This window comes from Apilactobacillus kunkeei (assembly GCF_001421115.1).
In the GTDB taxonomy this organism is placed as follows: Bacteria; Bacillota; Bacilli; order Lactobacillales; family Lactobacillaceae; genus Apilactobacillus; species Apilactobacillus kunkeei_F.
Window position 1 is genome coordinate 1 of record NZ_JXCW01000003.1, and the last position, 57,671, is coordinate 57,671.

General features: G+C 37.1%; 59 protein-coding genes, 7 tRNA genes, 1 rRNA gene, 1 other RNA gene and 1 other annotated feature (1 of these 69 running past the window's edge). Of the genes, 59 read left to right on the top strand and 9 right to left on the bottom strand.

Going from position 1 to position 57,671, the window contains the following annotated elements:
- From rrf to RZ55_RS01585, 8 genes are all read left to right on the top strand, one after another.
- Positions 1-91, top strand: a 5S ribosomal RNA gene (gene rrf / locus RZ55_RS01550); the annotation flags it as partial.
- Positions 92-96: 5 nt separating this feature from the next.
- Positions 97-169 (top strand) — tRNA-Asn (locus RZ55_RS01555).
- A gap of 63 nt (positions 170-232) precedes the next feature.
- Positions 233-305 (top strand) — tRNA-Thr (locus tag RZ55_RS01560).
- A 132-nt stretch (positions 306-437) separates the two neighbouring features.
- Entirely contained in the window at positions 438-2,060 is a 1,623-nt protein-coding gene (locus RZ55_RS01565) for a peptide MFS transporter (protein ID WP_057175594.1), read from the top strand.
- Positions 2,061-2,227: 167 nt separating this feature from the next.
- Positions 2,228-2,310, top strand: a tRNA-Tyr gene (locus RZ55_RS01570).
- 7 nt (positions 2,311-2,317) lie between these two features.
- Positions 2,318-2,389 (top strand) — tRNA-Gln (locus tag RZ55_RS01575).
- Positions 2,390-2,472: 83 nt separating this feature from the next.
- Positions 2,473-3,249 (top strand): pyrroline-5-carboxylate reductase, encoded by a 777-nt coding sequence (proC, locus tag RZ55_RS01580; RefSeq protein ID WP_057175595.1) that lies wholly within the window; start codon positions 2,473-2,475, stop codon positions 3,247-3,249.
- A gap of 21 nt (positions 3,250-3,270) precedes the next feature.
- On the top strand, positions 3,271-3,990 hold the full coding sequence (locus RZ55_RS01585; protein WP_034531866.1) for a GntR family transcriptional regulator: 720 nt from the start codon (positions 3,271-3,273) through the stop codon (positions 3,988-3,990).
- 15 nt (positions 3,991-4,005) lie between these two features.
- Here RZ55_RS01585 and RZ55_RS01590 read toward each other — a convergent pair whose 3' ends face one another.
- On the bottom strand, positions 4,006-4,743 hold the full coding sequence (locus RZ55_RS01590; protein WP_431354839.1) for a WecB/TagA/CpsF family glycosyltransferase: 738 nt from the start codon (positions 4,741-4,743) through the stop codon (positions 4,006-4,008).
- A gap of 92 nt (positions 4,744-4,835) precedes the next feature.
- On the opposite strand from RZ55_RS01590, the gene RZ55_RS01595 reads away from it, so the two are divergent.
- The 9 genes from RZ55_RS01595 to RZ55_RS01635 all read left to right on the top strand — a co-directional run bounded on the left by RZ55_RS01595 (position 4,836) and on the right by RZ55_RS01635 (position 11,514).
- Complete coding sequence (locus RZ55_RS01595) at positions 4,836-6,308, top strand: nicotinate phosphoribosyltransferase (protein ID WP_057175597.1); 1,473 nt, start codon at positions 4,836-4,838, stop codon at positions 6,306-6,308.
- Positions 6,308-7,135 (top strand): ammonia-dependent NAD(+) synthetase, encoded by an 828-nt coding sequence (gene nadE / locus RZ55_RS01600; RefSeq protein WP_053791527.1) that lies wholly within the window; start codon positions 6,308-6,310, stop codon positions 7,133-7,135. The genes RZ55_RS01595 and nadE overlap by 1 nt, the downstream gene beginning before the upstream one ends.
- Positions 7,136-7,153: 18 nt before the next feature.
- Positions 7,154-7,570: a hypothetical protein gene (locus tag RZ55_RS01605; protein WP_034531875.1), complete on the top strand. Its 417-nt coding sequence runs from the start codon at positions 7,154-7,156 to the stop codon at positions 7,568-7,570.
- Between the two features lie 102 nt (positions 7,571-7,672).
- Positions 7,673-9,841, top strand: coding sequence for a Tex family protein (locus RZ55_RS01610; protein WP_057175598.1), 2,169 nt, complete (start codon positions 7,673-7,675; stop codon positions 9,839-9,841).
- A gap of 10 nt (positions 9,842-9,851) precedes the next feature.
- Complete coding sequence (locus tag RZ55_RS01615; RefSeq protein ID WP_053792487.1) at positions 9,852-10,298, top strand: SprT family protein; 447 nt, start codon at positions 9,852-9,854, stop codon at positions 10,296-10,298.
- 1 nt (position 10,299) lies between these two features.
- Positions 10,300-11,175, top strand: coding sequence for a homoserine kinase (locus tag RZ55_RS01620; RefSeq protein WP_241772083.1), 876 nt, complete (start codon positions 10,300-10,302; stop codon positions 11,173-11,175).
- Positions 11,176-11,242: 67 nt separating this feature from the next.
- Positions 11,243-11,328: transfer RNA gene (locus tag RZ55_RS01625), tRNA-Leu, on the top strand.
- A 34-nt stretch (positions 11,329-11,362) separates the two neighbouring features.
- Positions 11,363-11,435: transfer RNA gene (locus RZ55_RS01630), tRNA-His, on the top strand.
- A gap of 7 nt (positions 11,436-11,442) precedes the next feature.
- Positions 11,443-11,514 (top strand) — tRNA-Gln (locus tag RZ55_RS01635).
- 105 nt (positions 11,515-11,619) lie between these two features.
- Here RZ55_RS01635 and RZ55_RS01640 read toward each other — a convergent pair.
- Positions 11,620-12,714 carry an LCP family protein gene (locus tag RZ55_RS01640; protein WP_051592292.1) on the bottom strand — a complete coding sequence of 365 codons (1,095 nt, stop codon included), beginning with the start codon at positions 12,712-12,714 and terminating at the stop codon, positions 11,620-11,622.
- 273 nt (positions 12,715-12,987) lie between these two features.
- Here RZ55_RS01640 and RZ55_RS01645 point away from each other — a divergent pair, with 273 nt between their 5' ends.
- Together RZ55_RS01645 and RZ55_RS01650 are read left to right on the top strand one after the other, a co-directional pair.
- Positions 12,988-13,941, top strand: coding sequence for a DMT family transporter (locus RZ55_RS01645; protein ID WP_034531882.1), 954 nt, complete (start codon positions 12,988-12,990; stop codon positions 13,939-13,941).
- 14 nt (positions 13,942-13,955) lie between these two features.
- Positions 13,956-14,624, top strand: coding sequence for a 2,3-bisphosphoglycerate-dependent phosphoglycerate mutase (locus RZ55_RS01650; RefSeq protein WP_057175600.1), 669 nt, complete (start codon positions 13,956-13,958; stop codon positions 14,622-14,624).
- 35 nt (positions 14,625-14,659) lie between these two features.
- Here RZ55_RS01650 and RZ55_RS01655 read toward each other — a convergent pair whose 3' ends face one another.
- The gene (locus RZ55_RS01655) at positions 14,660-16,000 is read right to left on the bottom strand and encodes an aminopeptidase C (protein ID WP_057175601.1); all 1,341 of its coding nucleotides are present in this window, start codon (positions 15,998-16,000) and stop codon (positions 14,660-14,662) included.
- A 105-nt stretch (positions 16,001-16,105) separates the two neighbouring features.
- Positions 16,106-16,795 carry a ribose-5-phosphate isomerase RpiA gene (gene rpiA, locus RZ55_RS01660; RefSeq protein ID WP_034531888.1) on the bottom strand — a complete coding sequence of 230 codons (690 nt, stop codon included), beginning with the start codon at positions 16,793-16,795 and terminating at the stop codon, positions 16,106-16,108.
- A 233-nt stretch (positions 16,796-17,028) separates the two neighbouring features.
- Between rpiA and RZ55_RS01665 the strand changes: the two genes are divergently transcribed.
- From RZ55_RS01665 to mprF, 17 genes are all read left to right on the top strand, one after another.
- Entirely contained in the window at positions 17,029-17,565 is a 537-nt protein-coding gene (locus RZ55_RS01665) for a dUTP diphosphatase (protein WP_034531890.1), read from the top strand.
- A gap of 27 nt (positions 17,566-17,592) precedes the next feature.
- Positions 17,593-18,969 (top strand): DNA repair protein RadA, encoded by a 1,377-nt coding sequence (gene radA, locus RZ55_RS01670; protein WP_057175602.1) that lies wholly within the window; start codon positions 17,593-17,595, stop codon positions 18,967-18,969.
- 21 nt (positions 18,970-18,990) lie between these two features.
- Positions 18,991-20,082, top strand: coding sequence for a PIN/TRAM domain-containing protein (locus tag RZ55_RS01675; RefSeq protein WP_054482977.1), 1,092 nt, complete (start codon positions 18,991-18,993; stop codon positions 20,080-20,082).
- A gap of 109 nt (positions 20,083-20,191) precedes the next feature.
- Positions 20,192-21,682: a glutamate--tRNA ligase gene (gene gltX / locus RZ55_RS01680; protein WP_034531895.1), complete on the top strand. Its 1,491-nt coding sequence runs from the start codon at positions 20,192-20,194 to the stop codon at positions 21,680-21,682.
- A 120-nt stretch (positions 21,683-21,802) separates the two neighbouring features.
- Entirely contained in the window at positions 21,803-23,209 is a 1,407-nt protein-coding gene (gene cysS, locus RZ55_RS01685) for a cysteine--tRNA ligase (RefSeq protein WP_057175603.1), read from the top strand.
- Positions 23,210-23,632: a Mini-ribonuclease 3 gene (locus RZ55_RS01690; protein ID WP_034534704.1), complete on the top strand. Its 423-nt coding sequence runs from the start codon at positions 23,210-23,212 to the stop codon at positions 23,630-23,632.
- Positions 23,622-24,377 carry a 23S rRNA (guanosine(2251)-2'-O)-methyltransferase RlmB gene (rlmB, locus tag RZ55_RS01695; protein WP_034531897.1) on the top strand — a complete coding sequence of 252 codons (756 nt, stop codon included), beginning with the start codon at positions 23,622-23,624 and terminating at the stop codon, positions 24,375-24,377. The genes RZ55_RS01690 and rlmB overlap by 11 nt, the downstream gene beginning before the upstream one ends.
- 14 nt (positions 24,378-24,391) lie before the next feature.
- The gene (locus RZ55_RS01700) at positions 24,392-24,916 is read left to right on the top strand and encodes an NYN domain-containing protein (RefSeq protein WP_034534703.1); all 525 of its coding nucleotides are present in this window, start codon (positions 24,392-24,394) and stop codon (positions 24,914-24,916) included.
- A 116-nt stretch (positions 24,917-25,032) separates the two neighbouring features.
- Positions 25,033-25,653 carry a sigma factor gene (locus RZ55_RS01705; RefSeq protein WP_051592239.1) on the top strand — a complete coding sequence of 207 codons (621 nt, stop codon included), beginning with the start codon at positions 25,033-25,035 and terminating at the stop codon, positions 25,651-25,653.
- A gap of 70 nt (positions 25,654-25,723) precedes the next feature.
- Complete coding sequence (gene rpmG / locus RZ55_RS01710; RefSeq protein WP_034531899.1) at positions 25,724-25,873, top strand: 50S ribosomal protein L33; 150 nt, start codon at positions 25,724-25,726, stop codon at positions 25,871-25,873.
- Positions 25,874-25,885: 12 nt separating this feature from the next.
- Entirely contained in the window at positions 25,886-26,059 is a 174-nt protein-coding gene (gene secE, locus RZ55_RS01715) for a preprotein translocase subunit SecE (RefSeq protein ID WP_034531900.1), read from the top strand.
- 110 nt (positions 26,060-26,169) lie between these two features.
- A complete protein-coding gene (nusG, locus tag RZ55_RS01720; protein WP_034531901.1) occupies positions 26,170-26,715 on the top strand; it encodes a transcription termination/antitermination protein NusG in 546 nt (181 codons plus the stop codon).
- Between the two features lie 126 nt (positions 26,716-26,841).
- Entirely contained in the window at positions 26,842-27,267 is a 426-nt protein-coding gene (gene rplK / locus RZ55_RS01725; protein ID WP_034531902.1) for a 50S ribosomal protein L11, read from the top strand.
- A 102-nt stretch (positions 27,268-27,369) separates the two neighbouring features.
- Positions 27,370-28,062 carry a 50S ribosomal protein L1 gene (gene rplA, locus RZ55_RS01730; protein WP_034531903.1) on the top strand — a complete coding sequence of 231 codons (693 nt, stop codon included), beginning with the start codon at positions 27,370-27,372 and terminating at the stop codon, positions 28,060-28,062.
- A gap of 73 nt (positions 28,063-28,135) precedes the next feature.
- Positions 28,136-28,251: a sequence feature (ribosomal protein L10 leader region), on the top strand.
- A 24-nt stretch (positions 28,252-28,275) separates the two neighbouring features.
- Positions 28,276-28,782 carry a 50S ribosomal protein L10 gene (gene rplJ / locus RZ55_RS01735; RefSeq protein ID WP_034531904.1) on the top strand — a complete coding sequence of 169 codons (507 nt, stop codon included), beginning with the start codon at positions 28,276-28,278 and terminating at the stop codon, positions 28,780-28,782.
- 45 nt (positions 28,783-28,827) lie between these two features.
- Positions 28,828-29,190, top strand: a complete 363-nt coding sequence (gene rplL / locus RZ55_RS01740; RefSeq protein ID WP_034534701.1) for a 50S ribosomal protein L7/L12 — start codon at positions 28,828-28,830, stop codon at positions 29,188-29,190.
- Between the two features lie 126 nt (positions 29,191-29,316).
- Positions 29,317-31,914 (top strand): bifunctional lysylphosphatidylglycerol flippase/synthetase MprF, encoded by a 2,598-nt coding sequence (mprF, locus tag RZ55_RS01745; RefSeq protein ID WP_171823249.1) that lies wholly within the window; start codon positions 29,317-29,319, stop codon positions 31,912-31,914.
- A gap of 139 nt (positions 31,915-32,053) precedes the next feature.
- Here the strand turns inward: mprF and nrdF are convergent, their stop codons facing one another.
- From nrdF to RZ55_RS01760, 3 genes are all read right to left on the bottom strand, one after another.
- A complete protein-coding gene (gene nrdF / locus RZ55_RS01750; RefSeq protein ID WP_057175604.1) occupies positions 32,054-33,028 on the bottom strand; it encodes a class 1b ribonucleoside-diphosphate reductase subunit beta in 975 nt (324 codons plus the stop codon).
- 21 nt (positions 33,029-33,049) lie between these two features.
- The gene (nrdE, locus tag RZ55_RS01755) at positions 33,050-35,215 is read right to left on the bottom strand and encodes a class 1b ribonucleoside-diphosphate reductase subunit alpha (RefSeq protein WP_057175605.1); all 2,166 of its coding nucleotides are present in this window, start codon (positions 35,213-35,215) and stop codon (positions 33,050-33,052) included.
- 114 nt (positions 35,216-35,329) lie between these two features.
- Entirely contained in the window at positions 35,330-35,557 is a 228-nt protein-coding gene (locus tag RZ55_RS01760) for a redoxin NrdH (protein ID WP_034531908.1), read from the bottom strand.
- A 208-nt stretch (positions 35,558-35,765) separates the two neighbouring features.
- On the opposite strand from RZ55_RS01760, the gene RZ55_RS01765 reads away from it, so the two are divergent.
- The 16 genes from RZ55_RS01765 to tsaD all read left to right on the top strand — a co-directional run bounded on the left by RZ55_RS01765 (position 35,766) and on the right by tsaD (position 46,735).
- Positions 35,766-36,371 (top strand): class I SAM-dependent methyltransferase, encoded by a 606-nt coding sequence (locus RZ55_RS01765; RefSeq protein WP_057175606.1) that lies wholly within the window; start codon positions 35,766-35,768, stop codon positions 36,369-36,371.
- Positions 36,364-36,861, top strand: coding sequence for a tRNA adenosine(34) deaminase TadA (gene tadA, locus RZ55_RS01770; RefSeq protein WP_057175607.1), 498 nt, complete (start codon positions 36,364-36,366; stop codon positions 36,859-36,861). The genes RZ55_RS01765 and tadA overlap by 8 nt, the downstream gene beginning before the upstream one ends.
- Before the next feature lie 27 nt (positions 36,862-36,888).
- An RNA gene (gene ffs, locus RZ55_RS07150) (signal recognition particle sRNA small type) lies at positions 36,889-36,985 on the top strand.
- A 124-nt stretch (positions 36,986-37,109) separates the two neighbouring features.
- Positions 37,110-38,921 (top strand): DNA polymerase III subunit gamma/tau, encoded by a 1,812-nt coding sequence (gene dnaX, locus RZ55_RS01775; protein ID WP_057175608.1) that lies wholly within the window; start codon positions 37,110-37,112, stop codon positions 38,919-38,921.
- A 15-nt stretch (positions 38,922-38,936) separates the two neighbouring features.
- Positions 38,937-39,254 (top strand): YbaB/EbfC family nucleoid-associated protein, encoded by a 318-nt coding sequence (locus tag RZ55_RS01780; RefSeq protein WP_034531912.1) that lies wholly within the window; start codon positions 38,937-38,939, stop codon positions 39,252-39,254.
- 21 nt (positions 39,255-39,275) lie between these two features.
- Positions 39,276-39,875 (top strand): recombination mediator RecR, encoded by a 600-nt coding sequence (gene recR, locus RZ55_RS01785; protein WP_034531913.1) that lies wholly within the window; start codon positions 39,276-39,278, stop codon positions 39,873-39,875.
- Between the two features lie 12 nt (positions 39,876-39,887).
- The gene (locus RZ55_RS01790) at positions 39,888-40,136 is read left to right on the top strand and encodes a YaaL family protein (RefSeq protein ID WP_034531914.1); all 249 of its coding nucleotides are present in this window, start codon (positions 39,888-39,890) and stop codon (positions 40,134-40,136) included.
- 108 nt (positions 40,137-40,244) lie between these two features.
- Entirely contained in the window at positions 40,245-40,889 is a 645-nt protein-coding gene (gene tmk / locus RZ55_RS01795) for a dTMP kinase (protein WP_034531915.1), read from the top strand.
- 14 nt (positions 40,890-40,903) lie between these two features.
- Positions 40,904-41,230 carry a cyclic-di-AMP receptor gene (locus RZ55_RS01800; protein WP_057175609.1) on the top strand — a complete coding sequence of 109 codons (327 nt, stop codon included), beginning with the start codon at positions 40,904-40,906 and terminating at the stop codon, positions 41,228-41,230.
- A gap of 12 nt (positions 41,231-41,242) precedes the next feature.
- Positions 41,243-42,253, top strand: a complete 1,011-nt coding sequence (gene holB / locus RZ55_RS01805; protein WP_057175610.1) for a DNA polymerase III subunit delta' — start codon at positions 41,243-41,245, stop codon at positions 42,251-42,253.
- A 15-nt stretch (positions 42,254-42,268) separates the two neighbouring features.
- A complete protein-coding gene (locus tag RZ55_RS01810) occupies positions 42,269-42,604 on the top strand; it encodes a DNA replication initiation control protein YabA (RefSeq protein ID WP_034531918.1) in 336 nt (111 codons plus the stop codon).
- 15 nt (positions 42,605-42,619) lie between these two features.
- Complete coding sequence (gene rsmI, locus RZ55_RS01815; RefSeq protein ID WP_057175611.1) at positions 42,620-43,498, top strand: 16S rRNA (cytidine(1402)-2'-O)-methyltransferase; 879 nt, start codon at positions 42,620-42,622, stop codon at positions 43,496-43,498.
- A 12-nt stretch (positions 43,499-43,510) separates the two neighbouring features.
- Positions 43,511-44,269 (top strand): acyl-[acyl-carrier-protein] thioesterase, encoded by a 759-nt coding sequence (locus RZ55_RS01820; RefSeq protein WP_053792502.1) that lies wholly within the window; start codon positions 43,511-43,513, stop codon positions 44,267-44,269.
- A 111-nt stretch (positions 44,270-44,380) separates the two neighbouring features.
- A complete protein-coding gene (tsaB, locus tag RZ55_RS01825; RefSeq protein WP_057175612.1) occupies positions 44,381-45,109 on the top strand; it encodes a tRNA (adenosine(37)-N6)-threonylcarbamoyltransferase complex dimerization subunit type 1 TsaB in 729 nt (242 codons plus the stop codon).
- Positions 45,090-45,689: a ribosomal protein S18-alanine N-acetyltransferase gene (gene rimI, locus RZ55_RS01830; RefSeq protein ID WP_057175613.1), complete on the top strand. Its 600-nt coding sequence runs from the start codon at positions 45,090-45,092 to the stop codon at positions 45,687-45,689. The genes tsaB and rimI overlap by 20 nt, the downstream gene beginning before the upstream one ends.
- On the top strand, positions 45,689-46,735 hold the full coding sequence (gene tsaD / locus RZ55_RS01835; protein WP_057175614.1) for a tRNA (adenosine(37)-N6)-threonylcarbamoyltransferase complex transferase subunit TsaD: 1,047 nt from the start codon (positions 45,689-45,691) through the stop codon (positions 46,733-46,735). Before rimI ends, tsaD begins: the two co-directional genes overlap by 1 nt.
- 35 nt (positions 46,736-46,770) lie before the next feature.
- On the opposite strand, the gene abc-f is transcribed toward tsaD, so the two are convergent.
- Positions 46,771-48,717 carry a ribosomal protection-like ABC-F family protein gene (abc-f, locus tag RZ55_RS01840; protein ID WP_057175615.1) on the bottom strand — a complete coding sequence of 649 codons (1,947 nt, stop codon included), beginning with the start codon at positions 48,715-48,717 and terminating at the stop codon, positions 46,771-46,773.
- Between the two features lie 166 nt (positions 48,718-48,883).
- Here abc-f and RZ55_RS01845 point away from each other — a divergent pair, with 166 nt between their 5' ends.
- From RZ55_RS01845 to RZ55_RS01860, 4 genes are all read left to right on the top strand, one after another.
- A complete protein-coding gene (locus tag RZ55_RS01845) occupies positions 48,884-49,519 on the top strand; it encodes a redox-sensing transcriptional repressor Rex (RefSeq protein WP_034532012.1) in 636 nt (211 codons plus the stop codon).
- Between the two features lie 170 nt (positions 49,520-49,689).
- Positions 49,690-49,974 (top strand): co-chaperone GroES, encoded by a 285-nt coding sequence (gene groES, locus RZ55_RS01850; RefSeq protein WP_034531925.1) that lies wholly within the window; start codon positions 49,690-49,692, stop codon positions 49,972-49,974.
- A gap of 36 nt (positions 49,975-50,010) precedes the next feature.
- Entirely contained in the window at positions 50,011-51,624 is a 1,614-nt protein-coding gene (gene groL / locus RZ55_RS01855; RefSeq protein WP_053792505.1) for a chaperonin GroEL, read from the top strand.
- 105 nt (positions 51,625-51,729) lie between these two features.
- Positions 51,730-52,827 carry a glycosyltransferase family 4 protein gene (locus RZ55_RS01860; protein WP_057175616.1) on the top strand — a complete coding sequence of 366 codons (1,098 nt, stop codon included), beginning with the start codon at positions 51,730-51,732 and terminating at the stop codon, positions 52,825-52,827.
- 20 nt (positions 52,828-52,847) lie between these two features.
- Here RZ55_RS01860 and RZ55_RS01865 read toward each other — a convergent pair whose 3' ends face one another.
- Entirely contained in the window at positions 52,848-53,498 is a 651-nt protein-coding gene (locus RZ55_RS01865) for a YigZ family protein (RefSeq protein WP_053792506.1), read from the bottom strand.
- Between the two features lie 57 nt (positions 53,499-53,555).
- On the opposite strand from RZ55_RS01865, the gene RZ55_RS01870 reads away from it, so the two are divergent.
- The 3 genes from RZ55_RS01870 to secA all read left to right on the top strand — a co-directional run.
- A complete protein-coding gene (locus RZ55_RS01870) occupies positions 53,556-54,887 on the top strand; it encodes a DEAD/DEAH box helicase (protein WP_057175617.1) in 1,332 nt (443 codons plus the stop codon).
- A 214-nt stretch (positions 54,888-55,101) separates the two neighbouring features.
- Positions 55,102-55,557 (top strand): ComF family protein, encoded by a 456-nt coding sequence (locus RZ55_RS01875; protein ID WP_171823250.1) that lies wholly within the window; start codon positions 55,102-55,104, stop codon positions 55,555-55,557.
- A 150-nt stretch (positions 55,558-55,707) separates the two neighbouring features.
- Positions 55,708-57,671, top strand: partial view of a preprotein translocase subunit SecA gene (gene secA / locus RZ55_RS01880; protein ID WP_054483013.1) — the 5' portion only. It continues 400 nt past the right edge of the window; the window shows 1,964 of its 2,364 coding nt (coding positions 1-1,964); the start codon lies at positions 55,708-55,710; its stop codon lies beyond the right edge, outside the window.

Consider the following 57,671-nt stretch of genomic DNA (forward strand, 5'->3'; position numbering starts at 1 on the left):
ACCTGTTCCCATGCCGAACACAGAAGTTAAGCTTCTAAACGCCGATAGTAGTTGAGGGATCGCCCTCTGCAAGGGTAGGAAGTCGCCGCGCGTTATTCCGAATTAGCTCAGTTGGTAGAGCACCTGACTGTTAATCAGGTTGTCGTCAGTTCGAGTCTGACATTCGGAGTATATAAAAAGGTGCTAACATTTGTTAGCACCTTTCTTGTATATTAAAATATACATATCATTTGCCGGCTTAGCTCAGTTGGTAGAGCATCGGTATCGTAAACCGGCGGTCACAGGTTCAAGTCCTGCAGCCGGCATAAAAGAACTAGGATTTAGTCGTCCTAGTTCTTTTATTTTCACTGGATTAAATTTTGGTAAAATTGATAAAATTTTAATCAGAGAGTATAATTACCGTTGCTATGATTTTTAATTGTTTGGAGGAGTATTAATTGGATAAAATTGATAATGATAATCAATCAAAGGGTCTAATTTCATTAACCTTAACTGAATCATTGGAAAGATTTAGTTACTATGGTATGCAAGCAATCCTTTTATACTACATGTACTATTCATTGAGTAGGGGTGGACTTGGGTTTAAGCCTTCTACAGCTGCATCATTATTTGCAATCTATGGATCACTTAGTTACTTATCTGCTGCTTGTGGAGGATACATTAGTGATAGGATTTTAGGAGGGAAAAGAACAGTTTCTCTCGGTGCCATTTTAATTATTTTTGGTCAATTAATTTTAACGATTCCACTCCATAATTCAATTTGGTTATTATTTATATCTCTTGTATTTTTAACTGTTGGGACTGGATTGTTAAAACCAACAATCACAACAATGGTGGGAAACTTATACGATGAACAATATAATACCAGGGCGTATCGTTTTACGATCTTTCTTTCTGGAATTAATATTGGGGCTTTTTTAGCACCAATCATCATTGGTTATATCGGTGTACACGTTAATTTCCATCTTGGATTTTTAATTGGTGCGATTGCTATGGCAATCGGACTTGCAATCTTTGAACGACATACGAAAGACTATAACCAAAACAATAGTATTTATACTTTAAATCCAATTGAACCTTACGAAATTAAAAAGCTACTTGATCGAGTTATGTTATTCGTTGTTTCAATATCATTAGTGTTCCTACTAATGTATGTTTTTGATGCATTGAATCTAGAAAACATTATTACACTATTAAGTGCAATAACTATTATTATTCCATTTATTTACTTCTTTGTGATTATTAGTAGTAACCACACTAGTCAAAAGGAAAGAAAGGGAATGGTAGTATACGTAATTCTATTCATTTGTGCTTCTTTCTTCTGGGGAGTAGAGGAACAAGGACCAATCGTTTTAGCAATGATGGCCAGTGGTAGTACAGATAATGATTTCTATGTATGGAAATACGCCGTATTAGCGTTCTTTATTGTTGCTTCATTGATTATTGGTTACTTTGTTCAAAAGAAGAGTAATAGTGCTTTATTAAAGGCATTTACTGCTGCAATTCTATTGTTCTTTATCTTACTAGGAATTTTCCACAATGGTGATTTTCATGTTCATATTTCAAGAACTTGGTACCAAGCAATTAATCCATTATTTATATTAATCTTTACTCCATTATTCGCTAAATATTGGCATCATAGAGAAAGTAACGCTTTAAAGTCATTCCCACTAGGGGTGTTTCTGGCAAGTATTGGATGCTTGATTCTATTTATTCCAATTAAGTTTTTAGCAGGCAGTGAAGTTAATCCATTATGGATCATTGCAACTGTCGGTATGGTTTGCTTAGGTGAAATGCTAATTTATCCGGTAGGGTTATCAGTAACTTACCGTTTAGCTCCTAAGAACTTCCTTTCACAAATGATGGGGGTATGGTATCTATCGGCAGCTACAGGCCAAGCCATTAACTCTCAAGTAGTTAAATATTTTTCTGTAGATAATGTTAACTACTTCTTGGTATTAGGAAGTATTGGAATTGTTCTATCAATTGTGATGGTAATCTTATTACATCAAGTTCTACGCGATTTGCATATCAGTAGAAAAATTAAAAAAAGTGCTTAAAAAGTGTTGACTTAAACCGCGATTTTCGATATTATATTATTTGTTGATTGGTTGAGATATACCAATGACATCGCAGTTTTAACACTTGCGATTAGGTAAAAAAGTCATTGACAAGCATCTATGATTTTGATATTATATTTCTTGTTGATTACATTTTATATCTTTTCGGAGGGGTAGCGAAGTCTGGCTAAACGCGGCGGACTGTAAATCCGCTCCTTCGGGTTCGGTGGTTCGAATCCACTCCCCTCCATTTTTATTGGGCTATAGCCAAGTGGTAAGGCAACGGGTTTTGATCCCGTGATGCGCTGGTTCGAACCCAGCTAGCCCAACTACTTGAAATGACTAACTTTTATAGTTAGTCATTTTTTTTATGTTATAATAAACACATCATTTTTAAGTTCTGGAGGTTGCTATGAAAATAGGTTTTATTGGTGTCGGAGCAATGGCAAAGGCAATGATTAAAGGGTATATCAATTCTGGTCAAGTTAATGCTAGCGATATATATGTACATGCTCCACATAAGGAAAAATATCAAGAATTCGCAAAGGCTACAGGTATTAACTGTAGCGACAGTAATCAAGAAGTAGCAGCAAGCAGTGACTTGGTTATTTTGGCAACAGGACCAAAACAAGTTGTTGATGCTTTAAAGGATGTTAGAGAAAACCTAAACGGTAAGATTCTAGCATCAATTGCATGGCAAATTTCATTAGAACGTCTAGAAGAGTTAACTAGCTATGATTTACCAATCATTCGTTTAATTCCAAACGTCAACGTGGAAGTTAACGAAGGAATGTTAATTTATAAGGCTAACGAAAACCTAGTTGATCAAAGACTAACAGATACTGTTAAGAACTTAGAACTACTAGGTAAGATGATTGAAGTTTCCGAAGATAAATTTGATGTATCAGGATCATTAATGGGCTGTACTCCAGCATACGCTTATTTGTTTGCGGACATCTTTAGCAGAAGTGCAGTTAATCATGGTCTAGACAAACAAACAGCAACTCAATTAGCAGCACAAGCTATTCTAGGATCAATGAAGATGATTGAAAAATCTGACAAGTCACCTAGTGATTTAATTGACGATGTTTGTTCTCCAGCCGGTGGAACTATCAAGGGATTATTAGCATTGAAGAAGAGCGGCTTTGAAAAGGCTGTAATTGACTGTTTCGATGCAACGCAAGAATAGTAATGAAGGGATAGTGAAATAATGGCTTTGCCAATTTATATCCAAATTCATAATGAAATCAAAAAGAATATCGAAGAGGGTAAATGGAAACTAGGTAGTCGCATCCCATCAGAACGACAACTATCAACTGAATTTAACGTTAGTCGAATGACTTTAAGACAAGCTATTCAAACACTTGTTGACGAAGGTATCCTAGATCAACGTGTTGGTTCAGGTACATACGTTTCCAATGAAAAGGTTCAAGAAAAGATGTCAGGTGTGACTAGTTTTACTGACATCATGTTAGCGCAAGGCAAACTTCCTGCCAGCAAGACCATTTCATATCACACACTAGAACCTTCACTAAGTGAAATTGAAAAGCTAAACATCTCTCAAAACGACAAGGTATTGAGAATGGAAAGAATTCGTTACGGTGATGGTGTGCCCATTTGTTTTGAAATCGCCACAGTTCCTGAAAAGATTATCGATGGTTTAAGTAAAGATGATGTGACCGATTCATTCTACGCATCATTGAAGGAAAAGAAGAACCTAGTACCGAAAGTATCAAGACAAAACGTTTCAGCAACACTTGCTTCCGAAAGAATTGCTGAATACCTAGATATTAAAAAAGGGGATGCCATTCTGTTATTAAGACAGGTGACATCACTACAAAACGGCCAACCATTTGAATACGTTCGTACTCAATATGTGGGTGAAAGATTTGAATTTTATTTAGATAGTAAAAAAAGTACATTCGACTAATGTCGATGTACTTTTTTATTTTGCTTCATTCTTCTTTTGTTTCTTTACTAAACGAATGAACTTTGGCAATGCCAACATACGTTTGAAACGGGTAGGTTCCTTGATTAAACGGTATAACCATTCAATGTGGTGATTGATCCAAAATTGTGGTGCACGTTGAACGTGACCGGATAAAACATCAAAACTACCACCTAGGCCAATCCATAGACCATCGTTTACATGACGATATTTTTCGATGAAGTATTCTTGCTTAGGGAAACCTAAGGCGACAAACACCATATCAGGCTGATTTTGCTTGATTTCAGCGGCAACTTTATCACTATCGGTAAAATACCCATCATGATAGCCAGAAACGGTTAAATCTGGGTATTTTTGCGGAATAATCTTCTTTAAATCAGCGATTACTTCTGGTTTGGCACCTAAAAAGTATGCAGATTTATGATTTTGATTACCCCAACTTAATAGGTCTAGTAGAATATCGTATCCGGTAATTCTTTCATTCATATCTGAACCTAAGATATTGGCACCCATAACGATACCAATTCCGTCGGCAACTAGGTAGTCAGATTTTTTAATTGTATCGGTGTATTTTTGATCGTTTAAAGCATGAACAACAATTTCGGGATTAGCGGTGACGACAAAAGTGTTTTCACGTTTATCGATTCTTTGCTTGGTGTTTTCCATGAAATCATTGAATGAACTGTTTAAAAAATCAAAACCTAAAATATTAACAGTTTTATTTTCCATTGCAATACCTTCAAATAAATTATTATGATTATTTCTTTAATTAATGATAAAATAAAAGACAATAAAATGCGACAAGTATTAGGAGGATTTCATAAAAAATGTCAAATGAATTTTATAATTTAACATTACATACTGATGCATATGAAATCAATATGATGCAAACTTACTTCCAAGCTGGTTTGCAAAATCGTCGAGCTGTATTTGAAGTTTACTTTAGAAAGATGCCTTTCGAAAATGGTTTCGCCATTTTTGCAGGATTGGAAAAAGTAATTAACTATATTAAAGATATCAACTTTACTGATGATGATATTGAGTTCTTACGTTCTCAAAACGAATATACCGAAGAATTTTTAGAATATCTTCGCGACTTTAAGTTTACTGGATCAATTCGTTCTTTGGTTGAAGGTGAATTGGTATTCAATAACGAACCAATGCTTCAAGTTGAAGGAAATGTTTGTGAATGCCAACTAGTTGAAACAGCAATCTTAAACATCGTTAACTATCAAACATTAATTGCTACTAAGGCTGCTAGAATTAGAATGGCAGCCGGGGATGACCCACTACTAGAATTTGGTAGTCGTCGTGCTCAAGAAACTGCTGCGGCCATCTGGGGAACCAGAGCTGCATACATTGGTGGTTTTAACGCCACATCGAATGTTTTAGCAGGTAAAAACTTTAATATTCCAATTAGTGGAACTCATGCCCACTCATTAGTCGAATTATTCCAAGATGACTACAAGGCGTTCAAGGCTTACGCACAAAGTCATCACGAATGTGTTTTCCTAGTTGATACTTTTGACACCTTAAAGAGTGGTGTTCCTAATGCTATCAAGGTTGCCGATGAAATGGGTGACAAGATTCATTTCGCCGGTGTTCGTATCGATTCTGGTGATATGGCATACCTATCAAAACGTGTGCGTGAAATGCTAGATGATGCTGGCTATCCAGACGCTAAGATTTTTGCCTCAAACGACCTGGATGAAAAGACCATCACTAGTTTGAAAATGCAAGATGCCAAGATTGATGTTTGGGGAATTGGTACCAAACTAATTACCGCATTCGATCAACCAGCACTAGGTGCTGTTTACAAGATGGTATCCGTTGAAAATGATAATGGTGAAATGGTCGATACCATTAAGCTATCAAACAACGCTGAAAAGGTATCTACACCAGGTAAGAAACAAGTATGGAGAATTACAGAACGCAAGGACGGTAAGTCAGAAGGAGACTACATCACATTAGATGATGAAAATCCAAATGATGAAGACAGTCTATACATGTTCCATCCTCAATACACTTACATTAACAAGACATTGACTGATTTTGACGCAAGACCTTTATTAAAGGACATCTACAAAGATGGAAAATTAGTTTACGATCAACCAGAATTAGCCGATATTAAACAATATTCAGAAGATGTATTATCATCACTATGGCCTGAGTACAAACGTGAGTTAAACCCACAAGAATACCCAGTTGATTTATCAACCAAATGTTGGAAAAACAAGATGAGCATTATCAAGGATGTTCACGATAAAATCAAAAATAAGCAAGACAAGGGTGAATTGTAATGAGAGAAAAGCAAGCAGAAATCATTGATGCATTAAAGGTAAAGCCATCAATTGATCCAAAAGAAGAAATCAGAAACAGTGTTGACTTCCTAAAGAGTTACCTAAAGAAAAACACTTTCCTAAAGACTTTAGTTCTAGGAATTTCAGGTGGACAAGATTCTACTTTGACCGGTAAGTTAGCACAAATCGCCATTAACGAAATGCGCGAAGAAACTAATGACGATGAATACAAGTTTATCGCCGTTAGATTACCTTATGGAACTCAAGCTGATGAATCAGATGCAATGGATTCAATTGCTTTCATCGAAGCTGACAAGACTATTAGAGTAGATATCAAACCAGCTGCTGATGCTGCGGTTGCCTCTGTTGAAGCTGATGGAATGGAAATTTCTGACTTCAATAAGGGTAACATCAAGGCAAGACAAAGAATGATTGCTCAATACGCAATCGCTGGTCAAACTCACGGTGCCGTTTTAGGAACCGACCATGCTGCTGAAGCCGTAACTGGTTTTTACACTAAGTTTGGTGACGGTGCTGCCGACATTACTCCACTATGGCGTTTAGACAAACGCCAAGGTAAGGCAATGTTAGCCGAATTAGATGCACCAAAGCATTTATATGAAAAGACTCCAACTGCTGACCTAGAAGATAACCGTCCAGCTTTACCTGATGAAGTTGCTTTAGGTGTCACTTACGATGATATCGATAACTACCTAGAAGGCAGAGAAGTTTCAAAAGATGCTGCAGAAAAGATTGAAAACTGGTATATTAAAACAGAACACAAACGTCATCTACCAATTACAATTTACGATGACTTTTGGAAGTAAGAAGGGAATTTTTGAATTATGAAGAAAAACAAGATGGCAATCTATGCCCCATTTTTATCTGATTTAATCACTAACACTAACAAGGTTGGTGAAGAAATGAGTCATGATTACGATCCATTGGAAGAAGCCGTTGCTAACAACGATTACTCATCAATCGATTTGACAAGCACAAAGGATACTTTTCAAAAGGGTACTGATAAGTACAAAGAATTCTTATCACAACTTGATAACGTCCAAGTTCCTGCCAAGGAATTAGGTCGTCACTCAATCCTAAAGGAAGCTTATGCTGACTACGTTAAGGGATGCCAAGACATGGTAGACAGTATCAAGGCTGACACCATTGAAGCAGATGCTTTTAATGAAGCAGGTAAGCTACAACAAGATAGCATCGAACGAGTATTTAAGACAGCTCAAAAGATTATGATGTCAATGTAATAAAAACAAAAGATAGTTGGTAAATATTACCAACTATTTTTTTATCTAAAAATGCAATGATATAATTAAAGACAAACTCAAATAAGAAATGAGATGAACGATTTGGATCAATCAATCATTAAAAAAATCAGAAAAGAATTAGGTAGCTATTCTGAAAAACAAATCACAGCCGTTATTTCTATGCTAGAAGATGGCAATACCGTTCCATTTATCGCTAGATACCGTAAGGAACGCACAGGCAGTTTGGATGAAGTGCAAATTAGAGAAATTGCCGATGCCAACACTAAAATCACTAACCTAGAAAACCGTAAAGAAGAAGTGCTTCGTTTAATCGAAGAACAAGGTAAACTAACTGATAAACTAAAAGCAGACATTGAAAAAGCCGAATCAATGCAAAGAGTCGAAGACTTGTACCTGCCATACAAGAAAAAGAAGAAGACCAAGGCAATGATTGCCAGGGAACAAGGTTTAGAACCATTGGCCAAACTAGTTTTGGCTAACGATGATTCCTTTGCGAATAAGGCAAAAGACTATGTGGATGCAGAAAAAGAATTGAACAGCGTCGAAGATGTATTGAACGGTGTTCATGAAATCTTAGCTGAAGATATCGGAAACGATGCTCATTTAAGAGAATGGATTCGAGAAGATACCAAGAAACATGGTGAAATCGCCAGCAAGGCCAAAAAGGATGCCGATGAAAAAGATGAAAAGCACGTCTATGAAGATTACTATGACTTTTCACAACCAATTAACCAATTGAAGAATCACCGTGTTCTAGCGTTAAATCGTGGTGAAAAGGAAAAGGTATTAACGGTCAGCATTGATGTTAATACCAATGTCATCTATAAGTTCTTACAAGCAGAAACTAACCGTAAGCGTAACGGTAAGTCTGCTGAATTTGTGAAGGATGCTTATGAAGATGCATACTCCCGTTTCATGAAACCAGCAATTGATCGTGAAATCAGAAATGAATTAACCGATGAAGCTGATGAACACGCCATTAATATCTTTGGTAGAAACTTGTATAACCTATTGATGCAAGCGCCAATCAAGGGCAAAGTAGTGATTGGCTTTGACCCAGCTTACCGTACAGGATGTAAATTAGCGGCAATTGACGATAATGGAAAATTCTTGGATAAGCTAGTGATTTATCCACATAAACCAGCAAGCGATGCTAAACGCCAACAAGCTAAAAAACAACTGGTTGATTTCATTAATAAGAACCATGCTGAAATGATTGCCATCGGAAATGGGACAGCAAGTCGTGAATCAGAACAATTTGTTTCAGAACTAATTAAAGAAAATAATCTACCGGTATATTACGTAATTGTTAATGAAGCCGGAGCTTCTGTATACTCTGCAAGTCAAAATGCCCGTGATGAATTTCCTGACTTTCACGTTGAAGAACGTTCTGCAGTAAGTATCGGAAGACGTCTTCAAGACCCGTTAGCTGAATTGATTAAGATTGATCCTAAGTCAGTAGGGGTTGGTCAATATCAACACGATTTACCTGCTAAACAATTAGACGCCCAATTGAATCGAGTTGTGGAAACAGCTGTTAATAAAGTCGGGGTCAACGTTAATACCGCTAGTCCAGAGTTATTAACCCATATTTCAGGAATGACTAAGACCACTGCCAAAAACGTGGTGAAGTTTAGAAACGAAAATGGTGAATACAAGACTCGTCAATCCTTATCAAAGGTACCTAGATTGGGACAAAAGACTTATGAACAAGCCATTGGTTTCTTAAGAATCTTAGACGGTAGTAACCCACTGGATAATACCGACATTCACCCGGAAAGTTACAAGATTGCTAATCAAATTGTGGATGAATTGAACTTAAGCTTGGATTCATTGGGAACAAGCAAAATCAACCAAGCATTATCCACATTCGATGTTGATAAGTTTATTAACGAAAATGGTTATGGAAAACAAACTGTTTTAGACATCATCGATGGATTAAAACGTCCAGGAAGAGACTTCCGTGATAACATGCCAACTCCAGTCCTAAAACAAGATGTATTGAAGATTGAGGACTTAAAAGAAGGGATGCAACTACAAGGAACCGTTAGAAATGTTATCGACTTTGGTGCATTCGTTGACGTGGGTGTAAAACAAGATGGACTTGTCCACATCTCTCAAATGAGTGATCAATTTATTTCTGACCCAAGTAGCGTTGTTTCCGTTGGTGACATTGTTGACGTATGGGTATTATCTGTTGATATTAAACGAAATCGAATTCAACTAACGATGATTAACCCGGAGAAGTGATAAAATTTAAATGAATGATCAAGAATTACAATCATTGGTGGAAAAGATTTCACAAGAATCGTTCGCCAAGCCATTTAAGCACCGTGCATACTTTAATAATCGTTTAAGGACCACTGGTGGAAGATACCATGTGGCTAGCCATGATATTGATATCAACCCTAAGATGTTAACTGAACATTCCATGGAGATATTGGTAGGGGTAATTAAGCATGAGCTTTGCCATTACCATCTCCATCTTGCCGGTTATTCCGGTAAGCATAATACGTTAGCGTTTAAACGATTATTGAAGACGGTGGGTGGTTCAAGATTTGCGCCGGCACCTGTGGACAAGCGTCCATTCAAATATGTTTGTACACATTGTGGACAAACTTACCGTCGTAAGCGTAGAATTGACACTCACAAGTATGTATGTGGAAAATGTCGTGGAAAACTAAAATTAGACACTGGAGATGATTAGTTTGGATAAAAAAATAATTATTCGAGTACCTGCTACATCAACAGGAATCGGAGCTGGAATTAACTCAATCGGAATTGCTTTTGGTTTATACTACACAGTCATTGTTGAAGAAGAAATGCAACACTGGCAAGTTAACCATGCATTGGGCGACGACGTTCCGAATGATGAAAACAACATTATCGTGCAAACCATCTTAAAGGTTGATCCAACAATCAAACCTCACCAATTAACTGTTATGTCAGATGTTCCAATTGGAAGAGGACTTGGTTCAAGTACCACCGCAATTGTTGCGGGAATCAAGATTGCAAATGCGTTAGGTGAATTAGAACTTTCACTAGACGATGAAATTAATATCGGTAGTAAGATTGAAGGCCATGCTGACGGTGTCGCATCTGCATTATTAGGTGACATTACCGTTTCTTATTTCAATGGAGAAATGGCTACAACAGTTAAGACCCAAATTCCAGAGGTTATTAACGCGCTAGTATACCTGACCAAAGATGACGGTAGTGACAAGGCTATCTACAAGAACCAAGTTAGCTCTGTAGACGCTGTAAAAGCCAGCAGTGCCACCAATGTATTAGTAGCCTCTTTAATGAGTAATGAATGGACTAAAGCTACTGAAATGATGGAAAATGACGCTATTTATACCGATAACATCTATGAAGTAGTGCCAGAACTTGAAACCATCAGAAAACAAGCCCATGAACTAGGAATTTACGGTACATTCTTAAATCAGTCACATCGTTGTGTGATTACATTTGGTACCGAATCAGAACTAAATCAATTACGTGACAGATTAAATGTCGGAAAACTAGATGGAGTCATGAGATTGATTAAAGTCGATCACAGTGGTGCCACTGTACGCGGTGAATAAAAAAATTTAAAACACCTATTGCAAAGTAGGGGAAAATCACATATAATAATATTTGTGATTTTTTATTGCGGCCATGGCGGAATTGGCAGACGCGCAAGATTAAGGATCTTGTCGGGATTATTCCCGGTGGAAGTTCGAGTCTTCTTGGCCGCATTAATGAGAAATCATTATCACATATAATAATATGGCGGTAGTGGTGAAGTGGTTAACACATCGGATTGTGGTTCCGACACGCGTGGGTTCGATTCCCACCTACCGCCCTTTTATTGGGCTATAGCCAAGTGGTAAGGCAACGGGTTTTGATCCCGTGATGCGCTGGTTCGAACCCAGCTAGCCCAACTACTTAAAAAGGAGACATCCATTTGGATGTCTCCTTTTTCTTTGTCTTCATGATGTAAAAGTAGGGGATATAAAAAAGGTTCTGGTATTAACCAGAATCTTTTTTTAGTTATCAGTTGAGTAATTGATTTGAGTGGATGAACTACTCATTACGCTGGAACCAACACTGTAGTCACTAGTTTGACTTTGTGTTTGGTTTAATGAAGTAAGTTTGCTCAATCCAAGGCTTTGTCTAATTGAGTTTGAAATGTTTAGAAGAGTTTCTTGGGTTGGTACTTCGTAATCAATACCGTCAACAACAGCAGTTTCACCTTGAAGAGTTTGTGACTTGATGTGGTGAGTTGCGTTTCCGTATCTTTCACGTAAAGCAACCATATCATCAAACTTCATGTCAGTCTTAAGGTTACCTGAGATTGAACTTAGGATTGATTTGTATCTTGGTAATGAAGAGATGTTCATACCTTTTAGAACAAGTTTTTGTAGCACTTGTCTTTGTCGCACTTGACGACCGTAGTCACCAGCAGGATCTTGGTGTCTCATTCTTGAGTAAGCAAGAGCTTCAGCACCATTTAATGTAACTGTTTTACCCTTAACAACATTCGCAGAATCATAATGGAAAGTTAAAGGAGGAGTAACGGTAACACCACCAACAGCATTAACCATCTTTTCTAGACCACCCATGTTAATGATTGCATAGAAGTCAATTGGAACGTTTAACAAGTTTTGTACAGTTTGTACGGCACTTGAAGCACCACCAATAGTATATGCAGCATTAATCTTTTCATAAGGTTGTGAATCGCCAGGAACAGTTACCTTAGTATCACGAGGGATACTTGTTAGGTAAATTGTTTCCTTCTTAGGATTGATAGTAGCTAGGATCATAGTATCAGTTCTACCTGTGTCATGACGTCCTAGGGCACCAGTATCGGTACCTAGAAGTAAGATTGAAACAGGTTTGTTCTGAGCAATGACGCTAGATACGTTTCTTTCTTTTGTGGATAAACCTGGTTGATAAGCCTTATCCGCAGCATTCTTCATGTTGACATAAACACCATGAGCAATGATTAATCCAGTAACTACTAGAACTAAAAAGACAATAAGTGAGATCCAAGCACCCTTATGGCTTTTCTTCTTCTTGAAGTGAGGTTGATTTCCTCTAGTTCTGGAAGCTCTATCGATGTTTTGATTATTGTTTTGCATAAATCAAAAATAGCTCCTTTATTCTGAATTTCCCCATTATACTACCTATAATCAAGATACGTAAATATAAGTAACATTATAAACTTATTTTTTTGAAAATAATAATACTTACGAAATATGTAATAAATTGTAATGTTTTTGTTACATTTTTAATAAGGCCGTGGGATATGATATAATTATGATGTTAATATAAAAAACATCACAACAAGAACTTTAAGTTTGTAGTGTATCAAGTTTTTTATAATTTGTAAATTTAAAGGAGCGCGTTTAAAGTTGAAAAAGACTTTTCTGTATGTTTTAATTTCCACGTTTATGTTTAGTTCAATGGAAATTGCACTAAAAAGTGTCCAAGGAGTTTTTAGTCCAATCCAATTGAACTTAATTCGATTCTTTATTGGGGGATTGGTTTTAATTCCAGTTGTCATGAAGAATGGAAAGCAAACATTATTGACGAGTAAATGGAAAAGTTTAGGTGTTTTCTTATTAACTGGATTTTTATGTGTGGTAGTCAGCATGACGCTATTCCAATTAGCCATCATGTATGATGAAGCATCAACGGTAGCGGTGCTATTCAGTTGTAATCCAGTATTTGCATTACTATTCGCTTTCTTTATTCTAAGAGAAAAGATTAGTCGACTAGGATTTATTTCACTAGTTCTTTCTATTATCGGATTGCTTGTCATAGTTAATCCGGCCAACCTTACCAACCCATTGGGAATTTCATTAGCATTGGGTTCAGCACTAACATTTGGTCTTTACAGCATTGTATCCAGATGGGGTTCACAAGTTACCGGTCAAAACGGACTAGCAACTACTTGCTACACATTTTTAGCAGGATCTGTCGAACTTTTAATTTTAGTATCAATTACCAATATTTCTGCTGTTGCAAACTACATGAATAAGGTAGAATGGTTGAAACCATTTGCAAATACACCAATCATTCATAATATTTCCATGAATTACTTCTGGATTCTATTATTCATTTGTGTCTGTGTTACAGGTGGTGGATTTGCATTCTACTTCCTAGCCATGGAAAGAGCAGGGGTATCAATTGCCTCAATCGTATTTTTCATCAAACCAGGATTGGCACCAATTTTGGCAATGATCTTGTTAGGTGAAAAGATTACAATTAATACCTGGATTGGAATTGTGATTATTCTAATCGGTTCTGTGATTACATTTATTGGTAGTCAGATGGAACAAAAGAATGCTGCATTAGAAGAATAAAAAGAGATGATAATATGTCGTATTTAGTAATCATGCGTCATGGTCAAAGTGTTGCCAACGAAAAGAATGTTTTCACTGGTTGGAGTGATGTTGCCTTAACTGAAAAGGGTATTCAACAAGCTCACGATGCTGGTAAGAAGATTAATCAATTGGAAATAGACTTTGATCATGCTCATACTTCGTTTTTAAAACGCGCAATTGAAACGTTGCATATTGTGTTAAGTGAAATTAACCAACAATATATTCAAGAGACAAAGTCATGGCGACTAAATGAACGTCATTATGGGGCGTTGCGCGGTCGTAAGAAAGATGACGTTAAGTTACAATATGGACCTGAAAAGTTTGCTGAATTTAGACGCAGCTACACGACGGTCCCACCATTGTTAGATCAACCCGACGAAGAACATAAATATGCAAAAATCGGTGTGATTGAACCACGTGGTGAAAGTCTAAAGATGGCATATGAAAGATTGATGACATACTGGCAAGACTCGATTGCTCCTAAGTTATTGGATGGTCAAAACGAGTTAGTTGTCGCCCATGGGTCAACTCTTCGGGCTTTAATTAAGTATTTAGATAATATTAGTGATGATGACATTGATCGAGTGGAAGTTCCAAACGGAAAGCCAATCGTTTATCATTTCGATGATAAGTTGAATGTAATTAGTAAAAAGACAATATAAAAAGAGCTGATAAATTATCAGCTCTTTTTTGTATGTTATTTTTCGTTAAAAGCAAGAGTTCCCATTGGATCCCATGGATCTAATACAACTGGTTCTTGTTCTTGGTTCTTCTTATCTTCTTCAGATAGGTACTTCTTGTTGATAACAACTTGGTAAGTGAAACGTCTGAACCATGATTCACTCATTACAAAGTAACCCTTTGAACCAACTTGGTTACCCCAAGAGTTTTCAACCTTCCACTTAGTAGGTTGACCATCAACGATATCAACACCGGTGATAACCATGGCATGGTTCATAACACTTTGGTGGTAATCTAGTTGTTCATCCTTACTCATTAATAAATCGATGTCGAATAATTCATCCTTTGAGTATAGGTTGTCGTCCATGATTCCTTTTTTACGATCTGATTCTTTTGAAACGTCGCTTCCGAACCAAACACTTTCACCGTTCTTTAATTGGGTGATGGTTAGTTCTTCTAGGCGGTCCATTTCAAGGTTTAAATGCTTAACTTGGCGACCATCGATAACGTTACCTAACATATCAATGGTGTAAGTCTTTTCGTAAGGTTTGTCCAATGTAGGGGAGTTAATGATTGAAACGTAATCTTCTAGGTTTAAGTTTACGTATTTATCAAAGAACTTCTTTGGAGTTAAATCAGTATCGATATGGTATTCGTTCTTTTCATCACGGTATTCGAAGTTGAATTCTGAAACGGGTTCACCGAATGAGTAGACTAGGACACGGTAAATTTCGCTTAACATTTCGTCCTTTACCCTTTCGATATCTGAACTGTTTTGTGAAGCTAGTTCACGTAGTTGAATGGCATCCATTCTTAGTTTTTGGTTTAACACAGCGTTTAATTCTGAAGTATCGTTACTTACGGCAGTTTCAACCATTGCTGATTGAGGAACAACACCGTACTTTTCGATTACCGCACATAACATGTCCCATTGACCACCATCTTGTTGTGGTGAATCTAATAGCCATGAAACACGGCGTGATGTTAATGGTTCATCAGCAGTCTTGATAATGTTTTCTAAGAACCAATTACATTTTTCAAACTTATCCCAGAAAGTAGTGTAGATTTGCGATAATTCAAAATCACCAGATAAGTTGAAGTTTTTAGCTAGGCTATGACGCATAGTATTTAGCGCTGCGAAAATCCAGCAACGGCCACTATGTTTTTGGTTGGCAACTTCACCAGTATCGATTTCAATTGAAAAGTTTGGCTTCATGTTACCTTCCGCTTCGAAGTTGGCAGCTGAAGAGTTGATACCATTATGGCTGACAGCTCTTTGCATTACCTTAGCTTCTTTACGATCTAATAAATCGTTATGATACTTTTGGATATTTTCATTACTAATACTTTTTGACATCATGATTCCTCCTTGCTTTTATAATATTATATCACTCAGGTCAAATGCCTTTAAAAACAAAAAACCGTGATAATAAGTCGTACTTACTATCACGGTTTAAATTAATTATTTTCTTTTAGCGTCGAATGTTTCTGAATGATCTTCATATCCGACAATTACCATGTCAACAACGTCTAGGAATAGACCATGTTCAACGATTCCAGTCATGTTGTTTAGGATGGTTTCAAGTTCGTGGGGATGTTCAATGTAACCTAAGTTTAAATCGATAATGTAGTTATCAGCGTGAGTTAACACGTGACCACCCTTAGCATTGGTTCTAAAAGTAGGATGGTAACCCATATCGTCTAAACGTTTGAATAGGTGAGTGCTTCCGTATGGAGTAACTTCCAAAGGAAGGGGAAAAGAGCCAAGGTTTTTGGCCATCTTTGTTGCATCGACAATCCAGATGTTTCGATCTGAGTTGATTGCGACAATTTTTTCACGAAGGTGGGCAACACCGCCACCCTTGATACCTTGGAAATTTTCATCGATTTGGTCAGCACCGTCAATTGTTAAGTCAATATGGTCAACGTCATCGATACTTTTAACATCAATTCCCAAGTCACGAGCACGCTTTGCTGAGCGGTTGGAAGTTGGAACACCAATAATACGTAATCCTTCTTTGGCTACTCGTTCTCCCAATGCATCCAACAAGTATTTCACAGTTGAACCTGTACCAAGACCGACAGTCATACCGTCTTTGATATATTTGACAGCTTCTTGGCCGGCAACTTTTTTCATTAATTCTTTATCCATAATCCTTTTCCCCTCTAAAATATTCGGTAAAACGACGTTAAATCGACTTTGAATGCTTATACATTCAGACGAAAGGTTTCGAACAAAGGTATTAAATATACCTCAATAATACTATATTAATTTTCTATGGTTATCGTGAGTTTGTCAAATAAAATATTTGTATTTAATTGTTAACAGTTTTCATATAAAATACATAGTATAATAATACTAATAAATTAACAGGATGTGTAGATATGAAAAGAGGATTTGAAGTAGTTACAAAGTACAAGGATAAAGGCATCAATCTACCTTATCGTTCTACTAAACAAGCAGCAGGTTATGATATCGAAGCAGGTGTCGATTTTGTATTGCCTTCAATTTGGAAATTAGGATTTTTAAAAGTTCTTTGGGCAATTAAGCATGAAAAAGACGTATCTGAAGATGAGATGCAACGTGCAAAGGATATCTTACGTCCATTATTAGTTCCAACCGGAATTAAGGCTTACATGCAACCAGACGAAATGCTTATTATTGCTAATCGTTCAAGTGGTCCATTAAAGAGAGGAATGGTTTTACCAAACGGAATTGGTATCGTTGATGCTGATTACTATGGTAACGAAAGTAACGAAGGTGAGTTGTTTGTTCAAATGACTAACTTCGGATTACTAGACAGAAAGATTAAGAAGGGTGAAAGAATTGCTCAAGGTATTTTCGTACCATTCTTAACAACTGATGATGACTCCAACAAGGGGACTAAAAGAATTGGTGGTTTTGGTTCATCAGGCGAATAAAAAAGGAATTAAAGAAAGGAAATTAATGTGGCTAAAGTAAAGACCCAATTTGTTTGCGAAGAATGTGGATACATTTCACCAAAGTACTTGGGACATTGTCCTAACTGTGGAAAATGGAATACATTTGAAGAACAAACCGTTCAAAAAGAAACATCGAGTTTGAAATCGACTCACCGAATGGATTTCAATGGTCAGCAAACAAAACCACAACTAATCAAAGACGTTAAGTTTGAAAAGGAATCACGTTTTGAAACTGAGTCCCAAGAATTTAACCGTGTATTAGGTGGCGGAATTGTTCCGGGCTCATTAATTTTAATTGGTGGAGATCCTGGTATCGGGAAATCCACACTGTTACTTCAAATTTCTGGCCAATTAGGTGCTAAGGACCAACGCGTCTTATATGTATCTGGGGAAGAAAGTTCCAGTCAAATTAAGCTCAGAGCGGAACGTTTATCAGTGAATGGCTCCAACATGTATCTATATCCAGAAACCGATATGGGTGCCATCAAGTCTGCCATTGATGAGATTAAGCCAGATGCAGTCGTAATTGATTCTGTTCAAACGATTTCTGAGCCAGAGGTGGATTCCGCAATTGGTTCCGTATCACAGGTAAGAGCAATTACCGCAGATTTAATGTCCATTGCAAAGACCAATGGAATTACAATCTTTGTGGTTGGCCACGTTACTAAGGGTGGCTCAATTGCCGGACCTAAGACTTTGGAACACATGGTTGATACTGTTTTATACTTTGAAGGAGACATGCATCATTCCTACCGTATCTTAAGAGCCGTGAAGAACCGTTTTGGTTCAACCGACGAGTTAGGAATTTTTGACATGCAAGAATCCGGATTACGAGAGGTTGATAATCCATCAGAGGTCTTCTTGGAAGAACGTCTGAAGGACGCCAATGGTTCTGCAATCGTTGTCTCAATCGAAGGAACCAGACCAATCCTAGTCGAAATTCAGGCATTGGTAACACCATCCGTATTCGGGAACGCCCAAAGAACCGCTACCGGGATTGACCGTAACCGTGTAGCAGTTTTAATGGCGGTGCTTGAAAAACGTGCCGGACTAATGCTACAAAACCAAGATGCCTTCTTAAAGGCTGCTGGTGGAGTTAAGTTGAACGAACCAGCAATTGATTTGGCTGTAGCCATTAGTGTGGCATCAAGTTACAAGAACAGGGGAACCGACCCTAGTGAATGTTATATCGGTGAAATTGGTTTAACTGGTGAAATTAGACGAGTTAACCGCATTGAACAACGTGTTTTAGAAGCACAAAAGCTGGGCTTTAAGCGCGTATTGATACCAAAACATAATATGTCAGGATGGACTGCTCCAGACGGAATTGAAGTCGTTGGTGTATCCACACTGGCTCAAGCGATTAAAATCGCACTTAACTAACACATACTGAGGAAGATAATAATGAAAAAAATTGATCGATTTACGGTTATCCAATTTATATTTGTCATTTTAGGAGCAACGCTAGGGGTAATTTATTTACCCGTTATTTGGCATGCATTGTGGGAAAACCCTTCAATTTTATTAAATAATGCACTAGTTGATTCAGTAATTGGCGCCATTGTTTTCTATATTCTTTCATTGTTTGTTGTTAAACGAATCATGAATGCAATGAGTCAGGTTGAAAAGCAATTATCACAAAAGAACCCATTCTATATTTTGATGGGGACTTTAGGGATGATTATTGGATTGATTTTAGCGACTTTAATTTCAATCGTTTTATTTAGAACGCCTTATTTAATCACTAACTTAATCTTGCCAGCTCTATTGATGATTACTTTTGGATACCTAGGTTTTCTATTGGGAACCACTAAGTTAAATGATTGGCGCAAGATTTTTAGAGTTAGCTTGAAAAAGGGCGGAAACGCTTTGACTAACACTTCAAGTCGCAATGTCAATAAATCAATTAAGATTTTGGACACCAACATTTTGATTGATGGTCGTATCTACGAAGTGGCAAAGACTGGATTTATCGAAGGAACATTGCTTGTTCCTAAGTTTGTATTGTATGAATTACAATACATCGCAGATTCAGCTGATAGCCAAAAACGTATTCGTGGTCGTCGTGGTTTGGACATTTTAAATAAACTACAAACCGAAAAGATTATGCCAATTGAAATCACTGATCAAGACTATGACAACATCAAAGAAGTTGATAGCAAGCTAATTCGATTAGCTAAAGATTTCAATGGTTCAATCATTACTAACGACTATAACTTAAACAAGGTTATCCAATTCCAAAAGGTTAATGTTTTAAACATTAACGAATTGGCTAACTCACTAAAACCAAGATTTGTTCCCGGAGAACATCTTGAAGTTATGATTTTGAAAAAGGGAACCGAAAGAAGCCAGGGAGTCGCATTCTTGGACGACGGAACAATGGTGGTTGTTGAAGATGGTAAGAATCATCTAAACGAACGACTATCCGTTGAGGTAACCAGTTCAATTCAAACAGATGCAGGTAAAATGATTTTCGCTAGAATTGATGATAAATAAAAGGTTATAGATACCTTTAGATTTTTACTGAGCACTTTATTTTTATTGATAATAATTGTAAAATTAGAATGTTATTCTAAGAATTTATAAAAAAGAGGAGAAAATATCATTGGCTAATAAGAAAATTCGTGTTAGATATGCACCAAGTCCAACCGGACATTTACACATTGGTAATGCTAGAACAGCAATTTTTAATTACCTATTTGCTAGACATAATAAAGGTAAGTTTATTATCCGTATCGAAGATACTGATACTAAGCGAAACGTAGCTGATGGTGAGAAAAGTCAGTTAGACAACTTAAAATGGCTTGGCTTAGATTGGGATGAAGGTCCAGACAAACCTGGTAAGTTTGGTCCATACAGACAATCGGAAAGACGTTCAATTTACGATCCATTGATTCAACAACTATTGGATGAAGACAAGGCTTACTACTCATACAGAACAGAAGAAGAACTAGAAGCTGATCGTGAAGAACAACGTGCAAAGGGCATCATGCCTCATTACGAATATGAATACGCTGGTATGTCAGAAGAAGAAATTCAAAAATCAATGGCTGAATCAGAAGCTAAAGGTTTGAAACCAGTTATTCGTTTCAGAGTACCAAAGAACAAGACTTACGCATGGGACGATGTTGTTAAGGGTCATGTTGAATTTAACTCTGATACTATTGGTGGGGACTTCGTTATCGTAAAACGTGACGGAATGCCTACTTACAACTTCGCGGTTATTATTGATGACCATGAAATGCAAATTTCACACGTATTCAGAGGTGACGACCACGTTGCTAATACACCAAAACAATTAATGATGTATGAAGCATTTGGTTGGGAAGCTCCTGTATTCGGTCACATGAGTTTAATTACTAGTGCCGACACTGGTAAGAAACTAAGTAAACGTGATGAATCAATCATTCAATTTATCGAACAATACAGAGACCTAGGATACCTACCAGATGCAATGTTTAACTTCATTACTCTATTAGGTTGGTCTCCAAAAGGTGAAGATGAAATCTTCTCACAACGTGATTTCATCAAGATGTACGACGAACACCGTCTAAGCAAGTCACCAGCTAACTTCGATAACAAGAAACTAGAATGGATCAACAACCAATACGTTAAGGCTGCTGATGAAGACGTTGTTATGGACTTAGCATTACGTCAATTAATCGCAAAGGGTAACATTCCTGAAAACCCAGATGCTTTAACTATTGAATGGGCTCGTAAGTTAATCAACACTTACAAGCAACAAATGAGCTACATGGCTCAAATCAACTCAATGGCTGACGTATTCTTTAACGAACCAGCTAAGGTTTCTGGTGAAGCGCTTGAAGAAATTCAAAACGAAACTGCACCAGTTGTTCTAAAGGCCTTTGCTGAAAAGATTAAGGATGTTCCAGTTTTCGATAAGATTGAAATCCTAAAGACAATTAAGGAAATTCAAAAGGAAACTAAGATTAAGGGACGTCAACTATGGATGCCAATCAGAATTGCCGTTACTCACGAAAGTCATGGTCCTGAACTACCTGAATCAATCGAATTGATTGGTAGAGAAAAGGCTCTAAAACACATTGATGAAACTTTAAAGCAAATCAATCAATAATAAATAAGGCTCGCTAAAGCATGCTTTGGCGGGCTTTTTTATTTGAATTTATCCTAATATAGTAGCTATTATTATGATAGAATGAAGTAAGTATAAAAAATAGGAATAGGGGTGCCATTAATGCTAAGGATCTATAATACATTAACTCAAGAAAAAGACGTATTTAAGCCAATTAAGTCAAGAACAGTTGGTATGTATGTCTGTGGTCCAACAGTATATAACTATATTCATATTGGAAACGCGCGTAGTATTGTTGCATTTGATACTATTCGTCGTTACTTTGAATATTGTGGTTACCAAGTAAATTACATTTCTAATTTTACGGATGTTGATGATAAATTAATTAATGAAGCTAAAGAAGAAAACAGTACAGTAATGGACATTGCTAACAAGTACATTGAAGCCTACAAGGAAGATGTGGCTGCATTGAACGTTGAACCAGCAACTGTTAATCCAAGAGCTACTGATAATATTGATGGGATTATTCAATTCGTGAAAGAATTGGTTGATGATGGTTATGCATATGCTGTTGATGGCGATGTTTACTATCGAGCAAGAAAGTTCAATGATTACGGTCATTTATCACACCAAAGTGTAGATGACTTGGAATCAGGAGCTAGTCAACATGTCTCAGAAGAAGAACTTTCCAAGAAAGAAGATCCAATCGATTTTGTTTTATGGAAGGCTGCTAAGCCAGGTGAAATCTCATGGGATTCACCATGGGGTAAAGGTCGTCCGGGCTGGCACATTGAATGTTCAGTAATGTCTACCAAGTACTTGGGTAACACAATCGATATCCATGGTGGTGGGGAAGACTTGAAGTTCCCTCACCATGAAAACGAACGTGCACAAAGTGAAGCCAAGACTGGTGAAAAGTTTGTTAACTACTGGATGCACAATGGTTTTGTTACCGTCGGTGATGAAAACGAAAAGATGAGTAAGTCACTAGGTAACTTTGTGACTGTGCACGATATTGTTAAGAAGGTTGATCCGCAAGTAGTAAGATTCTTGATGTCAACTACCCAATACCGTCGTCCAATTCAATACAACGAAACTAATTTACAGGCTGCCGAAAACAACCTAAACAAATTAAGAAATGCATACAATAATTTGAAGTATCGTTTAAGCGATGCCACAGATATTATTGATATGAAACTAGAACAAGAAATTAGACAAATTCAAGCAGATTTCCAAGATGCGATGGATGATGATTTCAATGCACAAAACGGAATTGATTGTGTATACGAACTAGCAAAACTTGGTAACATGTATGTCCAAAGACCTGAAGTAGGTAAGGATACTGTTAACCTAATTATTGAAAAGCTAGAAAAGATGGCTTCTATTTTTGGTGTTGTCTTCAAGGAAGAAACACTAGATGACGATTCAGTTCAAGCATTGATTGATGAACGTAACGAAGCTAGAAAGAACAAGGACTTCGCAAGAAGTGACGAAATTAGAGATCAACTACGAGACCAAGGAATTATCCTAGAAGATACAGCTCAAGGTACTCGTTTTAGAAGGGAATAAATGATGGAAAACCAGAACGTGGATTATAAACAGTTAAATGGAATTGCATTAGCATATCTTGGCGATTCAGTTTACGAAGTGTTCGTAAGAAAGCACCTTTTAAACTTAGGTATCACTAAACCTAACCGCCTACAAAAGACAGCTAGAAAGTACGTGTCAGCAAAGGCTCAAGCAGCATTAATCGATTTGATGATTGAAGACGACATCCTAACAGATGAAGAGGATGCGGTGTTCAAGAGAGGTCGTAATGCTAAGAGTTACACACATGCTAAGAACACTAGTGTTTTGACTTACCGCCATTCAACTGGTTTTGAAGCCATGATGGGGTATCTTTCATTAAGCAAACAAGATGACCGTTTAGAAGAACTATCTAACTGGTGTATTGAACAAGTCGATGCTGGGAGGCCCAAATATGAAGACTAATGACCAAAGCGAATTTATAATCGGACGCCATCCGGTTGTTTCCGCATTAAGAGGAAAGCAAGAAATCAACAAGGTTTTCCTACAAAACGGAATTAAAAAAGATGAAAAAAGTGTTGAAGAAATCATCAAGCTAGCTAAGCAAAAGCACCTTGTAATCTCAACTGTGCCAAAGCAAAAGCTAGACTTACTTTCAGATAATCAAAATCACCAAGGGGTGGTTTTATCAATCTCACCATACAAGTATGCAACCATTGATGAATTATTTGAAAACTCAGCAAAACAAGACGTACCACCATTCTTTTTAATTCTTGATAACATTGAAGATCCTCACAACTTGGGTTCAATTATCAGAACAGCAGATGCTGCCGGTGTTACTGGTGTGATTATTCCAAAGCACCGTGCCGTTGGTTTAACATCAACAGTTGCGAAGACATCTGCTGGTGCCATTGAAAGAATTCCGGTTGCTAGAGTGACTAACCTAGTTAACACTGTTAACGACCTAAAACAACAAGGTGTCTGGGTATTTGGTACTGACGTTAAAGGTGCAGATTACCGTCGTTGGGATGCCAAAGGACCAGTTGCTGTAATCATTGGAAATGAAGGTAAGGGAATTTCACCACTTCTAAAGAAGAACGTAGACGAAATGCTAACCATTCCAATGGTCGGTCAATTACAAAGTTTAAATGCCAGTGTCGCTGCTAGTTTATTAATGTATCAAGCTTATAATTCAAGAAATCCACTATAAGAAGGATTAAGCCAATGAAAAAACAACTATTATTAATCGATGGATATAACGTCATCGGAAATTGGCCTGAATTGAATAAGTTAAAGCTGGATAATCGTTTGGCAGATGCCAGGGATGAATTGATTAATATCATTTCAGAATATAAAAAATACCGTGACTTAGATATGAAGATTATCTTCGATGCGATGTATGTTCCCGGTTTATCAAAGAAAGATAAGAAGCATAACTTAGACATTGTTTGGACTAACAAAGATGAAACAGCTGATAGTTATATCGAAGCATATGCTAGACAAAAGCAATCTAGATTTGTTCAGGTGGTTGTAGTAACCTCTGATCAAGCTGAGCAATGGACTGTTTTTTCAGCAGGGGCTTTGAGAATATCAGCTCGAGAATTGCTTCGTGATGTCGAACGTTCAAAACGTGAGATTAAGACGCAAGTTCGTAGTTATACCAATCAATTAACTGGTCGTCGAACTCCTTGGTCTAGTGATCAGTTGTTGAGACTGGAAAAGCTAAGAGATAATTTAACAAATGATTAAAAGCTATATATATTTATACCGTTTCGGTGAAATATAAATGAACAAATATTCGCTTGTTTATGATTATGTAACTATATAAATTGTTTTATGTAATTATAATCAGAGGTGAATAGGTAATGAGCTTTGACCAAAATAATATTGATATAGAATTAATTCTTGATTTTAAAGAAAACGGCAATGAAGAATCACTGCAAAAGCTGTTTGATAAATACAAACCGTTGGTTAATAAAGTGTGGCGTAATTATTACTTGCACGATATGGATATCGACGACTGGTATCAAGAATCAATGCTGGTAATGGTAAAAAACATTCGTAATTATGATGTAAACCATAAAGCGACGTTTGGGACGTTATACCAAATTAGTTTAAAGAATCATTTATATGACATCTTAAGAAAAAGAAAAGCTAAGAAACGGATGCCGGTTGATAAAATGGTTTCATATAATGCTAACGAGTTATACTTTCAAAATAGCTTGAAGGATAGAATCTTTTTAACACCAGATCAGTCAATGAATATCAAGATTTGTTATGAAGAGTTGATTGCAAGACTATCACCATTAGAATCCGAAATCGCCTTTTGCTATCTAGAAGACTTGATTAATGAAAATAATTTTTCAATCGATAGATTAAAACTGGCTTTAGCAAGACATCCAGAGAACGCTACTAATATAGTTGATAATTGTATTGCTAGGGTCAAAAACAAGTTAAAGAAGATTGTAAAAAAGGTCTATGACTAGCCATCAGCATAAATTGACTATCAAAAATATAAATGCTATTATGAATTTATTCAAAAGGGGGATGTATACGATGTCACAGAATAAAGTTGCTTTACAATGTGAGGTCTGCGGATCCCGTAATTACACAACCTCGGTTGGTAATAACCATGAAGATCGATTAGAAGTAAAAAAATACTGTAAACATTGTGGCAAAGCTACGATGCATAAAGAAACACGTTAGTGGAGGAAAACTATGAAATTATTTAAGTTCTTTAAGAGTGTTGGTACTGAAATGAAACTAGTTGTTTGGCCTAATGGTCACCAAACTAGAATTGACACTACCATCGTAGTATCAATGTCAATTATCTTTGCAATCTTCTTTGCAATTGTTGACTGGGCAATTCAATCAGGATTACTATACCTATAATTTACTGTTTTAAATTATAGTAAATAGTGATATTATAATAGGTAGTTTGAAACTTCGTGAGTGCGGAGTTTTTTTATTTTGCAAAAAAATCATAAAGGGAGCTAATTTTAATGGAATCAGCAGAAAAGCAATGGTATGTTATTCATACTTACTCAGGATACGAAAACAAAGTTAAGGCTAACCTTGATTCACGTAAGGAATCAATGGGGATGTCAAACTTTATCTTTAGAGTAGTTGTTCCAGAAACAGAAGAACACGAAGTTAAAGATGGTGTAGACAAGGCTAAGATGGAAAAGACTTTCCCTGGTTATGTTCTAGTAGAAATGGTTATGACTGACGAAGCATGGTACATCGTTAGAAACACTCCAGGTGTTACTGGATTTATCGGATCACATGGTCAAGGAAGTAAGCCAACTCCATTGCTACCAGATGAAGTAGAACTAGTTCTAAGTCGTCTTGGCGTTTCTCAAGAAAAGCAAGAATTGGATGCTGAAGTGGGAGACACAATTACTATTATTGACGGTGCCTTTGCTGATCTTTCAGGTAAGGTTATCGAAAAAGATGACGAAAAAGGTAAGTTGAAGGTTAATATTGATATGTTCGGTCGTGCAACTACTGCTGAACTAAACTTTAACCAAGTACAACCAATTAGATAAAAAAATTGGGTTGTTAAAAATATTTAAACGTGATATATTATTTGTTGTATGTTTACGCATACTTAAGTGGGAGGAGAAATATCATCTCCAATTTTTACCACACACGGACTTAAGGAGGTATGTCTCGTGGCTAAAAAAGTAGCTAACGTAGTTAAATTGCAAATTCCTGCGGGTAAAGCAACACCTGCTCCTCCAGTTGGACCTGCATTGGGTCAAGCTGGTATTAACATTATGGGATTCACTAAGGAATTCAACGCTCGTACTGCTGATCAAGCAGGATACTTGATTCCAGTTGTGATTTCTGTATATGAAGATCGTTCATTCGATTTCATTACTAAGACACCACCTGCTTCAATTCTATTGAAGAAGGCTGCTGGTGTTGAACATGGTTCCGGTGAACCAAACACTAACAAGGTTGCTAGTGTAACTAAGGACCAAGTTAAGGAAATCGCCGAAACTAAGATGAAAGATCTAAACGCAGCTGATGTTGAAGCCGCAATGCGTATGATCGAAGGTACTGCACGTAGTATGGGATTCACTGTTGAAGGTTAATTCAACATTCATTTCTATACTGTAGTACCATAACACCTATTATTTAGGTGTTATGTGGGAGGTTTATCCGTTACAACCACAATTGCAAGGAGGAAAACACAGATGGCTCAAAAAAGAGGTAAAAAGTATCAAGATGCTTTAAAACAAGTAGACCGTAACAAGGCTTACTCAGTTGAAGAAGCTGTTGATCTTGTAAAGAAAATTGATTTTGCTAAGTTCGATTCAACTGTTGAAGTTGTATTTAACTTAAATGTTGACACTAAACAAGCTGATCAACAATTACGTGGTGCTGTTGTCTTACCAAACGGTACAGGTAAAGACCAAAAAGTTGTTGTATTTGCTAAGGGTGACAAGGCTAAGGAAGCTGAAGAAGCCGGCGCTGACTTTGTTGGTGAAGCAGACCTAGCTGAAAAAATCCAAAATGGTTGGTTAGACTTTGATGTTGCTATCGCAACACCAGACATGATGGCTCAAGTTGGTCGTCTAGGTCGTGTTCTTGGACCAAAGAACTTAATGCCAAACCCTAAGACTGGTACAGTTACTATGGATGTTAAGAAGGCCGTATCTGATTCTAAATCAGGTAAGGTTACTTACCGTACTGACCGTGACGGAAACGTTGCTGTTATCATCGGTAAGTCATCATTCGATGCTGACAAGCTAGTTGGTAACTTCAAGGCTATTGAAGACTTGATTGTTAAGAACCGTCCAGCTTCAGTTCGTGGTACTTACATCAGTAACCTATCAGTTTCAACAACCTTTGGACCTGGTGTAAAGGTTGATCTAGAATCATTCTAAAGTTAAGTAATTAATTTGGAATTTGAAAATCCCTATTGACCAAAGTTTATATATATAGTAAACTACTATTTGTTATAAAAATTGATATCTACCTAAGACTTGGGTGGTACTTGTACCTTAATATCCCAACGAGGACACTTAAAACGGTTTCTCTATGTCTAGGTGGCATAGGGATTTTTTATTAAATCCCAAAAAATATTGGGAGGTGAAACAATGCCAAAGAAAGAAGTAATCGACGCTAAAGCTAAACGTGTAGAAGCTGTTACAGAACAATTCAACAATGCTACTACTGCTATTGTTGTTAACTACCGTGGTTTAAACGTTGCTGAAGTAACTGACCTACGTAAGCAATTACGTGATGCAGGTGTTTCATTCAGTGTTATCAAGAATAACATTGCTGTACGTGCATCTAAGGAAGCAGGTTACGAAGAATTAGGTGACTTATTCAAGGGTCCTACTGCCGTAGCATTCTCTGATGAAGATCCTATTGCTCCAGCTAAGGTATTAAAGCATTTTGCTGATAACACTGACGCTGTTGAAATCAAGGGTGGTATTCTTGAAAACAAGATTGCTACTCTACAAGAAATTGACGAATTCGCTTCATTACCAAGTCGCGACGAATCAATCTCTATCCTTGCAAGCATGTTACAATCACCTGTTCGCAAGTTTGCTATTGCTGTTAAGGCAGTTGCAGAAAAGGGCGATGGCGACGCAGCCTAAGCTCATAATATAAAATTATAACTATCCAAATTGGAGGAAATTAAAATGGCTTTTGATAAAGATAACATTATTGAACAAATTAAAGAAGCTTCAATCTCTGACCTAAACGACTTAGTTAAGGCAATTGAAGAAGAATTCGACGTTACTGCTGCTGCAGCTGTTGCTCCAGCTGCTGGTGGTGCTGATGGTGCTGCTAAGGACTCATTCACTGTAGAACTAACTTCTGCTGGTAGCCAAAAGGTTAAAGCAATCAAGGTTGTACGTGAAATCACTGGTCTAGGTCTAAAGGACTCAAAGGACTTAGTTGATGGTGCTCCTTCAGTAATTAAAGAAGACGCTAAAGAAGACGAAGCTAACGACATCAAGGCAAAACTTGAAGAAGTTGGTGCAGAAGTTACTCTTAAGTAATTTCCCTTTAAAGGAACGTGTGATTTATCACACGTTCTTTTTTTGTACATATTTTGATATAAAGCCTTGTGCCAACAATTATTAATTGAGATAATAGTAGTAATAAGATTTATGGAGGAAACATAATTGAAAGCTTTATTTAAGAAATGTGGAGATTGGATCAATCGACATATGACTTTAGTAAAAGTCCTATTCGTGGTATTCGTTTTAGCCGTTGTTGTACACGTTATCTTTTCTGTTTCAAAGGAAATTAGTGGAAGACAAATGGCTGAGAGTTTTTCAAGACTATCACCAGTGTCGATTGTTATCATGATAATTTTGGGATTTATCGCAGTTTCACCGATGTTAATATATGATTTTACAATCGTTGATTTTCTACCGGGTAAGTTTAAAAAATCATATATCGTAAAAACAGGGTGGATTACCAATACACTTACTAACATTGCCGGTTTCGGTGGTGTGTTAGGTGCAAGTATGCGTTCTAGTTTTTACAGTGAAAACGCAACAAAAAAACAAATATTATATGCAATCTCTAAGATTGTTATTTTCTTATTAGCCGGACTATCCACATACTGTTGGGTAGCCATTATCATGATGTTTAGTTTCGGTTTTGGAACTAACAGTCATGATTGGTGGTGGTGGATTGTACTAGTTCTTGGTGGACTATACTTCCCAATTTTGTTTATCATCACACGCTTAAATGATTCTGATTATTTCAAAGACTTAACCGCTAAACTAGAAATCCAATTAATTGTTGGATCATGTCTAGAATGGTTAGGGTGCGCTGGATTATTCATGACAATTGGTGCATTCATGCATCAACCAATTAACCTACTAGCCGTATTTCCAGTATTCGTTGTTGCAAACGTAGTAGGGGTGGCTTCATTAGTTCCTGGGGGACTTGGAAGCTTTGAAGGAACCATGCTAGTTGGATTGATGTTCATTGGTGTTAGACCAAGTGACGCCGCGGTTTGGTTAATCCTATACCGTGCTTTCTACTACATTTTCCCAGTATTCTTGGGAATTATCTTCTTAGTAGTAGACGTATTCCAACGTTTCAACAACTTCTTAGACGGTATTCCAAAGCTAATTCTACAAAGATTAGCACACATGTTTATTACTATTTTCATGTACTTCTCAGGAATCATGATGCTACTACTAGCCGTTATTCCTAACCTAGTATTAGTTAATAGATTCTATATTTCACTAGAACCATATTCGTTCTACTTCTTAGATCAACTAAGTACAGTTATCGTAGCATTCCTATTAATTGGTTTTGCGCGTGGATTTGGTTCAAAGGTGAAGAAGGCATTTTGGCCAACAGCGGTCATTTTAGTAATTGCCTTATGGAACACACTTTGGAAAGAAGACTTCCCAACCAATATGGTAGTTATGTCCGTAATTCTACTTGGCTGCCTATGGTTAAGTTACAAGGTATTATACAGACAAAAGTTCACATACTCATGGGGACATGCGTTAATTGATTTACTAATATTCGTTAGTGCGTTTGTCGTATACCTAATCATTGGTTTACTAACAAACTTTAAGTTTGCGGTATTCCACTGGACTAACTCATACCTATTACCATCACCTCAAGTATGGTTTGCAGGTCTATTAGGATTGATTTTAGCCTTCCTAATCTTAGTTCTAACTTTCCGTTTCTTATCATACTCAAAGGTCGATTGGTTAAACCAACCATTTGATGGCGATAGAGTATCTAACGTTATTAATGAATTTGGTGGAAATGAAGTAAGTCATTTAGCATATGTTCGTGACAAGAACATCTACTTCTACCAAGAAGATGGTAAAGACCAACTATTCTTCATGTACAAATGTCGCGCTAACAAGATTATGATCATGGGTGAACCAATCGGTAACATGGATAAACTTGAAAACGCGATTGATAAGTTCATCGAAGATAGTGACAACATTGGTTACTCACTTGTTTTCTATGAAATCGGTGAAGAACTAACAATGTTACTTCACGAAAAAGGATTTAGTTTTACTAAGGCAGGGGAAGAAGGTCACGTGGCCTTAGACACATTCTCAATTGCCGGTAAGAAGCATCGTGGTGAAAGAGCCTTGATGAATAAATTCGACCGTGACGAATACAAATTTGAAATTATTCAACCTCCTTTCTCAACATCATTCATTGATGAATTAAGAGAGGTATCTGATAACTGGTTGAAGGGTAAGCCAGAAAAGGGATTCTCATTAGGATACTTTGACAGTTACTACCTAAACCAAGCACCAATCGCTGTAATGAAGGATAAGGACAACAAGGTTGTTGCCTTTGCCAACATCATGCCAACTGGTGACCATGAAATGACATCAATTGACTTGATGAGATCAAGCGAAGATGCACCATCAGGAATCATGGATGGAATCTTCATTAACTTGTTCAACTATGTAAAGGATGAAGGGTACAAGTACTTCAACCTTGGAATGGCTCCATTATCAAACGTTGGTGAATCTAGATATAGTTTCATTGATGAAAAGATTTCTAACTTAATCTACAAGTACGGAACTGCATTCTACAGTTTCCAAGGATTAAGATCTTACAAGGAAAAATACGTTAGTGAATGGACACCTAAGTATATCTCATACCGTCGTGGAAACTCACTAGTATTCACCATGCTTCAATTACTAGTATTGGTAAATGAACATGTTGATGACACACCATGTGAAAAGAAATCAATTTGGAAGAAATTATTCAAAAAATAGGCCATTTTAGCCGACTTACATTGAGTAAATAAAAATACCCGATATAGATATTAATAATTCTGTATCGGGTATTTTTTTGCATCTAACGGAATAAAAAAGAGGGTGAAGTAATTAAACTTCATCCTCTTTTTATTTATGATTATTTGTTATCTTTTGGATACCAAATCTTGTAATCGTCATCCTTCATAGCTTCAACTTCACCTAGACGGTAACCGTTACCGACTTGTGAGAAGAAGTCATGGTTAGCTGTTGATGTTGAGATACCATTCATAACGATTGGGTCAACGTCTTCAGCGTTATCAGGGAATAGTGGATCTTGACCTAAGTTCATAAGTGCCTTGTTGGCATTGTATCTGATGAACTTCAATACATCGTCAGTCCAACCAACTTGATCATATAGAATGTGAGTGTACTTTTCTTCGTTTTCGTATAAGTCATACAAGAAGTTGTACATCCAATCCTTTAGGTCTTGTTGTTCGTTTCCACCTAATTGGTTGAAACCAAGTTGGAACTTGTAACCAATGTAAGTTCCGTGAACAGATTCATCACGAAGAATTAACTTAATGATTTCAGCAACGTTAGGTAACTTGTTGTGACCTAAGTACCATAGTGGGGTGTAGAAACCAGAGTAGAATAAGAAGGTTTCTAGGAACACACTTGAAATCTTTTTCTTCAATGGGTTTGAATCATCATGATATAAATCATAAATCTTCTTAGCCTTGTTTTGAAGGAATTCTTCTGAATCACTCCAGTCAAAAATTTCTGAAATTTCGTCAGGAGTGTTTAGGGTAGAAAAGATTGATGAGTAACTCTTAGCATGGACAGATTCCATGAATTGAATGTTGTTTAAAACAGCAGTTTCGTGTTGAGTATAAACATCTTTTCTAAGTGCAGCCATACCGTCTTGTGATTGTAGGGTATCAAGTAAAGTTAGACCACCAAAGACATGACCTACTAGCCATTTGTGATCGTCATCTAACGTTCTCCAATCAGCTAAATCGTTAGATAAAGGGATTCTAGTATCTAACCAGAATTGTTCGGTCAGTTTTTCCCATGTCGCTTTATCAATTTGGTCGCTTACAGCATTCCAGTTGATAGCTTTGTAATTATCCATTGTATAAATTCTCCTAACTAATTAGATTGAACAACTTTCACATTCGTTAACACCGACTTCTTGGTTATCATCAGTGTAAGTTCTGACATAGTATAGTGACTTAATGCCTTTAGCGTGAGCGTAGTTACGTAGGATAGTTAAATCACGAGTAGTCATTTTATCAGTTCTACCGTTCTTCCATTCGTATAGACCTTCAGGAATTGTTGAACGCATGAATAGAGTAAGACTCATACTTTGATCAACGTGTTTTTGAGCAGCAGCGTAAGTATCAATAACTTTTCTCATGTCAATGTCATAAGCTGACTTATAGTACTTAAGAGTTTCGTTTGATAGGTATGGAGCTGGGTAGTAAATTTTACCAGTCTTTGATTCATATCTTTCTTCGATACGACTAATGATAGGGTGCAAACTAGCAGTTGAATCATTAATGTATGAGATTGAACCGTTTGGTGCAACAGCCATTCTGTTTTGGTGGTATAAACCATCCTTCATAACAGCTTTCTTTAGTTCTTCCCAATCGCTTTGGTTTGGAACAAAGATGCCATCGAATAGTTCTTTTACGCGGTCAGATTTTGGACCCCAGTCTTCGGTAGTGTATCTATCGAAGTATGAACCATCAGCATATTTACTCTTGTCAAAGTTGTGGAAAGTTTCGTTTCTTTCAGCAGCAATCTTGTTTGATGCAACTAAAGTCCAGTAGTTTAATAGCATGAAGTAAACACCAGTGAATTCAATTGCTTCGTCAGAACCGTATTCAATTTGGTTTTTAGCTAAGAAACTGTGAAGACCCATTCCACCAAGACCAATACTGTGTGATAGGGCGTTACCACGTTGGATTGATGGAACAACGTTGATGTCTGAATGATCAGTAACGAAAGTTAAGGCACGAACCATTGCGTCAACAGACTTACCAAAGTCAGGACTAGCCATTAAGTTAACGATATTAGTTGAACCTAAGTTACATGATACATCAGTACCAAGTTTTTCGTAGTGTTGTTCATTATCAACAGTAGAAGGTTCTTGTACTTGCATGATTTCTGAACATAGGTTACTCATAACAATCTTACCGTCAATAGGGTTTTCCTTGTTAACAGTATCGATGTTAATGATGTAAGGGTAACCTGATTCTTGTTGTAATTTACTAATTTCAGTTTCTAGTTCACGAGCGTTAATCTTAGTCTTCTTGATTTCATCGTTTGCGACCATGTTGTCGTATTCTTTGGTGATATCAACGTATGAGAATGGAACGCCGTAAATTCTTTCAACATCGTATGGACTGAATAGGTACATTTCATCATCGTTTTGAGCAAGTTCATAGAACTTGTCAGGAACAGTAACAGCAAGTGAAAGAGTCTTAACACGGATCTTTTCATCTGCGTTTTCTTTCTTAGCTGATAAGAATGAGATGATGTCTGGGTGGAATACGTTTAGGTAAACGGCACCGGCACCTTGTCTTTGTCCTAGTTGGTTTGAGTATGAAAAACTGTCTTCTAGAAGTTTCATAACTGGAACAACACCAGAAGCAGCACCTTCGATATGCTTGATTGGATCCCCAGCAGCACGTAGGTTAGAAAGGTTAATTCCAACACCACCACCAATACGTGATAGTTGTAGCGCTGAGTTAATAGTTCTACCAATAGTATTCATATCGTCAGTAGGTTGAATTAAGAAACATGATACGAATTCACCACGACGTTTTCTTCCGGCATTTAGGAAAGAAGGGGTAGCTGGTTGGTATCTTTGGTGAACAATTTCATCTGCTAAGTTCATAGCAAGTTCTTCATCACCATCAGCGAAGTATAGTGCGTTGATAGCAACACGATCGATGAATTGTTCTAGGTAGTAGTTACCATCATCAGTCTTTAGGGCATATTGAGCATAGAATTTGTATGCGGCCATAAAAGATTTGAACTTAAAGTTTTGACTTTCCAAGTAGTCGTAGATTTTTTCAATAAATGAAAAGTCATATTTGTTGATGAATTCTTCTTCAAGGTAATCATTATCGATTAGAAAATCGAATTTTTCTTTTAGAGAACCAAACTTTTTAAGATTAGGTTCAACGTTTTCTTTGATGAAGGCTTCAAGCGCTTCTTTATCTTTATTTAATTGAATCTTATCATCCTTAGGGATGTTAATTTCATTATTTAGGTCGTAATAGGTTACGTCCTTCAAATCTTTCAACGACATGCTTAAACCACTCTTTCATTAGTAAAATTAGACTGAGAAAAAATATGGCGAGACCATTAGCGGTTTCGCCAAAAACAACATTTTATATTATAATGAATAATACGTAATTTGAAATTAAGCTAGTTGGCTTAATTGATCTGGTCTAAATCCGGAAATTGAGTCAATACCATCTGCTTCTACAACTGGTAGTGACATGAATCCTTTTGATTTTAAGTATGAAACATATTCGGGTTCTTCGTTAATGTTTCTTTCAATAAAATCAATATCGTGTTCGCTTAAAAAGCGCTTAGTCATCTTGCATTGCATGCAATTATTCTTTGAGTATACAGTTACTTGTGCCATGGTATTGCTCCCTTTCTTTTGACGAAATATGTATTACATTTCAATCGAAATATGTAAGATATTTCCGTTTAATTTATATATAAAAGTTTACACCAGAACAGAAAAAAATCAAATAAAAAACACCATATTTAGTGGTCAAAATGTTCCTAATCTACTAGATACAGTGTCTTAGCGAATTTAAAAATTTTTTACGAGGATCTGATTTGAAATGAACGAATTTTATTATACACCTAATCCACATGTTGTACACGAACTTCATACATGGAATTTTGATTTATTAAATAACACATTGACCTTTACCACTGATAACGGGGTTTTTTCAAAAAGAACTGTTGATTTTGGTTCAAAAACTTTAGTTGAAAGTGTTAATTTTGATAAAATTCCTGACGGAAATGTCCTGGATTTAGGATGCGGATATGGACCCATGGCAATCGCTTTAGCCAAGCATCATCCAAATAGAACATTTGAAATGGTAGACGTTAATAACCTAGCACTAGAACTAGCCGTGAAGAACGCAGAACAAAATCATGTCTCAAATGTTTTGATTCATAATTCTAACGTTTATGAAAATGTTACCGATAAGTTTGCCGCAATTATTACCAACCCACCTGTAAGAGCAGGGAAAGATGTTGTGGACGGTATGATTTCTGGTGCAGTTGATCATTTATTACCAAAGGGAACACTAACTGTGGTATTACAAAAGAAACAAGGGGCACCATCTGCTAAGAAGTTAATGCAATCATTATTTGGTAATTGCGAAATTATCAAGAAGAACAAAGGTTACTATATATTGGAAAGTGTATTTAATGGATAAGACAAACGAATACTATATGAAAGAAGCTTTATTCGAAGCGAAAAAAGCATACATGATAAACGAAGTGCCAATCGGTGCAATCATTGTTAAAGATGGTCAAATTATCGGTAGGGGTCATAACCTCCGTGAGTTAAGCAACAATGCGTTGGATCATGCTGAAGTCGTTGCCATTGATGAAGCATGTCGTCGTTTGCATAGCTGGCGATTGGAAGATTGCGATTTATATGTAACGATTGAACCATGTTTAATGTGTGCAGGAGCCATCATCAATTCCAGAATCAAGAATGTCTACTATGGAGCTAACGATATTAAGGCGGGTGCCGCTGAAAGTCTATATCATGTGTTAGAAGATAGTCGATTGAATCATCAGGTCAATGTATTTGGTGGACTAATGGCTGATGAAGCTAAACATTTAATGAAGTCTTTTTTCAAAGCAGCACGCAAAAGAAGTAAAGAAGCTAAGAAAAAGAGAAATAAGCTTGAAAAATAATCCTGAATAAGTTAATATAATTATTGCCGCAAGGCCTTGAAGCAAAGTTGTGTTTACGAACCGTGTCAGATCCGAGAGGAAGCAGCACTAAGTATTCTACGCTTGTGCTTCTTGTTTTTTATACAAATAAACTCCTAGTCAAATGCTGGCTAGGAGATTTTTTTATCTATGATGTAAAAACGATAATGGAATAATTATTGAATAGAATATATAATGTAAGTAACTAGTTTTTTGAAAGGAAGTTTTCCATGAGTTACCAAGCTTTATACCGTGTATGGAGACCGCAACGTTTTGACGATGTGATTGGTCAAGATGTTATTACCACCACATTGAAAAATGCGATTGTCACCAATCAATTGAGTCATGCCTATTTATTTGCAGGTCCTAGGGGAACTGGAAAAACTTCCGCTGCGAAAATTTTGGCAAAGGCAATTAACTGTCCAAATCAAAAAGATGGGGAACCTTGCAACGAATGTGAAATTTGTGAAAGCATTACAAACGGAACACTAAATGATGTTATCGAAATTGATGCGGCCTCAAACAATGGGGTTGAAGAAATTAGGGATGTTAGAGATAAGGCCAAGTATGCGCCAACTCAAGCAACCTACAAAGTATACATTATTGATGAAGTTCATATGTTATCAACAGGGGCTTTCAATGCATTGCTAAAGACATTGGAAGAACCACCTGCACACGTTATCTTCATTTTAGCCACAACCGAACCACAAAAGATTCCGGCTACAATCATTTCACGTGTTCAACGTTTTGATTTTAAACGTATCACCGCAAATGATATCTTGGGCAGAATGGAATTCATTTTAAACGATAAAAAGATTGATTATGATGACAAGGCACTAAAGGTCATCGCCAAAGCCGCAGAAGGTGGTATGCGTGATGCCTTAAGTATCCTAGATCAAGTATTGTCATTTGGATTTGATAAGGTGACTTACGAAAATGCGTTGCAAGTAACTGGTAGTGTGACCAAGTCACTACTATCAAAATACCTAACTAATGTTGTGAACCACGATGTTAAGGATGCACTATCAGATGTTAGACAAATGCTAGAATCTGGTAAAGATGCAGCAAGATTTGTCGAAGACTTAATCAAGTACTGCCAAGATATCTTGTTATACCAACAATCACCTGAAATGGTGGAAGAATCAGAACTAGGTGTGATTGATGAGGAGTTCAAGCAACTAACATCAATCGTGGACACACAAAGAGTTTATCGTATGATTGTTGATTTAAACGACATTCAAAACCAAATGAGATACACAATGCATCCAGACGTTTATCTAGATGTATTGACCGTTAAGTTATCCACTGATAACCAACAAGCAGCTAGTCCGGCGCCAGCACAATCACAACACGACGTGCAACCTGCAAGTGCTTCAAATGTTGATAACCAAGTGGTTCAACAATTGAAGGATCAAGTTGCTAGTTTACAAAAACAAGTAGAAGAGCTAACCAAGAACGGTGTCGCTGCTAACAACGGCGGTAATGCCGCTAGTGAGCCTGCTAGAAGACCAGCTGCTAAGAAACCAGCAGGTAGTTCAAGCAACGCTAGGGTTAACCTAACCAAGATTTATCCGGTCTTGGACAACGCCACTCGTCAGGATTTGACCAATATTCAAAATATTTGGGATGAACTATTGAGTGGACTAGACGTCACCAAGCGAGCATTGATGAATGTTTCTAAACCAGTGGCTGCCAGTCATGATGGTGTGGTTGTTTCATTCGAATATCCATTCCTATTCCAAAAGGCAAGTACTGATGAAGAACTACAAGACGCCTTGGGTAATGGATTGGACCGTATTTTGAGCTACGTTCCAGACTTTGTATTTATCCCGGCTGAACAATGGCCTGAAATCAGAAAGGGTTACATCGTTGCCCAAAAGAATAGTGGTAAAGACGTTCGAGAAGAATCTGAAAATTCAAGTGTTGAAAATTCAGACAAAAACGATGATAATAATAATGAAAAACAAGACAATGAACCCAAAATAGTTAAACAAGCAACACAACTTTTTGGTGAAGATATAATAGATGTAAAAGATGATTAAGGAGCTGTTATAGTTATGATGAACGGAATGAACATGGGAAAGATGATGAAACAAGTTAAGCAACTACAAAAACAAATGGGTGCTGAACAAGAACAAATCAACAACACTGAATTTGTTGGTAAAGCCCCTGAAGACATGGTAGTTGTTACTTTCTCAGGTGACCGCAAGATGAAAGACATGAAGATTAAACCAGAAGCATTGGATCCAGAAGACCCAGACATGACTTCAGATTTAGTAATCAGTGCCGTAAACGATGCACTTGCGCAAATCGAGAAGACTACTCAAGACTCAATGGGTAAGTACACTAAGGGAATGGGAATTCCAGGAATGTAATTTAAATAAAGAAGGTTAATTATGCAATATCCTGAACCAATTGCTAAGTTGATCGACAGTTTTATGCGTCTACCAGGGATTGGGCATAAGACAGCGATTAGACTTGCATATTTCGTAGTTGATATGAACAAAGACGACGTCGCTAAGTTCTCTTCAGCATTGAAGGAAACCAAGGACAAGTTGATGTATTGTTCAATTTGCGGAAATTTAACTGATGAAGATCCATGTGTTATCTGTCGAGACAAGACAAGAGATCAATCGACTGTTTTGGTTGTTGAACAACCAAGAGACATCATGGTAATGGAAAAAATGAAAGATTATCATGGTTTATACCATGTATTAAATGGTGTCTTATCTCCAATCGAGGGAAAAGGACCAGAAGATTTAAATATTAAGAGCCTAATTAAACGTTTGCAAAGTGACGAAGCAATCAAAGAAATTATCATTGCCACCAACGCAACTCCTGAAGGGGAAGCAACGGCAATGTATCTATCACGTTTAGTTAAGCCAGCCGGAATTAAAGTAACTAGATTAGCACATGGTTTATCAGTTGGTAGTGATATCGAATATGCTGATGAAATGACGCTTTCTAGAGCCGTTTCTGGTCGAACTGAAATGTAGGAGTGAATACTGATGTTAGGATTTTCAAGATTTTCACACAACGTAGGAAAACAATATGATGAATTTCTATTGGATTCTATCGATCGTGCTAAGTACCAATGGGATCAAGCTACTGAAACCCAAGAAGCAATTTATGAAGTTGACGGGGAAATTGTTGCCCAAACTCGTTTAGCTCGTGAAAAATATTTATTTTTATATCGAGAAGCAAGAGAAAGAAAAGTTTCCAACAATCGTATTCAATCTTCTGTTATTGATTACTAAAGGTGTCTTTATTCTTTGGAATAAGACACTTTTTCTTTGTTGTTCATTTGTTGAAACGCATAAATTAAAGTACAATGAGATAGAAAGATGAAAGTAGGGGTATAGTATATGGCTGGAAAATTTATCACATTTGAAGGCACGGATGGTGCTGGTAAAACAACCATCCTGAACATGGTATTAGATTATTTAAAGGAAGAAATGGGCGACAAGTTAGTTACCAGTAGAGAACCTGGTGGTAACCCAATCGCTGAAAGTATTCGTGAAGTAATTCTAGACCGCAAAAATGTTGATATGGACAAGCGAACTGAAGCATTATTATATGCTGCGGCTCGTCGCCAAAACATTGAACAAACAGTGAAACCAGCGATTGCAGACAACAAGTTAGTTATCTGTGATCGTTATCTTGATAGCTCAATCGCATATCAAGGTGGAGGTAGAGAAATTGGTGAGGATGCAATCAATGAAATGAATCAATTTGCTACTGAAGGTTTTTTACCAGACCTTACTATCTACTTTAATCTTCCAGTAGAAGAAGGATTAAAGCGTATTGCTAAAAATAGGGCGGAAGATGAAGTCGACAGATTGGATGTTGAAACAATCGATTTCCATAACCGAGTTCATGCAGCCTACCAACGTTTAGCAAAGGCTAATCCTAAACGTATCAAGTCAGTTGATGCTACTCAATCAATTGATGCGGTATACCAAAATGTTTTAGAAATTTTGCAACCATATTTAAATGAATTTAAAAAATAGGGACGTGATTTTGAATGAAACTTTTAATTGTAATTGTGCAAAATAAAGATGCTAATAAACTACAAAATGCATTTGCTAAGAATAATGTTCATCAAACCAAACTATCAACTACCGGTGGTTTTCTAAAGTCAGGAAACACTACTTTTATGATTGGGATTGAAGATGAACGTGTTAATGATGTTTTAGATGTCATTAAGAAGGTTTCAAGTAAGCGTGAACAATACATGACACCTCCAGTTAATTTGGATGGTGGAGTTTCAGACTCATCATATCCAGTTAAGATTGAAGTAGGTGGCGCTACTGTAATGGAAATGCCAATGGATAATTTTTATCGATTCTAATGGGGGAAGAACATGACCGAAAATCAAGTGATTGCAGAGACTGAGAAAAAGCAAAAGCCACTGATGGACAAATTTTTACAAGTGGTGAACAATCACGAATTATCCCATTCTTACCTATTTAACGGTGAAGAAGGGGTCGGAAAGTTATCATTAGCGTTGTTTATAACAATGAGAATGTTTTGTAAGAACGTTTCCGATGATTCAATGCCCTGTGGACATTGTGATGAATGTCGTAGAATCGCAGAACAACAACATCCAGATGTTGTCATCATCAAACCAGATGGATTAAGTATCAAGGTTGATCAAATCAGATACCTAAAATCTGAATTTTCCAAAAGTGGTTTGGAAGGAAACCAGAAGTTCTTCATCGTTTGTGATGCCGAAAAGATGACTACTGGAGCCGCAAACAGCTTATTAAAGTTTATTGAAGAACCTGGTGCTAATATAGTTTCGTTTCTACTAACGACCAATAAGAATTTAATACTACCAACCATTATCTCTAGAACGCAGGTGGTTGATCTAAATCCGTTAAACACAAAGGCGTTTAACGAAGAATTGGCCAACCTAGGTGTCATTCCCAGTCAGTTTAAAATCATTAAACGACTAACCAACCAGATGTCGACCGTCCAAGCATGGCAGGAAGACGAATGGCTAACCAAGATTATTTCTGCGATTAGTCAGTGGTTCAGTATGCTGGTTCAAAGAGATAAAACTTCATTTGTTTTGGTACAAAGTAATATCATGCCGTTAGTTAGTGATAATAGTAAACGCCAAGTAGTGATTGATATGCTGCTATCAATATTTGAAGATGTTTTAGATGCTAAGTATACTGGAAGTAAGGATTATAACTTTCCAAAACAAGCTCAAAACATTGAACAACTAAGCGAAAGTATCAATGAGGCCAATCTAATTCAAATTATGGAAGTAATCTTAAACTGCAACAACCAAATGGCAGTCAATGTTAGTTTCCAAAATATATTAGAGGCTACTACATTAAAAATTATGAAAATACTAAATAGTTAAATGGGGTGAAATTGTTTGGAGAAACGTGAATTATATGATGGAATCAAGGATTTAGAATCACAAACTGAATTAATGTTGACTCAATTCACTGAAGTTCGAAAAGCATTAACCGAAGTAATGGAAGAAAATGCCGAACTAAGAATTGAAAACCAACATCTACATGATTTCATCAATGAACAAAAAGAAAATGTGGAAAACGATAATAAGAAGAACAGACCACGTTCATCTAAATCTCGTGAAAACTTGGAACACTTATTTAATGAAGGATTCCATGTCTGCATCGAGTTTTATGGATCACATCGTGAAAACGATGAAAGCTGTATTTTCTGTAATGAAATCTTAAATCGTTAATCTGGAGGAGTCCAAGTGCAAGAACAACATAGCTTTACCGCTAACCAAGATAAAGGAATATTATATCTAGTTCCAACACCAATCGGGAACCTAGATGACATGACTTTTCGAGCAATTAAGACACTTAAAGAAGTTGATTTAATTGCCGCAGAAAACCCAAGTCACACTCAACAATTGTTAAATCATTTTGAGATTGATACCAAGAAAATCAGTTTTAGAGAAGATAATAAAGACTACCGTATTGATGAATTGGTACGAACTTTAAATGATGGGCAAAATGTTGCCCAAGTTAGTGACGCGGGGATGCCATCAATTAGTGATCCTGGACAAGAACTAGTGAAAGCATGTGTTGATAATAATATTAATGTTGTCCCATTGCCCGGAGCAAATGCTGGATTAACAGCACTAATTGCTTCCGGATTGGTTCCACAACCATTTTATTTCTTTGGATTTTTAAATCGAAAGAACAGTGACCAGATTTGCGAACTAGAGGAACTTAACCAACATAGTGAAACATTGATTTTCTATGAAGCTCCTCATCGTCTAAACAAGACTCTTAAGAATATGCAAAAGGTATTCGGTGCCGACCGTCAGGCGGTATTGTGCAGGGAACTAACTAAGAAGTTCGAAGAATTCGACCGCGGTAGTATTTCTGAACTAATCGAATGGACCGAAGCAAATCAAGTTCGTGGTGAGTTCGTGGTAATTGTTGATGGTAATAAAAATGCCACCCAAGAAAACCAGGAACAAGATGAGTTGGCTGGATTATCCATCCAAGAACAAGTTGACTTGTTTATTGGTAAGGGCATGAAGACCAATGCAGCAATCAAAGAGGTTGCTAAGCTACACAAAGTTAAAAAACAAGAGATTTACAATATCTATCACGAAATCTAGGAGTGAATAATAATGGAAAACCAACCAACTGTTTTTAGTGAAAAACATCGAGTTACTTACTATGAAGCTGACTTTACCCGTCGTATGACCATTGCGATGATGCTAGATGTTATTATCCTAGCGTCAGAAGATCATAGTGATAAGCTTGGTGTCGGCGCTGAATTTGTCCGCCAGTTCGGAGTTACTTGGGTTGTTATCCAATACGATGTGCATATTAACCGTATGCCAGTGGTTGATGAAAATATCACCATTAACACTAAATCAAAGTCATACAACAAGTACTTTGCTTACCGTGAATTCACTATCGAAAGTGAATCAGGTGAAGTGTTAATGCACATGACTGGTTTATGGGCAGCTATGAACTACAAGGAAAGAAAGATTGCTTCCATTCCAAAGGAAACAGTAGAACCATTTGGTGCTGAAAAGGTGAACCAAGTTCCTAAGATGCCTAAACCACAAAAGGTCCAATACAACGAAGAAACTAAACAAAGCTTCCGCGTAAGATATACAGATATTGATTCAAACCAACACGTAAACAATGCTCATTACATGGATTGGATGGTAAACGTCTTACCTGCTGACTTCCTAACCAACCATACTCCAACTCATTTCCTATTAAGATACGAAAATGAAGTTAAGTACGGATCAACCGTAGAAAGTTATTACGACATGGAAGAACAAGATGACGGTTCAATTCTAACTAAGCATGAAATCATGAGTGGCGACAGTCATTCTGCAATCGCCAACATCACTTGGCGCAAAAATGATTAAATATTTTCGGGTGTGTTCATTTTTATTATGGAGACACCTATTTTTTTGTTATAATTTGTTTTAGAATTATTACGTATATTAATAAAGTTATTAGGGAGACGGAAAAACAGGATGAAAGTATTGTCTTTAGATACATCCAATCGACAACTAACTGTTGCTATTTTGGATGATAATCAAATATTAGCGACAGAAACAACTACTGTTCATCAAAAACATGCGGAATATTTACTTCCAATTATTGATGAATTAATGACAAAGGTGGACTTAACACCATCGGACTTACAAAGGGTTGTTGTGGCAGACGGTCCAGGATCATACACTGGAATTAGAATTGCGACTGCCACAGCTAAAACTTTGGCATACACCTTAGGAATTGAACTAGTAGGTGTATCAAGTTTGCAAACCTTAGCGCTAAACATTAAGCAAGAGGGCAGCCTTGTAATGCCAATTTTTGATGCTAGAAACAATAACGTCTTTTCTGGACTTTATGAAATTAAAAATGGCGTTCCAGAAAATGTCTTAGAAGACTGTCATACCGACTTTGATAAATGGTTAGACATAATCGATAGCAAAGACAGGACAGTATATGCTGTTGGTACCGACGCACCACATTTTGAAGATGCATTGAAGAATAAGTTTGGCGACAAAGTTATTTTTACCGATAGTTTTGATAACTTGCCACAAGCAGCTAGATTAGGTTTATATGGACAAACCTTATCACCTGTTGAAGACATTCATGCATTTGTACCAAGATATTTACGTTTGACTAAAGCTGAAGCAGATTGGAAACAAAATCATCCCGGGGAAGAAGTTACTTCATATGTTGAAAAAGTTAATTAATTGGTATCAGAAAAAATTTGTGAATACCGAGCACCTAATGAAAAAGGAACACCTAAATATCAAGAACCACATCGTAAAGATTAATGGCGATAAGTTTTACTTGGCCAAGGCAATGGTTACCGATATTCCAGAAATGGTGAATATCGAACGTGACGTCTACGATGGTAAGGCACCATGGACCGACGAAGCGTTTTTACCTGAGCTAAAGCCACGTCTAGATCGCTTTTATTTACTATTGCGTCAAGAAGACGAACTAGTTGCTTTTATCGGTAGTTCTTTAAACGATAAGCAAGGTGACTGCCATATCTCAAACGTTGCTGTAAAACCTGAATACCAAGAACGTGGATTAGGTTACTTTTTAATCGCAAAGATTATCAAGAAGGCTCGCCAATTGAACTATAGGACAGTTTCTTTGGAAGTAAGAATTAGCAACGTAAAGGCCCAAAGATTGTATTCCGACTTAGGTTTCAAGCAAGTTGGTGTCAAGAAGGGTTACTACGACGGTGATCATGAAGATGCCGTTGATATGGTTTTAGATTTAAGTCTATACGAAACTATTCCAAATAACTTTGGAATTTAATGAAACGAGGTTTTTTTGTGCAACCACATATAATTATGTCTTTTGAATCTAGTTGTGATGAAACTAGTGTGGCCATTATCGAAGATGGCGAAAAAATATTATCAAACGTTGTTGCAACGCAAATCAATAGTCACAAGCGATTTGGTGGAGTCGTTCCAGAAGTCGCAAGTAGACATCATATTGAACAAATCACTATCTGTGTTGAAGATGCCATGAAGCAAGCCGATGTTTCATACGATGACATCGACGCAATTGCGGTGACATATGGTCCCGGTCTAGTTGGGGCACTATTAATCGGTGTTACTGCTGCTAAGACCATTGCATGGGCACACAATATTCCATTGATTCCCGTTAACCACATTGCCGGACATATCTTGGCTAGTCGTTTTGTTACCAAGATTAACTACCCAGCATTAGCATTGGTTGTTTCCGGTGGTCATACTGAATTGGTCCTAATGAAAGAAGAGGGAGACTTCAAGATTATCGGTGAAACTAGGGATGACGCTGCCGGTGAAGCATACGATAAGGTTGGTCGAGTATTGGGAATTAACTACCCAGCTGGTCCTAAGGTTGATGCAATGGCAGCAGAAGGTAAGGATACCTTTAACTTCCCACGTGCGATGGAAAAAGAAGATAACTTCGACTTTTCATTTAGTGGTTTAAAGAGTGCGTTTCTAAACACCACTCACCATGCTGATCAAATTCATGAAGAATTGGATAAGAACGATTTGGCCGCTAGTTTCCAAAGTGCTGTCGTTGATGTATTAGTCGATAAGACCACTAGAGCATTACAAGAATATCCAGTTTCTCAATTGATTTTAGCTGGTGGGGTTGCCGCTAACAAGGGTCTTCGTGGTGCATTAGAACAAGCAATTGATAAGATTGATACAACTGAATTAATTAAGGTGCCAAACAAACTTTGTGGTGACAATGCCGCAATGATTGGTGCAGCCGGATACGTCATGGCAAAGAAGGATGTTTTTGCTGGCGTTGACTTAAATGCTGACCCAAGTTTGGAATTCAACCTTTTAGAAGATGAAGAATAAAAAAGATGAATCCGTTTTGGATTCATCTTTTTTGTTTATTCAAGTTCCATCATTGCGTTTTCCCAATCGGTTTCAATCTCTTCAATCTTTGAGTTGATATCGGTTAGTTTAGCTTGCAAATCGTTTAGTTTTTCAATGTCGTTTAAGTTTTCTGGTTTAACCATTTCTGATTCAATAGATGATTTATCTTTTTGAGCAGTATCTAGTTTTTCTTCCAGTTCTTCAACTTGACGTTTAAGTTTTCTTTGTTTCTTTTGCAACTCTTTGTTAGCAATGAATTCTTTTTGGTTTTGTGACTTTGGCTTGGAGTCTTCAACCTCTTCGGTCTTAGCTTGTTCTTCTTTTTTGTGTTCCTCAATGGCCGCTTGTTCTTCCTTCTTTTCTACATAATAGTTGTAGTTACCAAGGAATAGTTCACTACCATCAGGGGATAGCTCGACAATTTGAGTGGCTAACTTATTGATGAAGTATCTATCATGAGATACAAACAAAATGGTTCCATCGAAATTGATTAATGCGTTTTCCAACACTTCTCTACTATCGATATCCAAATGGTTGGTAGGTTCATCTAGGATTAAGAAGTTATCGTGATTCATGGATAACTTAGTTAAAACAAGGCGGGCCTTTTCACCACCAGAAAGGTTACCAACAACTTTTTCAACGTCCTCACCAGAGAACAAGAAACTACCTAGAATTGAACGAATGCGTTGTTCAGGATAAGTAGGATAGTCGTCCCAGATTTCATTTAAGACGGTCTTGTTAGGATGTAGGTTATCTTGGTGTTGGTCGTAGTAACCAATTTGGACGCCAGTACCACGTTCAATTTCACCAGATTGGAGTGGTAATTGCTTCATGATGGTCTTTAGCAATGTTGACTTACCGATTCCGTTTGGTCCAATTAATGCGACCGCTTGATTCCGTTTAACGTCAATATTGATATTTTTAGATAAGATTTGATGGTCGTATCCGATTGCAGCATCTCGCACATTTAAAACGACGTTTCCACTTTGTTTTTCAGGAGTAAATGAAAGACGAGCAGATTTATCATCACGAGTTGGTGCCGAAATTTTTTCCATCTTTTCCAATTGAGTTCTTCTTGATTGAGCTCGCTTGGTAGTAGATGCACGAACAATGTTTTTATCAACGAAGTCCTGCATCTCTTTGATTTTCTTTTGTTGTTTTTCGTATTCCTTTAGTTGATGTTGGTAATTAAGTCTCTTTTGTTCAACATAACTGGAGTAGTTCCCAACATAATGAGTCATGTGGCCTTGTGATAAGTCGTAGACTTGATCGACAATCTTATCCATGAAGAAACGGTCATGGGAGATGATTAGAAGGGCACCATGATAACTCTTTAGATAATCTTCCAACCAACTGATGGTCTTAACATCAATATGGTTGGTAGGTTCGTCTAGGATTAATAGGTCCTTCTTTTGTAGAAGCAACTTGGCCATTGCTAGTTGGGTTTGTTGACCACCTGATAGCTCACTGATCTTATGGTCGTACATTTCTTCACCGAAGCTAAATCCGTTTAAGACGGCCTTAATTTCGGCTTGATAAGAAAAACCGTTCTTGGCGGTAAACTCAGCTTGAAGTTGGTCATAAGTTTGTGAAACCTCAGCCAGCTTTTCAGAATCCGAATTAATATTTGGATTGGCCATCTTGTTTTCGTATTCGTGAATTTTATTTTCTAAAGCGATTAAATCAGCAAAGACATTGGTCATTTCTTCAATGATGGTGGCATCAGAAGTTAGACCAGTATTTTGGGCTAAGTATCCAATGGTGATACCTTTTTTGGTGGTGACTTCACCTTCATCGATTGGTTCATCGCCCAAAATCATTTTCACTAAGGTTGACTTACCAGCACCGTTTCGACCAACCAAGGCGACCTTGCTGTTTTCTTCGATACTCAAGTTAACGCTTGTGAAAAGATCTTGCCCACCAAATCTTTTTGTCATTTTGTTTGCTTGTAAAATAATCATAAAATTCACCTCCTAATTCTCTTGTTTTATCAGTAATAATGACTATTTTAGCATATTTCCCCGGATAAATTAAAATGTTCAATCCTTTTTAGTAGATGATAATATTTTCACAAACTTTGTTTTTATGATAGAATACATAAATGTTATGAAAGATTCGGGAGGGAACATTTTGGATATTAAAATTCCTAGGGCAACGGCTAAAAGATTGCCTATGTATTATCGATATCTTAGCGGTTTACACGACGCTAAAATAAAGAGAATATCCTCTAGTACTTTTGCTGAAGCAGTGCAAGTTGATTCAGCAACCATTAGAAGAGATTTATCTTATTTTGGAGCTCTTGGAAAACGTGGATATGGATACGAAGTTGATAATTTATTAGACTTCTTCAAGAAGATTCTAAATCAAGATCACTTAACAAATGTTGCATTAGTCGGTTTAGGTAATTTGGGTCAAGCCTTACTACACTTTAATTTTCACAAAGATAGTAACGTAAGAATCTCAGCTGCCTTTGATATTCATGACGACATGATTAACACTGTTCAAAGTGGTGTACCAGTATACGATGTTAAAGACTTACAAGAACAATTAAGAGATCAACAAATTGAAGTAGTTATTTTTACTGTTCCAGCAACCGTAGTTCAAGACCTATGTGATGAAGCCGTAAAGGGTGGAGCAAAAGGTATCATGAACTTTACTTCAAAACGTTTATCAGTTCCTAAAAATGTCAGAGTACAAAACGTTGATTTAACTAACGAATTACAAACATTAATTTACTTCATTGAACACTATGAAGGTGAATAAGAAAGATGAGCCATTGGCCCATCTTTTTTTGTAGGATTATATCGTGTAGGGGTTAAAATTCTTGCATATAAAACAAAAAAATAATATATTATTTATAGTGATTAGCACTTATAATAATTGACTGCTAATACTGATAAAAGACATTAAAAAACAAAGTGAGGTCAAGCAAAATGTTAAAGCCATTGGGTGATCGTGTAATTATTGAAGCACAAGAAGCTAAAGAAGAAACAGTTGGAGGCATTGTGTTAGCAAATAATGCTAAAGAAAAGCCACAAACTGGTAAAGTTGTTGCCGTAGGAAACGGTAGAGTTTTAGACAATGGCCAAACTGTTACACCAGAAGTTAAGAAGGGTGACGAAGTTGTTTACGACAAGTACTCAGGTACTTCAGTAGACTACGATGGCCAAAAATATTTAGTACTAAAAGAAAGCGACATTTTAGCTGTCGTTGAATAATAGATAAAACGAAATTATTAATGAGGTGAATAAAAAATGGCTAAGGAAGTTAAATTCTCAGAAGACGCAAGACGTTCAATGCTAAGAGGTGTTGATAAACTTGCAAACACTGTTAAAACTACATTAGGACCAAAGGGTAGAAACGTTGTTGTTGAACAATCAACAGGTACACCAAACATTACTAATGATGGTGTTACAATCGCTAAGTCAATCGAACTACCAAATCATTTTGAAAACATGGGTGCTAAGTTAGTATCAGAAGTTGCATCAAAGACTGACGACATTGCCGGTGATGGTACTACTACTGCTACTGTATTAACTCAAGCAATCGTAAACGAAGGAATGAAGAACGTTACTGCCGGTGCCAACCCAGTTGGTGTTCGTCGCGGTATCGAAAAGGCAACCGAAGTAGCCGTTGAAAAGCTACACAAGATGTCAAACGAAATCAAGAGCAAGAATGACATTGCTCAAATCGCTTCAATTTCAGCTGCTAACCCAGAAGTTGGTGAACTAATCGCCGACGCTATGGAAAAGGTTGGAAACGATGGTGTTATCACTGTTGAAGATTCACGTGGTGTTAACACAACTATGGATGTTGTAGAAGGTATGCAATTTGATCGTGGTTACATGTCACAATACATGGTTACCGACAACGACAAGATGCAAGCTGACTTAGACAACCCATACATCTTAGTTACTGACAAGAAGATTAACAACATTCAAGAAATCCTACCAGTACTACAATCAGTTGTTGAACAAGGTCGTTCACTTCTAATTATCGCCGATGATATTGGTGGTGAAGCACTACCAACATTGGTATTAAACAAGATGCGTGGTACTTTCAACGTTGTTGCTGTTAAGGCTCCTGGTTTTGGTGACCGTCGTAAGGCTCAACTACAAGATATTTCAGTTCTTACAGGTGCTACTCTAATCACTGACGACTTAGGATTAAACCTAAAGGACGTAACCATTGATCAATTAGGTCAAGCTAACAAGGTTAACGTTACTAAGGACGACACTACAATCGTTCAAGGTGCCGGTGACAAGGACCAACTTGCTGCACGTGTTGCAGAAATCAAGAACCAACTAGAAACTACTACATCAGAATTCGACAAAGAAAAGCTACGTGAACGTTTAGCTAAGTTAGCCGGTGGTGTTGCCGTTATCCGTGTTGGTGCTGCTACTGAAACTGAACTAAAAGAACGTAAGTACAGAATTGAAGATGCATTGAACTCAACTAGAGCCGCTGTTGAAGAAGGTTTCGTTCCAGGTGGTGGAACTGCATTCATCAACATCCTAAAGGATCTAGAAGAAATCCCTGCTGAAGGTGACGAAAAGACTGGTGTAAACATCGTTTTACGTGCTCTAGAAGCTCCAGTTAGACAAATTGCCCACAATGCCGGAATTGATGGTTCAATCGTGGTTGAACATCTAAAGGGCAAGGAAATGGGTATTGGTTTCAATGCCGCTACTGGTGAATACGAAGACATGGTTAAGGCCGGAGTTGTTGACCCAACCAAGGTATCAAGATCAGCTCTTCAAAATGCCGCATCTGTTTCAGCATTACTATTAACTACTGAAGCTGTTGTTGCTAACTTACCAGAAGAAAAGAAAGATCCAATGAACCCTTCAATGGGACCAATGATGTAATAAAAAAGGATTCCTTTGGGAATCCTTTTTTTGTTTAACCTTGTTTTTAATCTGTTACATTTGTATAATTTATTAATAGTATTATAAAACGAAAGGATAACGATTATGCTAAAATTCGAAATTATCGTTTCCCTTTTCGCGACAATGTTAATTTCTGCTGTGGTAACACCGTTTATCAGAAAACTAGCATTCCGCTGGGGAGCTATCGATAGTCCAAATAAGCGAAGAATGAATAAAATTCCAATGCCGACATTAGGAGGTTTGGCAATCTTTGTGGCATACACAATTGCCACAATGTTCCTATTAAGGTCACAAATGCCAACCCATCAACTTTACGGGATGTTTGCAGGACAAGTAGTTATCATTATTACAGGGGTAATCGATGACATCATTGTATTAAAGCCACGTCAAAAGGTATTCGGAATTAGTTTAGCAGCAATCATTGTCTATTTCTTTGGAAACATTCAAATGAGTAATGTATCATTACCATTCATTGGAACATTTAGTCTGGGATGGTTCAGTTTACCAATTACGCTAATTTGGATTTTAGCAATTACCAACGCCGTTAACTTAATTGACGGTCTGGATGGATTAGCAACGGGGGTCGCAGTTATTGCATTGACCACCATGGGAATTACCGGTTTCTTCTTCCTAAACGTTGGAAATGTCTACGTTTCAATCATGATTTTTGCACTAGTTGCAGCATGTTTAGGATTTTTACCTTACAACTTCTTCCCAGCTAGAATCTATCTAGGGGATACAGGATCATTGTTCATCGGTTTCATGATTTCGATTTTTTCATTAAACGGATTGAAGAATGCCACATTCATTACCGTTATTATTCCGGTAATTATCCTGGGTGTCCCAATCACCGATACTATTTACGCAATCTTACGTAGAATGTTAAACAAGCAACCAATTATGCATGCTGACAAACGACACTTACATCATCGTTTGATGCAAATCGGATTGACTCACCGTCAAACCGTATTGGTAATCTATGGAATTGCTCTGATTTTCTCATTCATTTCATTGTTATACCCAATCTCAACAATTTGGGGTTCCATTTTACTAACGATAGCAACGTTAATCGGGTTGGAACTATTTGTTGAATCAATCGGTTTAGCGGGTAAGGATAGACAACCATTACTAAACGCAATTAAAAAAGTCGTTAAAGAAAACACAAGTAAAGATAACCACTAAAAAAAGAATGGCCACCTTGGTCATTCTTTTTTGTATGGATCATAATCTACTTCAAAGTATTTTTCATCGCCGTCGTGCATTTCAACACGACCGTTTAGTAAATCAATCACTTTTTGTTTAAACTCTTCCACCTTGGGATTATCGATGGCAACAATTACGGACACCTTGTCGGTATATTGAGTGTCGATAATGTTAATGCCGTTTTCCTCTAGGTGGTAATTTAATTGATCAAACAGATTATAGGCAACGTCGATTGTGATTTCTGTTTGTAAAATCTTTTTGACGATTCCGACGTGTTCGATGGCCTTAGTGGTGGCATTGCTATATGCACGAATTAAACCACCAGCACCTAACTTAATGCCACCGAAGTATCTGGTAACGACGGCAGCAGTGTTGTGCACGCCGATGTTTTTTAACGCTTCTAGGATGGGCACCCCAGCAGTTCCTGATGGTTCACCGTTATCACTAGCGCGTTGAATGGAGTCGTCTTGACCAATCACATAGGCATGACAGTTGTGAGTGGCTTTTTTATGTTCTTCTTTGACGCTATTAACGAAAGCCATCGCTTCTTCTTCGTTTGATACTCTAGCGATTGAACAGATAAATTGTGATTTTTTGATATCAATCTCATTGACACCATTTTCTTTAATTGTGAGATAATCTTTTTCCATTTAGATGTTTTCACCTCAGAATTTAGCTTTTTTGCGTACTTAATTATGGTGATAATTATGATTAAAGATGTTTCTGAATTATACGGTAGACAGGTCAACGCCACAATGGTTGATGACAGTCTCTTAAATAACTCAATTGTCCATAAATACGTTCCAATTAAGGTTAACAGTAACAATATCTATTGTAAACGATGTGGCCAAAAAACACCCGTAAACAGGTGTAATTTGCCAAATAATAACTACTATTGTCCAGTTTGCATCAATTTGGATCGAGTAACTAAAAGCATTCCATTGGTGTATGCTGATGAACCAAATGATTTTGAAATTAAGCAGCCGGTTTTAACGTGGCAGGGTCAATTGACTAACGAGCAAAAGAATTGTTCCAGAGATATTATCGATGTCTTTGAGAATAACAAGACGCACCTATTATGGGCAGTGACCGGAGCGGGGAAGACTGAAATGTTGTTTCAGGGAATCGAAAAAGCATTAACTGAGGGTAAACGCGTTTGTATTGCATCACCACGTGTGGATGTTTGTGTTGAACTATACCCGAGAATTAAGGAGGCGTTTTCCAATACATCGATGATTCTTCTCCACGGTCGTAACCCACAACCGTATCACTATGCGCAGCTGACGATTTGCACTACCCATCAATTGCTACGGTTTTATCATGCCTTTGACGTCTTAATTATTGATGAGGTTGATTCCTTTCCGTTTGTAAATAACGACGGATTACATTTTGCGGTCGAAAATGCGACGAAACAAAGTAGTGCCAAGTTGTTTTTAACAGCGACACCGACCAATGAAATGACGAAGAAGATAAGGTCCAACAAGTTATCAGCTAGCTATTTACCAATTCGATTTCATCGTCATTTATTACCGGAAATTAAATTAAAGTACACAAAGAAGTGGCGCGAGAATTTAAAGAAACAAAAGTTGCCAAAGCTACTACTACATAAGATTGACAAAAAGATTAAAGAAAACCAGCGTTTTTTATTATTTGTGCCTCGCATTGCCGATTTAAAACCAATTAGTGATATTTTGGCAAAACAGTTTGATATCAGTAAATGGGAGACCGTTTTTTCTAGTGATGATAAACGAATGGAGAAGGTATCCGACATGCGTGAGCAACGCAAACTGTTCTTGATTACGACCACCATTTTGGAACGCGGGGTGACCTTTCCAGGAATTGACGTGATTGTGTTCGGGGCAGAAGATGAGGTTTTTTCGACTTCATCATTGGTCCAAATAGCTGGAAGAGTGGGTAGAAAACTTGATCGACCAACCGGTGAGGTATTGTTTCTAGCTGAGGAAAACACGCTGGCTATTAAAAGTGCGATTAATCAAATTAAGTATATGAATAAAAAGGCGGAAAAATTAAATGGATAGCTGTCTATTATGTAACAAATCAATGGTATATGACATGTCACTGGCTTTTTTATTGAGTTTTAAAAGACTGCCCAAGCGATACGTTTGTGCGGACTGTATGAACCAGTTTGCCCGCATCGATGAAACGAGAATATGTACGGCCTGTGGGCGCCAAATGGATAAGTCCGGAATATGTATTGATTGTCAGAAGTGGCACCAATTAGGGGATGACTTTGTGAACAAAGCAATCTTCCAATATAACGATGCAATGAAGGATTTTATGCACCGCTACAAGTTTGTCGGTGACTACCAGTTACGGATGATTTTTCAAAAAGAGATTAGAAAAAATATTAGAAAAGATTTGCTGGTAGTGCCAATTCCAGTTAGTGCTGAAACTAAGATTAATCGCGGCTTCAATCAGGTCATTGGATTTCTGGGAGATACTGCATATGTTGACGCTTTAATGGTGAAGGAAAAACGCAAGGTGCGGCAGTCTGAGCTGAACCGTCAACAGCGCATTCACAACAAACAAGTTTTCACAATCAATCCTAAACATGCGTCTGAAATAATCGATCAAAAGATATTATTAGTCGACGACATTTACACCACTGGAACCACAATTAGACATGCAGCAGACGTACTGAGGAAAAACGGTGCCAAGCAAGTTTTTGGACTAACTTTATGTCGATAAGGGATGTTTTATATATATAAAGGATATTTTTTTAGAAGAATTAGATAATCTGTTTTTAAAAATGATAATTAAATGTTAGAATAAGAAAGATAGAATTTATATAAAGCGAATAAAACATTAAAAACTAATTCACGGAAGGAAAATAAACAAATGGCTAACATTTTAAGAAAATGGGTCGAAAGCGATAAGCGTGAAGTTAAAAGACTTAGTAAGCTAGCTGATAAGGTTGAATCATACGCCGATGAAATCAGCCAACTAAGTGATGACGAACTAAAAGCTAAAACCCCAGAATTTCAACAACGTTATCAAGATGGGGAAACTCTTGATGACTTACTACCAGAAGCATTTGCAGTTGCCAGAGAAGGTGCTACTCGTGTATTAGGTTTAACTCCTTTCCATGTTCAAATCATGGGTGGAATTGTGCTACATGAAGGTAACATTTCAGAAATGAAGACTGGTGAAGGTAAGACTTTGACTGCTACTATGCCAGTTTACCTAAACGCCTTAGCTGGTAAGGGTGTTCACGTTATTACTGTTAACGAATACCTATCACAACGTGATGCTGAACAAATGGGTGAACTATACAACTGGTTAGGCCTATCAGTAGGTGTTAACTTAACTGAAAAGAGCCCAGAAGAAAAACGTGAAGCTTACAATGCTGATATCACTTACTCAACTAACAGTGAAATCGGTTTTGATTACTTACGTGATAACATGGTTGTCTACAAAGAAGACATGGTTCAAAGACCATTGAACTTCGCCATCGTCGATGAAGTTGACTCCATCTTAATTGATGAAGCTAGAACTCCATTGATTATTTCAGGACAAGCCAAAGGTTCTTCAGAACTATACATGCAAGCTGATCAATTTGCTAAGACATTAAAGGAAAAAGATGACTTCAAGATTGACTTGGAATCAAAGACTGTTTCTTTAAATGATCAAGGAATTGAAAAGGCTGAAAAGTACTTCAACTTAAAGAACCTATACGACACTGATAACACTGCATTGACTCACCACATTGATGAAGCATTGCGTGCTAACTTCATTATGATTAAGGATAAGGATTACGTTGTTTCTGACGACGAAGTACTTATCGTTGATTCATTTACTGGTCGTATCATGGATGGTCGTCGTTTCTCTGATGGATTACACCAAGCTATTGAAGCTAAAGAAGGAGTAACCATTCAAGAAGAAAGTAAGACAATGGCGAACATTACTTACCAAAACTTATTCAGAATGTACAGTAAGCTTGCCGGTATGACCGGTACTGCTAAGACTGAAGCAGACGAATTTAGAGAAATCTATAACATGGACGTTATCTCCATTCCAACCAACAGACCGGTTGCCAGAGTGGACGAACCTGACTTGTTATACCCAACTCTACAATCAAAATTCGATGCTGTAGTTGATGAAATCAAAGAATTACACGCCAAGGGTCAACCAATCTTAATTGGTACTGTTGCCGTTGAAACTTCAGAATACATTTCAAAACGTTTAGATGATGCTGGCATCAAACACGAAGTGCTAAATGCCAAGAACCATGCTAAAGAAGCTGAAATCGTTGCTAATGCTGGTCAAAAGGGTGCGGTTACTATCGCTACCAACATGGCCGGTCGTGGTACTGATATTAAATTAGGACCGGGTGTTGTTGAATTAGGTGGACTTGCCGTTATTGGTACTGAAAGACACGAATCAAGACGTATCGATAACCAATTACGTGGACGTTCAGGACGTCAAGGTGATCCAGGTCTATCACAATTCTACTTATCACTAGAAGATGACTTAATGCGTCGTTTCGGTTCTGATAAGATTAAGAACTTCTTGGAAAGAATGAAGGTTGATGGTGACTCAGCTGTTATCAAGAGTCGTTTAATCACCAAGCAAGTTGAATCAGCACAAAAACGTGTTGAAGGTAACAACTACGATTCAAGAAAACAAGTTCTACAATACGATGACGTTATGAGACAACAACGTAGCGTTATCTACAACGAAAGATACCAAGTAATCACTGAAGATAAGTCATTAGACTGGGTTATGAAACCAATGGTTAAGAGAACAATCAACCGCATTGTTAACTTACACACTCAAGGTGACAAGAAGGACTGGGACCTAAG

Coding starts and splice junctions, on each gene's coding strand:
- proC (WP_057175595.1), top strand. CDS start 2,473: ATGAAAATAGGTTTTATTGGTGTCGGAGCAATGGCAAAGGCAATGATT.
- RZ55_RS01585 (WP_034531866.1), top strand. CDS start 3,271: ATGGCTTTGCCAATTTATATCCAAATTCATAATGAAATCAAAAAGAAT.
- RZ55_RS01595 (WP_057175597.1), top strand. CDS start 4,836: ATGTCAAATGAATTTTATAATTTAACATTACATACTGATGCATATGAA.
- nadE (WP_053791527.1), top strand. CDS start 6,308: ATGAGAGAAAAGCAAGCAGAAATCATTGATGCATTAAAGGTAAAGCCA.
- RZ55_RS01605 (WP_034531875.1), top strand. CDS start 7,154: ATGAAGAAAAACAAGATGGCAATCTATGCCCCATTTTTATCTGATTTA.
- RZ55_RS01615 (WP_053792487.1), top strand. CDS start 9,852: ATGAATGATCAAGAATTACAATCATTGGTGGAAAAGATTTCACAAGAA.
- RZ55_RS01640 (WP_051592292.1), bottom strand. CDS start 12,714: ATGCAAAACAATAATCAAAACATCGATAGAGCTTCCAGAACTAGAGGA.
- RZ55_RS01650 (WP_057175600.1), top strand. CDS start 13,956: ATGTCGTATTTAGTAATCATGCGTCATGGTCAAAGTGTTGCCAACGAA.
- RZ55_RS01655 (WP_057175601.1), bottom strand. CDS start 16,000: ATGTCAAAAAGTATTAGTAATGAAAATATCCAAAAGTATCATAACGAT.
- rpiA (WP_034531888.1), bottom strand. CDS start 16,795: ATGGATAAAGAATTAATGAAAAAAGTTGCCGGCCAAGAAGCTGTCAAA.
- RZ55_RS01665 (WP_034531890.1), top strand. CDS start 17,029: ATGAAAAGAGGATTTGAAGTAGTTACAAAGTACAAGGATAAAGGCATC.
- RZ55_RS01675 (WP_054482977.1), top strand. CDS start 18,991: ATGAAAAAAATTGATCGATTTACGGTTATCCAATTTATATTTGTCATT.
- cysS (WP_057175603.1), top strand. CDS start 21,803: ATGCTAAGGATCTATAATACATTAACTCAAGAAAAAGACGTATTTAAG.
- RZ55_RS01690 (WP_034534704.1), top strand. CDS start 23,210: ATGATGGAAAACCAGAACGTGGATTATAAACAGTTAAATGGAATTGCA.
- rlmB (WP_034531897.1), top strand. CDS start 23,622: ATGAAGACTAATGACCAAAGCGAATTTATAATCGGACGCCATCCGGTT.
- RZ55_RS01700 (WP_034534703.1), top strand. CDS start 24,392: ATGAAAAAACAACTATTATTAATCGATGGATATAACGTCATCGGAAAT.
- RZ55_RS01705 (WP_051592239.1), top strand. CDS start 25,033: ATGAGCTTTGACCAAAATAATATTGATATAGAATTAATTCTTGATTTT.
- rpmG (WP_034531899.1), top strand. CDS start 25,724: ATGTCACAGAATAAAGTTGCTTTACAATGTGAGGTCTGCGGATCCCGT.
- secE (WP_034531900.1), top strand. CDS start 25,886: ATGAAATTATTTAAGTTCTTTAAGAGTGTTGGTACTGAAATGAAACTA.
- nusG (WP_034531901.1), top strand. CDS start 26,170: ATGGAATCAGCAGAAAAGCAATGGTATGTTATTCATACTTACTCAGGA.
- rplA (WP_034531903.1), top strand. CDS start 27,370: ATGGCTCAAAAAAGAGGTAAAAAGTATCAAGATGCTTTAAAACAAGTA.
- rplJ (WP_034531904.1), top strand. CDS start 28,276: ATGCCAAAGAAAGAAGTAATCGACGCTAAAGCTAAACGTGTAGAAGCT.
- rplL (WP_034534701.1), top strand. CDS start 28,828: ATGGCTTTTGATAAAGATAACATTATTGAACAAATTAAAGAAGCTTCA.
- nrdF (WP_057175604.1), bottom strand. CDS start 33,028: ATGGATAATTACAAAGCTATCAACTGGAATGCTGTAAGCGACCAAATT.
- nrdE (WP_057175605.1), bottom strand. CDS start 35,215: ATGTCGTTGAAAGATTTGAAGGACGTAACCTATTACGACCTAAATAAT.
- RZ55_RS01760 (WP_034531908.1), bottom strand. CDS start 35,557: ATGGCACAAGTAACTGTATACTCAAAGAATAATTGCATGCAATGCAAG.
- RZ55_RS01765 (WP_057175606.1), top strand. CDS start 35,766: ATGAACGAATTTTATTATACACCTAATCCACATGTTGTACACGAACTT.
- tadA (WP_057175607.1), top strand. CDS start 36,364: ATGGATAAGACAAACGAATACTATATGAAAGAAGCTTTATTCGAAGCG.
- dnaX (WP_057175608.1), top strand. CDS start 37,110: ATGAGTTACCAAGCTTTATACCGTGTATGGAGACCGCAACGTTTTGAC.
- RZ55_RS01780 (WP_034531912.1), top strand. CDS start 38,937: ATGATGAACGGAATGAACATGGGAAAGATGATGAAACAAGTTAAGCAA.
- recR (WP_034531913.1), top strand. CDS start 39,276: ATGCAATATCCTGAACCAATTGCTAAGTTGATCGACAGTTTTATGCGT.
- RZ55_RS01790 (WP_034531914.1), top strand. CDS start 39,888: ATGTTAGGATTTTCAAGATTTTCACACAACGTAGGAAAACAATATGAT.
- tmk (WP_034531915.1), top strand. CDS start 40,245: ATGGCTGGAAAATTTATCACATTTGAAGGCACGGATGGTGCTGGTAAA.
- RZ55_RS01800 (WP_057175609.1), top strand. CDS start 40,904: ATGAAACTTTTAATTGTAATTGTGCAAAATAAAGATGCTAATAAACTA.
- holB (WP_057175610.1), top strand. CDS start 41,243: ATGACCGAAAATCAAGTGATTGCAGAGACTGAGAAAAAGCAAAAGCCA.
- RZ55_RS01820 (WP_053792502.1), top strand. CDS start 43,511: ATGGAAAACCAACCAACTGTTTTTAGTGAAAAACATCGAGTTACTTAC.
- tsaB (WP_057175612.1), top strand. CDS start 44,381: ATGAAAGTATTGTCTTTAGATACATCCAATCGACAACTAACTGTTGCT.
- rimI (WP_057175613.1), top strand. CDS start 45,090: ATGTTGAAAAAGTTAATTAATTGGTATCAGAAAAAATTTGTGAATACC.
- tsaD (WP_057175614.1), top strand. CDS start 45,689: ATGAAACGAGGTTTTTTTGTGCAACCACATATAATTATGTCTTTTGAA.
- abc-f (WP_057175615.1), bottom strand. CDS start 48,717: ATGATTATTTTACAAGCAAACAAAATGACAAAAAGATTTGGTGGGCAA.
- groES (WP_034531925.1), top strand. CDS start 49,690: ATGTTAAAGCCATTGGGTGATCGTGTAATTATTGAAGCACAAGAAGCT.
- groL (WP_053792505.1), top strand. CDS start 50,011: ATGGCTAAGGAAGTTAAATTCTCAGAAGACGCAAGACGTTCAATGCTA.
- RZ55_RS01860 (WP_057175616.1), top strand. CDS start 51,730: ATGCTAAAATTCGAAATTATCGTTTCCCTTTTCGCGACAATGTTAATT.
- RZ55_RS01865 (WP_053792506.1), bottom strand. CDS start 53,498: ATGGAAAAAGATTATCTCACAATTAAAGAAAATGGTGTCAATGAGATT.
- RZ55_RS01870 (WP_057175617.1), top strand. CDS start 53,556: ATGATTAAAGATGTTTCTGAATTATACGGTAGACAGGTCAACGCCACA.